53 protein-coding genes and 2 tRNA genes (1 of these 55 running past the window's edge) are annotated in these 57,671 nt (G+C 33.3%); 28 read left to right on the forward strand and 27 right to left on the reverse strand.

The features are described from left to right. Positions 1–395: 395 nt before the first annotated feature. The 6 genes from AAYQ05_RS09235 to AAYQ05_RS09260 form a co-directional block, all read right to left on the reverse strand. A complete protein-coding gene (locus AAYQ05_RS09235; protein WP_343542844.1) occupies positions 396–1,466 on the reverse strand; it encodes a hypothetical protein in 1,071 nt (356 codons plus the stop codon). Positions 1,467–1,543: 77 nt separating this feature from the next. Then, positions 1,544–2,023, reverse strand: coding sequence for a hypothetical protein (locus tag AAYQ05_RS09240; protein WP_343542847.1), 480 nt, complete (start codon positions 2,021–2,023; stop codon positions 1,544–1,546). A 37-nt stretch (positions 2,024–2,060) separates the two neighbouring features. Next, a complete protein-coding gene (locus tag AAYQ05_RS09245) occupies positions 2,061–2,540 on the reverse strand; it encodes a YybH family protein (RefSeq protein ID WP_343542849.1) in 480 nt (159 codons plus the stop codon). Between the two features lie 80 nt (positions 2,541–2,620). After that, positions 2,621–3,688: a type II asparaginase gene (locus AAYQ05_RS09250; protein ID WP_343542850.1), complete on the reverse strand. Its 1,068-nt coding sequence runs from the start codon at positions 3,686–3,688 to the stop codon at positions 2,621–2,623. 24 nt (positions 3,689–3,712) lie between these two features. Beyond that, entirely contained in the window at positions 3,713–5,161 is a 1,449-nt protein-coding gene (locus AAYQ05_RS09255) for an aspartate ammonia-lyase (protein ID WP_343542851.1), read from the reverse strand. 36 nt (positions 5,162–5,197) lie between these two features. Continuing rightward, positions 5,198–6,424, reverse strand: a complete 1,227-nt coding sequence (locus AAYQ05_RS09260) for a DcaP family trimeric outer membrane transporter (protein WP_343542852.1) — start codon at positions 6,422–6,424, stop codon at positions 5,198–5,200. 436 nt (positions 6,425–6,860) lie between these two features. On the opposite strand from AAYQ05_RS09260, the gene AAYQ05_RS09265 reads away from it, so the two are divergent. After that, on the forward strand, positions 6,861–8,441 hold the full coding sequence (locus AAYQ05_RS09265; RefSeq protein ID WP_343542853.1) for a tetratricopeptide repeat protein: 1,581 nt from the start codon (positions 6,861–6,863) through the stop codon (positions 8,439–8,441). A 70-nt stretch (positions 8,442–8,511) separates the two neighbouring features. Here the strand turns inward: AAYQ05_RS09265 and AAYQ05_RS09270 are convergent, their stop codons facing one another. Then, positions 8,512–8,970 (reverse strand): Lrp/AsnC family transcriptional regulator, encoded by a 459-nt coding sequence (locus AAYQ05_RS09270; protein ID WP_274255558.1) that lies wholly within the window; start codon positions 8,968–8,970, stop codon positions 8,512–8,514. A 161-nt stretch (positions 8,971–9,131) separates the two neighbouring features. Between AAYQ05_RS09270 and AAYQ05_RS09275 the strand changes: the two genes are divergently transcribed. Continuing rightward, positions 9,132–10,034, forward strand: a complete 903-nt coding sequence (locus AAYQ05_RS09275) for an EamA family transporter (protein WP_343542856.1) — start codon at positions 9,132–9,134, stop codon at positions 10,032–10,034. Between the two features lie 8 nt (positions 10,035–10,042). Here AAYQ05_RS09275 and AAYQ05_RS09280 read toward each other — a convergent pair whose 3' ends face one another. Both AAYQ05_RS09280 and AAYQ05_RS09285 read right to left on the reverse strand, forming a co-directional pair. Continuing rightward, the gene (locus tag AAYQ05_RS09280; RefSeq protein ID WP_343542858.1) at positions 10,043–10,285 is read right to left on the reverse strand and encodes a hypothetical protein; all 243 of its coding nucleotides are present in this window, start codon (positions 10,283–10,285) and stop codon (positions 10,043–10,045) included. Between the two features lie 221 nt (positions 10,286–10,506). Then, entirely contained in the window at positions 10,507–11,874 is a 1,368-nt protein-coding gene (locus tag AAYQ05_RS09285; protein ID WP_343542859.1) for a glycoside hydrolase family 130 protein, read from the reverse strand. Positions 11,875–12,162: 288 nt separating this feature from the next. Here AAYQ05_RS09285 and AAYQ05_RS09290 point away from each other — a divergent pair, with 288 nt between their 5' ends. Both AAYQ05_RS09290 and AAYQ05_RS09295 read left to right on the forward strand, forming a co-directional pair. After that, on the forward strand, positions 12,163–12,702 hold the full coding sequence (locus tag AAYQ05_RS09290; RefSeq protein WP_343542860.1) for a helix-turn-helix domain-containing protein: 540 nt from the start codon (positions 12,163–12,165) through the stop codon (positions 12,700–12,702). An 88-nt stretch (positions 12,703–12,790) separates the two neighbouring features. Further along, a complete protein-coding gene (locus tag AAYQ05_RS09295; protein ID WP_343542862.1) occupies positions 12,791–13,729 on the forward strand; it encodes a hypothetical protein in 939 nt (312 codons plus the stop codon). 28 nt (positions 13,730–13,757) lie between these two features. Here AAYQ05_RS09295 and AAYQ05_RS09300 read toward each other — a convergent pair whose 3' ends face one another. Next, a complete protein-coding gene (locus tag AAYQ05_RS09300) occupies positions 13,758–14,000 on the reverse strand; it encodes a hypothetical protein (protein ID WP_343542864.1) in 243 nt (80 codons plus the stop codon). Between the two features lie 418 nt (positions 14,001–14,418). Between AAYQ05_RS09300 and AAYQ05_RS09305 the strand changes: the two genes are divergently transcribed. Then, positions 14,419–14,964 carry a DUF4494 domain-containing protein gene (locus AAYQ05_RS09305; protein WP_343542866.1) on the forward strand — a complete coding sequence of 182 codons (546 nt, stop codon included), beginning with the start codon at positions 14,419–14,421 and terminating at the stop codon, positions 14,962–14,964. 87 nt (positions 14,965–15,051) lie between these two features. On the opposite strand, the gene AAYQ05_RS09310 is transcribed toward AAYQ05_RS09305, so the two are convergent. Continuing rightward, complete coding sequence (locus AAYQ05_RS09310; protein WP_343542868.1) at positions 15,052–15,471, reverse strand: hypothetical protein; 420 nt, start codon at positions 15,469–15,471, stop codon at positions 15,052–15,054. Positions 15,472–15,702: 231 nt separating this feature from the next. Between AAYQ05_RS09310 and AAYQ05_RS09315 the strand changes: the two genes are divergently transcribed. From AAYQ05_RS09315 to AAYQ05_RS09340, 6 genes are all read left to right on the forward strand, one after another. After that, the gene (locus AAYQ05_RS09315; protein WP_343542869.1) at positions 15,703–17,235 is read left to right on the forward strand and encodes a glycosyltransferase family 39 protein; all 1,533 of its coding nucleotides are present in this window, start codon (positions 15,703–15,705) and stop codon (positions 17,233–17,235) included. Continuing rightward, complete coding sequence (locus AAYQ05_RS09320; RefSeq protein WP_343542871.1) at positions 17,228–17,752, forward strand: DUF4269 domain-containing protein; 525 nt, start codon at positions 17,228–17,230, stop codon at positions 17,750–17,752. Before AAYQ05_RS09315 ends, AAYQ05_RS09320 begins: the two co-directional genes overlap by 8 nt. Before the next feature lie 91 nt (positions 17,753–17,843). Then, positions 17,844–17,916 (forward strand) — tRNA-Met (locus AAYQ05_RS09325). Between the two features lie 371 nt (positions 17,917–18,287). Next, positions 18,288–19,466 carry an nSTAND1 domain-containing NTPase gene (locus tag AAYQ05_RS09330; protein WP_343542873.1) on the forward strand — a complete coding sequence of 393 codons (1,179 nt, stop codon included), beginning with the start codon at positions 18,288–18,290 and terminating at the stop codon, positions 19,464–19,466. A 192-nt stretch (positions 19,467–19,658) separates the two neighbouring features. Next, the gene (locus tag AAYQ05_RS09335) at positions 19,659–19,874 is read left to right on the forward strand and encodes a hypothetical protein (protein ID WP_343542874.1); all 216 of its coding nucleotides are present in this window, start codon (positions 19,659–19,661) and stop codon (positions 19,872–19,874) included. A 6-nt stretch (positions 19,875–19,880) separates the two neighbouring features. Next, positions 19,881–21,014 carry a hypothetical protein gene (locus tag AAYQ05_RS09340; RefSeq protein WP_343542875.1) on the forward strand — a complete coding sequence of 378 codons (1,134 nt, stop codon included), beginning with the start codon at positions 19,881–19,883 and terminating at the stop codon, positions 21,012–21,014. Between the two features lie 211 nt (positions 21,015–21,225). On the opposite strand, the gene AAYQ05_RS09345 is transcribed toward AAYQ05_RS09340, so the two are convergent. The 4 genes from AAYQ05_RS09345 to AAYQ05_RS09360 form a co-directional block, all read right to left on the reverse strand. Continuing rightward, complete coding sequence (locus AAYQ05_RS09345) at positions 21,226–21,756, reverse strand: DUF6985 domain-containing protein (protein WP_343542877.1); 531 nt, start codon at positions 21,754–21,756, stop codon at positions 21,226–21,228. A 57-nt stretch (positions 21,757–21,813) separates the two neighbouring features. Further along, positions 21,814–22,191 (reverse strand): nuclear transport factor 2 family protein, encoded by a 378-nt coding sequence (locus AAYQ05_RS09350; protein WP_343542879.1) that lies wholly within the window; start codon positions 22,189–22,191, stop codon positions 21,814–21,816. Positions 22,192–22,280: 89 nt separating this feature from the next. Continuing rightward, positions 22,281–23,084: an SDR family NAD(P)-dependent oxidoreductase gene (locus AAYQ05_RS09355; protein WP_343542880.1), complete on the reverse strand. Its 804-nt coding sequence runs from the start codon at positions 23,082–23,084 to the stop codon at positions 22,281–22,283. Between the two features lie 165 nt (positions 23,085–23,249). Then, positions 23,250–23,579 (reverse strand): hypothetical protein, encoded by a 330-nt coding sequence (locus AAYQ05_RS09360; RefSeq protein WP_343542881.1) that lies wholly within the window; start codon positions 23,577–23,579, stop codon positions 23,250–23,252. A 397-nt stretch (positions 23,580–23,976) separates the two neighbouring features. Between AAYQ05_RS09360 and AAYQ05_RS09365 the strand changes: the two genes are divergently transcribed. Both AAYQ05_RS09365 and AAYQ05_RS09370 read left to right on the forward strand, forming a co-directional pair. Next, positions 23,977–24,048: transfer RNA gene (locus tag AAYQ05_RS09365), tRNA-Glu, on the forward strand. A 105-nt stretch (positions 24,049–24,153) separates the two neighbouring features. Further along, the gene (locus AAYQ05_RS09370) at positions 24,154–25,353 is read left to right on the forward strand and encodes an outer membrane protein assembly factor BamB family protein (protein WP_343542883.1); all 1,200 of its coding nucleotides are present in this window, start codon (positions 24,154–24,156) and stop codon (positions 25,351–25,353) included. A 74-nt stretch (positions 25,354–25,427) separates the two neighbouring features. Here AAYQ05_RS09370 and AAYQ05_RS09375 read toward each other — a convergent pair whose 3' ends face one another. Together AAYQ05_RS09375 and AAYQ05_RS09380 are read right to left on the reverse strand one after the other, a co-directional pair. Beyond that, positions 25,428–25,733, reverse strand: coding sequence for a hypothetical protein (locus AAYQ05_RS09375; protein ID WP_281631292.1), 306 nt, complete (start codon positions 25,731–25,733; stop codon positions 25,428–25,430). 260 nt (positions 25,734–25,993) lie between these two features. Then, positions 25,994–26,836 (reverse strand): leucine-rich repeat domain-containing protein, encoded by an 843-nt coding sequence (locus AAYQ05_RS09380; RefSeq protein WP_343542886.1) that lies wholly within the window; start codon positions 26,834–26,836, stop codon positions 25,994–25,996. A 180-nt stretch (positions 26,837–27,016) separates the two neighbouring features. Here AAYQ05_RS09380 and AAYQ05_RS09385 point away from each other — a divergent pair, with 180 nt between their 5' ends. Both AAYQ05_RS09385 and AAYQ05_RS09390 read left to right on the forward strand, forming a co-directional pair. Then, positions 27,017–27,505, forward strand: a complete 489-nt coding sequence (locus AAYQ05_RS09385) for a DUF1761 domain-containing protein (RefSeq protein ID WP_177210755.1) — start codon at positions 27,017–27,019, stop codon at positions 27,503–27,505. A gap of 117 nt (positions 27,506–27,622) precedes the next feature. Further along, the gene (locus AAYQ05_RS09390; protein ID WP_343542888.1) at positions 27,623–28,768 is read left to right on the forward strand and encodes a peptidogalycan biosysnthesis protein; all 1,146 of its coding nucleotides are present in this window, start codon (positions 27,623–27,625) and stop codon (positions 28,766–28,768) included. Between the two features lie 183 nt (positions 28,769–28,951). Here the strand turns inward: AAYQ05_RS09390 and AAYQ05_RS09395 are convergent, their stop codons facing one another. After that, complete coding sequence (locus tag AAYQ05_RS09395) at positions 28,952–29,821, reverse strand: diacylglycerol/lipid kinase family protein (protein WP_343542889.1); 870 nt, start codon at positions 29,819–29,821, stop codon at positions 28,952–28,954. 61 nt (positions 29,822–29,882) lie between these two features. Between AAYQ05_RS09395 and AAYQ05_RS09400 the strand changes: the two genes are divergently transcribed. After that, on the forward strand, positions 29,883–30,845 hold the full coding sequence (locus AAYQ05_RS09400; RefSeq protein ID WP_343542890.1) for an App1 family protein phosphatidate phosphatase: 963 nt from the start codon (positions 29,883–29,885) through the stop codon (positions 30,843–30,845). Positions 30,846–31,073: 228 nt separating this feature from the next. On the opposite strand, the gene AAYQ05_RS09405 is transcribed toward AAYQ05_RS09400, so the two are convergent. Then, positions 31,074–32,996, reverse strand: a complete 1,923-nt coding sequence (locus tag AAYQ05_RS09405) for an ABC-F family ATP-binding cassette domain-containing protein (protein ID WP_343542892.1) — start codon at positions 32,994–32,996, stop codon at positions 31,074–31,076. 436 nt (positions 32,997–33,432) lie between these two features. Here AAYQ05_RS09405 and AAYQ05_RS09410 point away from each other — a divergent pair, with 436 nt between their 5' ends. After that, positions 33,433–33,816 carry a DUF983 domain-containing protein gene (locus AAYQ05_RS09410; protein WP_281631286.1) on the forward strand — a complete coding sequence of 128 codons (384 nt, stop codon included), beginning with the start codon at positions 33,433–33,435 and terminating at the stop codon, positions 33,814–33,816. Here the strand turns inward: AAYQ05_RS09410 and AAYQ05_RS09415 are convergent. The 8 genes from AAYQ05_RS09415 to topA form a co-directional block, all read right to left on the reverse strand. Continuing rightward, positions 33,797–34,870 (reverse strand): NAD(P)/FAD-dependent oxidoreductase, encoded by a 1,074-nt coding sequence (locus AAYQ05_RS09415; RefSeq protein ID WP_343542895.1) that lies wholly within the window; start codon positions 34,868–34,870, stop codon positions 33,797–33,799. The genes AAYQ05_RS09410 and AAYQ05_RS09415 overlap by 20 nt on opposite strands. A gap of 75 nt (positions 34,871–34,945) precedes the next feature. After that, positions 34,946–35,935 (reverse strand): type IX secretion system ring subunit PorN/GldN, encoded by a 990-nt coding sequence (gene porN / locus AAYQ05_RS09420; RefSeq protein WP_343543140.1) that lies wholly within the window; start codon positions 35,933–35,935, stop codon positions 34,946–34,948. A 179-nt stretch (positions 35,936–36,114) separates the two neighbouring features. Beyond that, the gene (porN, locus tag AAYQ05_RS09425) at positions 36,115–37,104 is read right to left on the reverse strand and encodes a type IX secretion system ring subunit PorN/GldN (protein ID WP_177210776.1); all 990 of its coding nucleotides are present in this window, start codon (positions 37,102–37,104) and stop codon (positions 36,115–36,117) included. A 44-nt stretch (positions 37,105–37,148) separates the two neighbouring features. Continuing rightward, positions 37,149–38,690 carry a type IX secretion system motor protein PorM/GldM gene (gene porM / locus AAYQ05_RS09430; protein WP_281631285.1) on the reverse strand — a complete coding sequence of 514 codons (1,542 nt, stop codon included), beginning with the start codon at positions 38,688–38,690 and terminating at the stop codon, positions 37,149–37,151. Between the two features lie 51 nt (positions 38,691–38,741). Then, complete coding sequence (gene porL / locus AAYQ05_RS09435) at positions 38,742–39,389, reverse strand: type IX secretion system motor protein PorL/GldL (RefSeq protein ID WP_008467092.1); 648 nt, start codon at positions 39,387–39,389, stop codon at positions 38,742–38,744. A 56-nt stretch (positions 39,390–39,445) separates the two neighbouring features. Next, positions 39,446–40,840, reverse strand: coding sequence for a T9SS ring complex lipoprotein PorK/GldK (gene porK / locus AAYQ05_RS09440; protein WP_095928630.1), 1,395 nt, complete (start codon positions 40,838–40,840; stop codon positions 39,446–39,448). A 262-nt stretch (positions 40,841–41,102) separates the two neighbouring features. Beyond that, a complete protein-coding gene (locus tag AAYQ05_RS09445) occupies positions 41,103–42,254 on the reverse strand; it encodes a formimidoylglutamase (RefSeq protein WP_343542901.1) in 1,152 nt (383 codons plus the stop codon). Positions 42,255–42,260: 6 nt separating this feature from the next. Continuing rightward, positions 42,261–44,789 carry a type I DNA topoisomerase gene (gene topA, locus AAYQ05_RS09450; protein WP_343542903.1) on the reverse strand — a complete coding sequence of 843 codons (2,529 nt, stop codon included), beginning with the start codon at positions 44,787–44,789 and terminating at the stop codon, positions 42,261–42,263. A 372-nt stretch (positions 44,790–45,161) separates the two neighbouring features. Here topA and miaB point away from each other — a divergent pair, with 372 nt between their 5' ends. From miaB to AAYQ05_RS09505, 11 genes are all read left to right on the forward strand, one after another. Next, positions 45,162–46,607 (forward strand): tRNA (N6-isopentenyl adenosine(37)-C2)-methylthiotransferase MiaB, encoded by a 1,446-nt coding sequence (gene miaB / locus AAYQ05_RS09455; protein WP_343542904.1) that lies wholly within the window; start codon positions 45,162–45,164, stop codon positions 46,605–46,607. Between the two features lie 88 nt (positions 46,608–46,695). Further along, a complete protein-coding gene (locus AAYQ05_RS09460; protein WP_343542905.1) occupies positions 46,696–47,067 on the forward strand; it encodes a GxxExxY protein in 372 nt (123 codons plus the stop codon). A 129-nt stretch (positions 47,068–47,196) separates the two neighbouring features. Next, positions 47,197–48,456: a sigma-54 interaction domain-containing protein gene (locus AAYQ05_RS09465; RefSeq protein WP_343542907.1), complete on the forward strand. Its 1,260-nt coding sequence runs from the start codon at positions 47,197–47,199 to the stop codon at positions 48,454–48,456. A gap of 100 nt (positions 48,457–48,556) precedes the next feature. Further along, positions 48,557–49,060, forward strand: a complete 504-nt coding sequence (locus tag AAYQ05_RS09470) for an LptE family protein (RefSeq protein WP_177210782.1) — start codon at positions 48,557–48,559, stop codon at positions 49,058–49,060. Positions 49,061–49,166: 106 nt separating this feature from the next. Beyond that, positions 49,167–50,888: a tetratricopeptide repeat protein gene (locus tag AAYQ05_RS09475; RefSeq protein ID WP_343542909.1), complete on the forward strand. Its 1,722-nt coding sequence runs from the start codon at positions 49,167–49,169 to the stop codon at positions 50,886–50,888. Positions 50,889–50,891: 3 nt separating this feature from the next. Then, complete coding sequence (gene secG / locus AAYQ05_RS09480) at positions 50,892–51,248, forward strand: preprotein translocase subunit SecG (RefSeq protein WP_343542913.1); 357 nt, start codon at positions 50,892–50,894, stop codon at positions 51,246–51,248. A gap of 143 nt (positions 51,249–51,391) precedes the next feature. Beyond that, positions 51,392–51,667 (forward strand): co-chaperone GroES, encoded by a 276-nt coding sequence (locus tag AAYQ05_RS09485; protein WP_008467105.1) that lies wholly within the window; start codon positions 51,392–51,394, stop codon positions 51,665–51,667. Positions 51,668–51,753: 86 nt separating this feature from the next. Continuing rightward, positions 51,754–52,110, forward strand: coding sequence for a four helix bundle protein (locus AAYQ05_RS09490; RefSeq protein WP_343542915.1), 357 nt, complete (start codon positions 51,754–51,756; stop codon positions 52,108–52,110). Positions 52,111–52,267: 157 nt separating this feature from the next. Next, positions 52,268–53,899 carry a chaperonin GroEL gene (groL, locus tag AAYQ05_RS09495; protein WP_095928620.1) on the forward strand — a complete coding sequence of 544 codons (1,632 nt, stop codon included), beginning with the start codon at positions 52,268–52,270 and terminating at the stop codon, positions 53,897–53,899. Positions 53,900–54,269: 370 nt separating this feature from the next. Further along, positions 54,270–55,469 carry an alkaline phosphatase family protein gene (locus tag AAYQ05_RS09500; RefSeq protein WP_343542916.1) on the forward strand — a complete coding sequence of 400 codons (1,200 nt, stop codon included), beginning with the start codon at positions 54,270–54,272 and terminating at the stop codon, positions 55,467–55,469. Between the two features lie 353 nt (positions 55,470–55,822). Next, positions 55,823–57,671, forward strand: the 5' portion of a protein-coding gene (locus AAYQ05_RS09505; RefSeq protein ID WP_343542917.1) for a hypothetical protein. It continues 515 nt past the right edge of the window; only the first 1,849 of its 2,364 coding nucleotides appear in the window; its start codon is at positions 55,823–55,825; its stop codon lies beyond the right edge, outside the window.

Here is a 57,671-nt window from a genome sequence, read left to right on the forward strand (position 1 = left end):
CATTTTATATTCCGTTAAGAATATCTCATCGGTAGAAAAAAAATATGGTTTTACATTGTGTTCTGTAGGGACACCTGATTTGCGAAACAATTACCGATCAAACGTTCCTACGGAACGTATAATCATGGTTCATGCTAATTTTTACCAACGAGACGTTCCTACGGAACGTGTAATCGTGATTTAAATTTCGTTTCTACCGATGAGACATTCCTACGGAACGTATATTCTTGATTCAAATCTCGTTTCTACCGATGAAACTTTCCTACGGAATGAGTTGCTTCAAAAATCTTGTGCGCATTTTTAAACATGATTTCATCAGATATAAAAACCAAAAATGCGCAAACCCAAAAAGGACTTACGCATTTTTTCTGATGAAACATTATAAAAAACGCCGTTTATCTTCTTCTTCCGCCGCCTCCGCCGCCAAAGCCACCGCCTCCCATACTACGAGAGCCTCCTCCCATTTGGCCAGCGCTTGGTCTTGACGAAGCACCTCCGCCTCTATTAAAATTGGATCCTGAAGAACTTCCTCTATTAAGATTTGAAGTCCCTGCGCTTGGTGATGCACTTTGTCTCGTTCTTCCAGATGCACTTGTATTTCCTGCACGATTGGAATTTCCTGCTGATGGTCGTGTGCTCGCAGAAGGACGCGAATTGCCCCGATTACTATTGTATCTATTATTGGTCGAATTGTCTCGCACTGTAGTAGATCTCGACCTATTGTTGTTGTAATTATTAAAACTGTTTCTGTTATTAATATATACATTGTTATGTCCGCCATGATAGTGCCCGCCATGATAACCATGATGATGGTAATAATGGTTGTGACGATAAATTCCTACTGCCATTACAGTGAAAGCAGCGAAATAAGGCGGATAAAATCCGTAATAATATGGTGGATAGTACGGAACGTAAGCTGGTGAATATACATATTGCACAATTGGCACCGTTTCTACCACAACTGCAGTTACAGCTGGCGAGCTTTGTACGGGTTCATCTCCTGTATAGGCAGGATTTGCTGTTTTTGCTGGAGATGATTTAGCAACTGGTTCAATGACATAATCTTTTCCGTACAGCAGCTCATCGCCCACAATCTGCATTTTTACCTTTCCGTTTTTGTCTTTATCGACCAAAATAACAGCAACGTCTTGGTTTTCGTTCTTGTTTACGGCAACTTGAAGAATAAACGTAAACGAATTACCGTTTTTCTTTGTGACTACTTTTATAAAGTCTACTTTTTTATCCAGATTCAAATCCAGATTATTGATGCCTGTTTTCTCCAGATTCAGATTTTTTTCAAATTCCTCAATAGTTTTTGATTTCTGAAACAAGGACATCACAGCATATAAATCAAGATTGTCGCCAGGAAGTCCAAGTTCTGGACCATCATTTTCAGCTTGACAAAAAATCAACTGGGCAGACATGATTAATGCGACTGTCAAATATTTTGTAAATATCTTTATCATAGTAAGAGTATAAAATATTAATAAGAGGAGTAGAAAATAATTCTTTCTATACTTTCTACTCTGTACCCAGAAATCGGCTAGTGTTTTTTGGCTTTATCCAATTCTCCAATAAAAGGAATAACATCTTGAATCTCTGCTCGTATAGTTACTTGTAAATACTGCTCAAGCTGTACAAATTTTGCTGCATTGATTCCACCAATAACTTTTACCAATTTAGAATGTGTTTTAGCAAGGAGTTTTTCAGATTCTTGATTGTATTTCAAATTCTTTGAAGTTAATTCTGTTGCTTTCGCATCACTCAAAGTGGCATAATTCTTTCCGTAATCTTCTAAAATCAAAATCTTTTGCTTGCTTAAGGTTTTACGTTCCGTTTCGTATTTATCATAAATCGGTTTAAATGCTGCAGCTTGCGCATCAGATAAGTTTAAGTATTCTTCGACTACATCGGCTTTCGATTTCCCATAAAGGTCTTGTATTAAATTAATTTCGTCAACAGAAGTCTGTGCTGCGGCATTCAATCCAAAAGCCAATGACAGTACAAATAGTATTTTTTTCATATTTTTATTTTATAGATTTATTGTGCAAAAAGGCTATTTACTCTATCATTCCATCAGAAGCGCTCATGTCTCTTACACACACATATTTGCCATCTCTTTTTTCGAAAAAGCTCATGTAGTTTCCAGTATTAATTGGCGTTTTGGTAGAATCTGTCACTTTATAATATCCTATTTCTACAACCATATTACCGTCTTTAGAAACAAAAACTTCTTTGGTTTCAAATGATATTGTATTGGTGTTATTAGTTAAATCTGATTTCAAAAATTCATATCTCGCCTCTTTACCAATAATCGGTGGCCTGTTCTGATAAAAAGTTATTGCATCGTCTGCATAATACCCAATCTCTTTCAGCTGGCCAGCATTATATGTTGCAGCATATTCATTTTCTTTCGCCTGAATTTGCTTCTTAACTTCTTTTAAGTCAATTACAGTATTTTCGTCCTTTTTTGTATTGCAGGAAATCAATAAAACACAGAATCCTGCAAGAACCCCTCTTGTAATTATTTTACTTTTCATATACATTTAATTTTCAAGTTGATATAAGATTATTTCCTTTTACAAACAGGTTCAAAAATTTGTTCGTAAACACAGTTTTTTTAATATTCTTCAAATATCTTTTGAAGTTCTGCTAAACTTCTTTGTTTTAATAATGCTACCGACAATAAGATTCTAGATTTCTGCGGATTCAAAGCGTATGAAGCGATAAGTCCAAGTTCATCATCATTGCATTCTACATTACGGCTTACAAGTCCAGTTGCAACGCGCGTGCTTCGAACTACGATAATTCCTTTTTTACTGGCTCTTGCACAAGCATCTAGCGAAGCTTTGTTCATATTTCCGTTTCCAACCCCAGCAATTACAATTCCTTTAGCGCCACGTTCTATCGAAGCATCAATTAAATCTGGCTTCATATCGGCATCGGCATAAATAATATCTACACGAGGAAAAGAGCTAACGCCTTTTACATCAAATTCTGAGTTTTTTCCAAATTTTTGACTAGGGTAATTAAAGAAATCGTTTGTTCCGTAAGAAGTTATACCGATAAGTCCACGAAGCGGAGACATAAAAGTCTGAACAGCCGTTGTACTCACTTTAGTTAAAGATTGTGCTGAATGAATCCAATCATTCATAACCAAAAGCACTCCACGCCCTTTTGCTTTAGAATCGCCAGCTACAGCAATCGCATTATAAAGATTTAAAGGTCCGTCTGCACTAATCGCTGTTGACGGACGCATGGATCCTACAAGCACAACTGGTTTATCTGTTTTTGTAGTTAGATTTAAAAAAAAGGCCGTTTCTTCCATCGTATCGGTTCCGTGCGTAATTACGAAACCGTCTACATCGTTGCTATTGGCCAATTCATTAATTCGATTAGCTACTTTTAGCATAATTTCAAATGACATATCCTGAGATCCAACATTTGCTATTTGTTCGCCTTTTATATCTGCCACTTTTAAAGCATCCGGAATTGCATTTACCATTGCATCAATAGTAACCTGACCCGAAGTATATCCGGACTGTACTCCAGTTTTAGCAGAACCGGCAATTGTTCCGCCAGTTGCCAATATTAGCACTTTAGGTTTAACCTGTGCGAACATGCTCATATTCAATGACAATATCAGCAGTAAAAGTATTTTTTTGTAAAAGTTGATATTTAATTTCATCTTTTTTTCTTTTTAGGTTGAAGATTATTTTTGGCCTGTTAAAGTTGCTGGATCAAGCAGTTTTTTAATTTGATCTTCTGTCAGCAATTTCTTTTCGCGTATAAGTTCTAAGATTCCTTTATTAGTTGCTAGTGCTTCTTTGGCCAATTCAGTTGTTTTTTCATAACCTAGAATAGGATTTAGAGCTGTTACAACACCAACACTTCTATCCATATAATGCGCCAAAACGTCTTTGTTTACTGTAATGCCATCAATACAGTTTTTTCTAAACAATGGCATCGCTTTAAAAAATAATCCTTGAGATTCCATCATGGCAATAGCCTGAACAGGTTCAAAAGCATTTAACTGCAATAAACCAGATTGAGCGGCAACTGTTACAGTCAAGTCATTCCCCATTACTTTAAAACATAATTGATTCATCAGTTCTGGCATAACCGGATTTACTTTTCCCGGCATAATTGAAGATCCCGGCTGAAGTGCAGGCAAATTGATTTCGAAAAAACCAGTACGAGGACCAGAAGCCAAAATGATCAAATCGCTGCTTATTTTTGCCAAAGCAACTGCCATGCTCTTAAGTGTAGAAGAATACATTACAAACCCTTGTTGGCTGGTTGTGGCGGCAATAAGATCTTTGCTCATTACAATTGGTTTTCCTGTAATTTTTGCCAAATGCGCAGCTACTTTTTCAGCATAACCTGGAGAAGCTGTAATTCCTGTCCCGATTGCTGTAGCTCCCATATTTTGTTCGCATAAATAAACTTCTGCCTTTTTTAAAGCACTAATTTCTGCGTCAAGCTGATTCCCGAAAGCATGAAATTCCTGCCCTACCGTCATTGGTACAGCATCTTGCCCTTCGGTTCTTCCCATTTTTAGGATGTCTTTAAACTCGTCACCTTTTTTATGGAAAGCTTTAGCCAAAAGATCTGCCTCTTTAAGCAGTTTGTCATTATGAAGCAGCAGCGCCACTTTTATCGCTGTTGGGTACACATCATTTGTCGATTGTCCCATATTAAGATCATCGTGAGGTTCGATGTATTGATATTCTCCTTTTTTATGTCCGCTTAGTTCCAATGCAATATTGGCCAAAACTTCGTTTACATTCATATTGGCAGAAGTACCAGCACCACCTTGATACAAATCGACCAAAAATTGATCATGATATTTGCCGTCAATTACAGCTTGGCAAGCTTTTTCTATCGCAGCAAGTCTATCTTTTTTAAGTCGGCCGACATCAGCATTGGCACGTGCCGCTGCTAATTTAACCATTGCAAAAGCTTTCACATAATCAGGATAAGATTGCGTAGTCAAGCTACTTATCTGAAAATTTTCTAACGCACGTGCTGTCTGCACACCGTAATAAGCATTTGCTGGGATTTGTTTTTCTCCTAGAAGATCTTTTTCAGTTCGGGTTTGAGCATTAAGAATGCCTAAAGACAATCCGAACAATAGCAGGTATTGTACAGTTTTACACATATTTTCTTTTTTTATTAATTAAAAAACAAAAGGCATTTACTGAATTCTTTTATAAAATGATTGTGAAAAATTATATTTAAAAGAAAACTGTATTTTATTTATTGAAGTACTCCATCCGTCATTAAAATTTTCGCGGTTACCCCACTGAAATTCAACTCCGACCATGCAATTCTTTACAGGAGTAAACAAAAGGTTTCCCAGAACGTACTGTCCCTTTTTAAAGGCATCATCTGTTTGTCCGTCTGAGTTATCAATATCAATCATAGAATATCCTATTGCAGTACTAAACTTGTCACTCCAAGTATGATCTAAAAAAGCGACAACACCAACTAGAGGAAGCGCAACACCTTTTACGGGAGTTACAGGGTTACCAAAATTGTTTTTGATACCAATGTCAACAGGAGCATCATTCATGTAGTTTTGTATACCTTCTCCGTATACAACCTGTCCTCTAAAAACATCATTTTCGCTAAAATTGATATTGGTGCTTAAATTAAGTCCCCAGCCTACAGCATCACCAGACAAATTGTACTGATCGTTATTCATATCTTTCCATTCGATTTTTCTCAAAATACCTGCTAATTCAATATAACCCCATCTTGTGCCATAATGGTATTCTGCCGAAAGATCTGGCAGCGGAAATCTTGCCTTTACTCCTTGCAATTCCACGCGATTTGCATAATCTCCCTGATCGGCACTTGCTCCTGGTCTTTCTAATGCAATCGTTAATCGAGTATCGCCTTGAATTGGCATATAACGTATCTGAATATTTCTAAAAAATACCATTCCGGTTGGTCCCCAATATTCGAGTGAATTTGGGAATACGCCAATATCCATAAAAGGGCTCCAAGTTTGTCCAGCACCAAATTTTCCTAACTCAGCATAAGCATGACGCAAACGAAAGGTAGTTTGTCCGGCATCGACACCTGTACCGAACAACTCGAATTCAAAATGAGTTTTTAATTCGCCAATTCCTGTATCAAAGTAATTTTTAAATCCTAATCTGGTTTGGCGCACAGAAGCGTAGTAACTGCCGTCTGGTCCGTATTGGTCTTTATAAGCAGGAAGTTTTGTCGGTCTTACCACATCATACCAATCTGATTGTATCTGATTAAAATTATAACCAATATCGGTCATAATAAATCCGTATATTTCCATGCTTTTATTCCCTTCATCTTGAGCCTGAACAAAAACAGAAATGAGAAAACAAATTATGAGGACACAATGCCTCATAGCTGTCATTTGCAAAAACCTTTTTTTCATAATGATTATAGTTTGTTTATTATGGGATACAACTTTTAATCTGATTTTTGCAGTCCTGGCTTAAAATAAAAGTCATTTTATTTTAAAAAATTGATATTTCTCAGTACGAATTTTTATTCACCTTTAAAAGCTTTCATCTGATCCTAAAAGCTTTTAGTATGGGAATGCAAAAATTTCAACACCTATACATTACAGTCTTTTTTGGTTAAAAAAAGAAACAAAACCCAGTTTTTACCTGATTATCAAACAAATATAATTAATACAATTGCACCATTAGAGTTATTAACCGTTACATTTAACCGTTAAAATATCAGATAAATAATACTAACATGTTAAATATTTTCATAAATTTATAACTTCATAAGCATTTGGTCTTTAACATTTTATACGCCCCAGTGACTTTTTTTTGACATTAATAATTTTCAAATAATTTATTATGGAGTCTACAAAAAAAATCCCCTCGGATAAAATTTATAATGAGCTGGAAAATGTATTAAAATTCTATTCTTTTAAGAACTCAACGCTTTTAAGCAATTTTCTGCGCTATATTGTCACAGAAACTATAGATCAAAGGCAGCAGTTTATTAAAGAATATTCTATAGCAGTAAATGCACTAAGTAGACCTTCTCATTTTAATCCCCATGATGATGCCATGGTTCGCATTCATGCAGGACGATTAAGAAAATTACTTACTGAATATTATTCTTCTGACGGAAAAGACAATCCCCTTATTATTCATGTTCCAAAGGGCGGTTATGTTCCTGAATTTATTCATAATAATAAACTGAGACCTCTTGATCTTCCAATTGTTACCAATAAAAGCAATCCTGTTATTACCGTATTCCCTTTTAAAACAATTGATCAGCGCCCAGATTTAGAGGCCTTTTCCCAAATTCTTTCCGAAGAAATCAGTGCCGAACTTTCCCGTTTTCAGGATATCTCCGTAATAGGTCATTTCCCGTCTGATATCATTTCAAAAATTAATGAAAATATTCTAGAAGCCGCCAACTTGATTGGAGCCGATTTTATTATTACAGGGCATATTCAAATTATTAGTAACAAACTGCAAATAAGAATTAATCTGATAAACCCTTCTTCTGGCAAGTTTGTAATGACCAAATTGTTTACTCCTGCCACCCTAGATGATGGCATTAGAATTCAAAATGAAATAGTAAAAGATATTGTTTCTACCATGGGCGGTTATTATGGTGTTATTTTTAATGAAATGGTAAAAACAGCGCCATTTAAAATATCAAACAACTCTAGTATTTTAAGGGTAATTTGCAGTTATCATGAATATCAGCGTTCTTATTCTATTGAAAATTTTGCTAATGCTCTATCCAATTTAACCGAAGCTGTAGAATTAGACCCAAACCATGCAATAGCTTGGGCCATGCTGGGCGAAATGCATTTAGCCTCTATTGCCCTAGGATTAGACAATTGCAAAAAAACAATTGAGAAAAGCAGTCACTGCATCACAAAAGCCTTAAATATTGATCCAAATTGCCAACAGGCTTGGTATGCGCTGACTATTATAAACTGCTTTAAAAAAGATCAGGATGACTGTCTTTCTACCGCAGAACAATGCCTGAAAATAAATCCTAATTCTTCTGGTATAACAGCAGGAATTGGCTGTGTATTGATTTTTGCAGGCTACTTTGAAAAGGGATTTAATTTATTAGAAAATGCTGTACATGCTAACCCTGCACATCCGTGGTGGATTAATATTGGATATTGGTACTATTACATCCATAAAAAAGAATATCAAAAGTCTTTATACTGGGCAGAAAAAATGGACTTTGAAGAGACTATTTGGGATCCTTTGCTAAAAGCCGTTTCATTATCGCTGCTTAGTGAAGACGCAAAAGCAAAAACATATCTAAATAACCTTCTAGAACTACAGCCGCAAACTGCGACAGAAATAAAAGAAACGCTTTTCAGTTTTATGTTTTCTGATGAAATTGTTTTTAAAATCATCAACAGTTTAAAAAGAATTGGGTTAAAAGATGGTATTTAATTCTTCTGCAAATCGAATAGAAAACTATGTAAAGCCAGATAATCGCTTTACGTAGTTATTTATTTTTAAGTTAAAAATGTAATTTAGTAGATTGCTTAATGTAGCTCATTACAAATGAACTCTGCACTTTACTAATATTCGGAATATCTGAAAGTTTTCTAATAAAATCGTTAAACGATTCTGGGTCTTTCACCACAACTTTCAGAACATAATCGAAAATTCCTCCCGTTACATACCCTTCAACAACCTCATCGAGTGCGGCAACTTGTCTCGAAAATTCTTCTACAAGTTCTAAACGCTGACTGTTTAGCGAAACGTTTATAATGACCGTAAAATTTAATCCTACCTTTTTCGGATCTATTATCGCAACGTAATCTTTAATATAACCCTCGTTTTCGAGTTTTTTAATTCGGTCATAAACCGAAGTTCTCGACATGTTCAATCGTTCGGTCAAATCTGTAATATCAAATCTTGCATTTTCCTGAAGGATTCGAAGTAACTCTATTTCTTGTTTGCTTAATTCTTGCATCGGATTTTTTCCAGTTAAAGTATAAAAAATAATTCAATTCAGGACAAAAATCAGAAAAAAGCAAAATTAAAAGGAATAAATACATATTTAATTTAAGTATATCGATAATTATTCATCAATTAATACTTTTGACCGTACAAAACATATTTCAAAACAACAAAATGAACAAATATATTATCATTGTTGCTCTAGGCGCATTGAGTTTCGGAATGCTTTCTTCTTTTGCTAAAATCGCTTATGGAGAAGGTTATTCGCCTGCTGAAATTACTTTGACGCAAGCACTTGCTGGAACTTTAATTTTATGGTCAATCGTAATTTTCAGAAAGCTTAAAAACGGACATAAACTGGCGTTAAACTGGAAATTACTTTTAGCTGGAACCACAATGGGATCTTCTGCCTATACCTATTATTTATCTGTAGCCTATATTCCTGCTTCTTTGGCAATTGTTTTATTAATGCAGATTACGTGGCTTAGCATTTTGGTTGATTGGATATTTTTTAAGAAAAGGCCAAATACGGTTGAGGTAGGATCAGCACTTTTCATCATTTTAGGAACTGTTTTGGCAGGAAATCTTCTAGACTTAAGCAATGCCAACATTTCTTTTACAGGGGTGGCATTGAGTCTATTATCGGCTTTGCTTTATACACTTTACATTGTTTTTACCAGCAAAATAGGAAAAGAAACACCAATGTTCGAAAAAAGCGCTTTAATGACCAGCGGTTCGGCAATGATTATATTTTTAATTAATTGCGAAGCCATTACTACAAGCACGCATCTAGATTTTGGATTATTGCAATGGGGAACATTTTTAGCCATTTTTGGTACCGTGATTCCGCCCATATGTTTTACAGTCGGAATGCCTAAAATTGGTGCTGGTTTGAGTTCGGTTTTATTAACCCTGGAATTGCCTGCCGCGGTTTTTTGCGCGCATATTATTTTAGGCGAAAAAGTTACTTTTCTACAAATTGTTGGAATTGCAATAATGTTGGGATCGATTGTTTATCTTAACATTTCGAAAGCTAAAAAAGAAAAAGTAGTTCAAAACGAAACTGCAATATGTTAATCAGCACATTAGACTAAGCTGTTGGCTCGCTTTTTCTTTTCCAATAATTTAAGATGATTTTCGGCACATAGAATTTTCTCTGTTGCACCTTTTTTTTGTATTTCAATGAGATAATGAAAATCTCTTTCTTTTGAAGTCGATTTTATGATAAACCCTTTCTTTAAATCCATTTTTCTTTCGATAATGGTTCCCTTGTAAGATCTCCCACTTATTGCGGTATAGGATACCTCTTGTCCTTTTACAAATTTCATTGTTTTAGCCGTTTGTTCGTGATCTCTGCTAATACTTCTAAAAAAAACCAATATTAAGGGGGTTAATCAGTTTTTCAATTTCGGCGAATGTATAAAGTTTCGGCAATTTATCAACCCGTATTTATACCTGTTTTCATCTTAAGATTGGCTTAATTTTTAAAGCTTATACACTTGCTAAAAACAAATATAACTTTCAATAAATGCTAAATAAAACACAAGTCTCACTTACTTTTCTTAAGCGCCTCTAATAATTCTGCCATATCTACTACAGCATAAGTTGAACAATAATCTGATACAGCATAAGGCAGAATTAAACTATTGTTATGAATAATAGCTCCACAGGAATACACTACATTTGGCACATATCCTTCTCGCTCATCTTCCAAAGGAGAAAGCAACGGTTCTGTAAGCCTCCCTATTTCTTTTGAAGGATCATCAAGATCAAATAATGAAGCACCAATACAATAACGTCTCATTGTACCAACTCCATGCGTAATAACAAGCCAACCTTCTTCTGTCCATAATGGAGAACCGCAATTTCCTATCTGAGTCAATTCCCAAGTAAATTTAGGCTTTTGCAAAAGGATTGGCGTGTTCCACTGCGTGACACGATCAGAATACATAATATAATTGTTCACGCCGTCAATTCTGGCCAGCATGGCATATTTGCCTTTTATTTTTCTCGGAAACAACGCCAGATTTTTATTCTGTGCCCCTTCGCCATGAAGTGGCATAACTCTGAAACTATAAAAATCTTCAGTAGAAATTAATTTGGGAAGGATTGTGTGTCCGTTATAAGCTGTATAAGTTGCCATAACACGATCTGAACCGTTATCATCAACAAAACGTACAAAACGAGCATCTTCTATTCCGCGGCTTTCAGAATCAGAAATCGGAAAAATGACGCGTTCCGTTATATCCGAATCATGTTTGAACTGCAAATCGTAAAAAGAATTTGCCAGCCATAAAATTTCTTCCAGCGCTACCTTTCTTTCTTCTCGAATCAAAGGATCTTTTAAAGCCTCAATCAGCATATTTTTAAGAACAGCAAATTCAAATTCATCAGGAAGATCCTGCATAATCTGAGCAATATACTTATCGGTTGTATGCATTTCATACAGCTTGGTCAAAAATCGCTCTTTATTAAATAATGTTTTATGCTCAATTTCTGCCTGATCAATATGATTTCCTATTTTCATGATATGCAGATTATTGTCGCGATCTAAAATGGCTCTTCTAAAAACAATAGATGAGATGTGGCCTTCACCCGTTGCACGAAAAGAAATTATAACCCGTTTTTCTCCCATTTCCAATCCCGTCTGATCAAAATCTTCTACAATAGAAGGATTAAAAATCGCAGCCGATTCTATGGCATATTCCATCGTGCAGTAAGACCCAATGAGCATTTTTCGGTCTAGAGACATGGCTTCATAATCAATCTGCATTCCTTCTATAATTGGTCTTATTCTTTCGCAGTGTCTAAAGAATACAGCCGAAATATTTCGATGTCTTCTCGCAAATTCGCGAAGCGTCTGCTCCAAAGTCTGCAGCACCTGTTTCTCATCCAGCATCATTATCCGAAGTATCATTTGCTGGGTCCTTTCTTGCCCATTCATAAAATATCGGGCAACAACTCTTCTTGAATCGGGCAAAAACTTTACATTTTTTCGGACAACGGATACTCGCATAACTGGGAAATTTTAAGACTGCAACATTAAAGGAATATTTTATTACACAACAAGTTAGTGATTTTTGTTAAAGTAAAAAACTTAATTTTTTATTAAAACTTCGAATTGGTCTATAATCCTAAGTTCTCTTTAAACGATTTTCTCAAAAGTTTTTTCTTAATTTCGTTTTTATACCAGCAACTTAAAGCAATGAAGAATAAAGTTAAATTTTTGAGAGAAGAAAAAAACATGACTCAAAATGAACTTGCTGAAAAATCGGGTCTTTCATTGCGAACTATACAAAGAATTGAAGCTGGAAATATGCTCAAAGGTTTTACTTTAAAAACACTTGCCGAAGCTCTAGAAACCAATCCAGAAAATCTTACTTTTAAAAAAGAAAACATCCAAATCGAAAGAGCCAAACTAATTAATCTTTCTGTTTTATCCGGACTTATTATTCCGTTTGGAAGCGTTATTTTTCCTTTAATTTTAACGTATAAAACCCAAGATTCAACAAACAAAGAAATAGGCAAACAAATTCTAAGTCTCCAAATTGTTTTAAGTCTTATTCTTTCGGTTTTAATGATTGCAAGTCCGTTTATTCAAAATTCATTTACTTTAAAATTTCCGCTTTTTATAATTCCATTAATTACTATTCTTAGCTTAAAACTATTGATTGTCATTATAAATGGAATCTGTTTAAACCAAAAACAAGAACTTGCCATAAAACTGAAAAACAACTTCTTATAAAGCAAGTCATAAAAATGACGTAAAACTGTCGTACTGTTTTTTCACGAAAATCAGAATCGAAATCCGAATCTTGCAGAAAAAACAGACCATGAAATTTTTTAAGAAAATTGCATCCGTACTTTTAATTGTTATCGTTTTATTCTTGTTGGGAGGATATTTTTATTTTCAAAAGAAATTCACTCCCCCAGAAAACTATTTGAAGGTTTCGGGAATTGCAGAAAAAATTCCAATAAAATGGATTTCAAGCAACGACAACTCGCATTCTGCTTTGCTTTTACCTGTTAAAATAAAAGGAATTAGTCGGACATTTTACATGCAGTTTGATTCGGGTTCGCCTATTACTGTTTTCTACAAAAAATCATTAGAATCTATTGCTGAAAAATTTCAAAATCAGCCGAAAATTGATAATGAAAACATGTCGATTTCTACTGCTTTCACAATCGAAAATATGAATGTAATTTCAGATACGTTTGAAGTTTTGAATTATGGCGAAGAAATAAATTTTGACGATTTAAAAGCCGTAAATATAATTGGTACAATTGGAACCGATTTATTAGAAAAACGAATTACTATTTTAGATTTTAAAAACAATCTATGCTCTTTCATTGAAAAAATTCAAGAAGATGATTTTGTTGATTTTGAATTTAAAAAACGTAAGATTCTTATTCCGTCTACCATCGAAAATAAAAAATTAAAACTGCTTTACGATTCTGGAACCAGTGGCTATGAATTGATTACTACAAAAGAAATCTGGCAGGAATACCGCAATAAAAATAGCGTTGTAAAAACTGAAAAAGGAAATTCATGGGGAAATACTTTAATTGTTTATTCCGCTTCCGCGAAAAAGAAAATACAATTTCAAAAAACAATCATAAACCTTTCTGAAGTTACTTACGTTGAAGGCACTTCAGATCTGCAAAAATTCTTAATGAAACGTTCGGGAATGCAGGGAATGATTGGCAACAAACTATTTCTGAACCACAAACTGATTCTGGATTGCAAAAACGAAAAATTTAAATTGGAATAAAAGTAAAATTCTACAATATTAAACGGTTTTAAGAATTGATTTTGATGATATTTTTGACGTTCTCTATAAAAGCTTCAGTGTCTTTGATTTCTTGTTTTATCAATTGATGATGATCAGACAAATCGTGCTGCTCCATCATATCTTTTTTTAAATATTTAATCATCGATTCCAGGCTTCGCGTATTATCTTGATTTTGTCTTTTTAATTCACGCTGTTTGCTTTCCAGATATTTTAAAGTCTCTTTTAACTTTTGAACGTTTAATTTTCCCAAACCTTTATTTTTAATATTTATAAAAACAATTGCTGGAAATGCAAGAATTCAATATGCTCCAAAAACCAATACCATTTGAATTCAACCTCATCCCCAGCCATTGTTATTGGTACTTACGAACAAATTGATTTTTTGGATTTAGAAATTTTCCTATTTTTTTGATAATTTTTAAAACAAGAAAATAAACAATTGAATTACAAATGTTTAAATCAAAAATAGGAAGGGAATATTTTTAATTTTGAAGCAAAACAGAAAAGAATGAATGTGATTACAAATCATTTTTACCATTAAAAAACACAACTTTCAGAATCTCAAAACATTAGCAAAAATCATTTAAAATTGTGAATATCTATTTGAAGATTTAACTATTTATTTTGCAGTAAGATTTATCTTTGGCATCCTTAAAATTTAAAAAGAGATGAGCGCAATTTGGTACGAATGCAAAGTAAAATATAGAAAGACAGATGAAACTGGAGGACAAAAAGTTTTAACCGAGCCTTATTTGGTTGATGCTTTGTCTTATACAGAAGCCGAAAAAAGAATGACCGAAGAAATGGCCGCGTATACAAGTGAAGAATTTAAAATCACGGCGATCAAAGTGGCAAATTATGCCGAAATTCATCCTTTTGAGAATGCAGACAGATGGTTTAAATCTAAAATCACTTTAATCGCTTATGATGAAGAAAGCGGTAAGGAAAGAAAAACGAGCATGTATATGCTAGTTCAGGCAAATGACGTTCGTGAAGCTTATGACAACACACTTCATATAATGAAAAATACAATGGGCGAATATTCTATTCCTGCTATCACAGAAACACCAATTATGGATGTTTTCCCATATTTCAGTGGTGAAGAAGGCGAAACAGAAATGTTGGAAAGATTCAATACCTTAAAAGCTTCTAAACCAGAAAAGCCAGAAGCAGAAATAATTGATCACATGGAATTTGAAACTGTCGAGGAATAAGACTTTAAAATTCAAGACTTTTCTAAAAGACTAAAAATAAAAAAAGCAAAATAGAAATCTATTTTGCTTTTTTTATTTCATGCTATTTTAATAGAGCATTTTTGCCAATGGCGTTACCGCCGAAGCCGATTTTGGCAATAAAGCCGTAAGTGCATCAAATTGTGTTGGACTAATATTTTTTTTCATTTTTGAAATAAACGACTCTCTAGTGGTAGTCATTTTAGAAGTATAACCTGCCTTATCAGTAGCCATTGTAGGCAAAATATTCTTCTTTTTGTTTAGAGTTTCATTTACCAATGAATTTACCACCGGTTTTTGAGCATCTGTTAATTTTAATTTTGGAGATAAAACCCCCATAACCTGATTCGCTAAACTAGCAACATCAAAACCTGGTACCGCTGCCGTCGACGCCTTACTCGCCGCTTTTGTAACGTCTCCTATACTTTGTGCATTTGTAAATGAAATTGTCCCTAAAAAGACAACTAAAATCAATAATTTCTTTTTCATGGTATTTTCTTTTAAAGTTATTTGCTTGATACTAAAGGTAATAAAAATGTTAATTCAACTGACATCTTAAAACTATAAATATCTAAATACCTGCACTTTAAAGCATTTTGCTCAGAAACATCCCGAATATTCTAAAATCAAAATAAGTTCTATCTTAGCTACAGAATTACGTGTTGATTTGAAACCACTTACAACACAAAAGCCCAAGAAACCTAAGAAACCAAAATCTATATGACCAAAAGAAACCTAATTTTATTCGGATTTATAGTTTTAAAATTCATCCTCCAATATATTTTAATTAGTCCAGAATACGATTTACAGCGTGACGAATATCTGCATCTCGATCAGGCGCATCATTTGGCTTGGGGCTATTTATCTGTTCCGCCTGTTACCTCTTGGTTTTCGTATATTATTTATCTTCTTGGAAATTCAGTTTTCTGGATCAAGTTCTTCCCTGCCCTATTTGGCGCATTGACGCTTTTAATTGTCTGGAAAACTATAGAACTTTTAAAAGGAAATCTTTATGCTTTAATCCTTGGTGCTTTATGCGTTTTGTTTTCGTGTCTGCTTCGTCTCAACACATTATATCAGCCCAATTCTTTCGACGTTTTATGCTGGACTGCATTTTATTATTTTCTCATACAATACATTACTTCAGAAAACACAAAATGGATTTATTTCGCTGGAATAACTTTCGCCTTTGGTTTCCTGAACAAGTACAATATTGTGTTTTTATTTCTCGGATTAGTTCCTGCTATTTTACTTTCTAAACAGCGAAAAATACTGGCAAAAAAAGAGTTTTATTTTGCCCTTATTTTAGGATTAATACTAATTCTGCCAAATCTTTACTGGCAGTACAGCAATCATTTTCCGATTGTACACCACATGAAAGAATTAGCTGAAACACAATTAGTCAATGTAGATAGAGCCGACTTTATAAAAGAACAGATTCTCTTTTTTATTGGAGGATTATTGGTGATTTTAGCTGGACTTTATGCCGTTTTATTTTACCAGCCTTTCAAAAAGTACCAATTGTTTTTTGCAGCGTTTATTTTCACACTTTTGATTTTTATTTATTTCAAAGCAAAGGCCTATTACGCTATAGGATTATACCCAATTTACATTGCTTTTGGAGCTGTATTTCTATCTGAAATTCTAAACAATGGCTGGAAACGTTTTCTAAAACCTGTTTTTATCCTCATTCCGTTATTGTTTTTTATTCCGATGTACAACATTGCTTTTCCAAATAAAAGTCCTGAATATATGGTGGCACATTCGGAGAAATATAAAAAAATGGGAATGTTGCGTTGGGAAGACGGAAAAGACCATCATTTGCCACAAGATTTTGCCGATATGCTGGGCTGGAAAGAGCTGGCTAGAAAAACAGATTCGCTATACACATTAATGCCTAACCAAAAAGAAACTATTGTTCTTTGCGATAATTACGGACAAGCTGGCGCCATTAATTATTATTCTAAAAAAGGAATAAAAGCAGTTTCTTTCAATGCCGATTATCTCAATTGGTTTGATCTTAGCATTCAGTACAAAAACCTCATTCGTGTTAAAGAATATGACAAAAACAATGAAGAACTGAAAGAAACAAGTCCGTATTTTGAAACGGCTGTTATTGGCGGTCAGATAAAAAATCAATACGCTAGAGAATACGGAACTACTATTTTTGTTTTCACAAAAGCTAAAATCAATATCAACAAAAGATTAGAACAAGAAATTAACGAAGAAAAAAGCAAAATTATAAATGATTAATTTCAAAGACATATCTTATTTAAAAACTGGAAATCTTAAACAGCAAGCTGCATTTCATGTTTTAACCAAACATAAAGTTCTGGAAAACCTTGCTGAGTTTGATCCTATTTTGGTTGGCACGATTCCGATAGATATTGATATTGAAGACAGTGATTTGGATATTGTCTGTTATTGGCAAAACAAATCTGCTTTTATTGAAAGAATTAAACATTTATTCGAAAAAGAAAACCGTTTTTCGATTAGAGAAATTATGATTGACAATAAGGAATCGGTTGTTGCAAACTTCTTTATTGAGGCTTTCGAAATAGAAATCTTCGGACAAAATACTCCGACCGAACTTCAAAATGGTTACAAACATATGCTTATTGAAGACCAGATTCTTCGTTCTAGAGACGAAAACTTTAGATTAGCCATCATAAAACTAAAAGAAAGCGGTATAAAAACCGAGCCTGCATTTGGCGCGCTATTAGGCTTAAAAGGAAACGTTTACCAAGAATTATTGGATTATAAAATCTAAGAAAAGTCTTCTTTTATAAAAATTATAAAAAATAAAGTACTAAAATTATTTGCATAACCGTATTTAGTGTGTATCTTTGCACCCGAAACATCGCGGGATAGAGCAGTAGGCAGCTCGTCGGGCTCATAACCCGAAGGTCACAGGTTCGAGTCCTGTTCCCGCTACTAAAACAAAAAAGCTTCAGAGAAATCTGGAGTTTTTTTTTATTTTAAATAAGGCCTCGCCAAGATTATAATTCCTCTGACTTTTTTAGAAGCACACAAATTCTAACATGCGTAAAAAAAACGCAAAAACATAGACATTTACCAGCCTTTCGATTGAACTCTTCGAAAATCAGAGCAGAAGATTAAAGCTGATCTTTTCATGTCTTTCTCTTTTCACTGTAACCTTGCAACCAATAATCTTTTATAAATTAAAAATGTTTTAAAATTAAATAATAAAATTTTTCACCATTTTATAGTTAGTAATTCAATAATTTATATTTTTACGATATTACCAAGAAAAATTAACTAACCAAAAACTTAAAACATTTTAGATGGATGCATTAGTAAAAACTAAAGAAGAAAGACTTAATGTATTATCGAAAGTCTTTTCTCCATCCTCCCCAATAACTATTTCAGATTTCTTTTTTGGAAGAATAGAACAACTATCTAACATTTGTGATGCAATTAATGAAAGAGGACAGCATGCTATCTTGTTTGGTGAGCGCGGAGTTGGGAAAACTTCTTTAGCAAATAAAATGACTGAATCTTTTACTAATTTATTTCCCGTTATAGTAACATGCAACAGAAAAGATACATTTAATAATATTTGGCTACAAGCTTTAGGAAAAGTACAGTATTCAACAACAACAAAAGGAATAGGATTTAAACCTTCCGAAATTGAACATTTTATAAACTTAGGTACGTATTTAAATCCTAAATCGGAAAACTTCCAATCTGACATTATTAAAATATTGAATAATTACAAGCAATTTACCTTTCTATTTATATTTGACGAATTTGACAATATTATTAATGATAAAACTAGAGAAGATTTTGCAGATCTAATTAAGTCGTTTTCAGACAACATCACTAATTCTACAATAGTATTAGTTGGTATTGCAGATGATATTGAGTCATTGATCGGCAATCATCAAAGCCTCGAAAGATGCCTAAAACAGGTCAAGATGCCCAGAATGTCTAAAAAAGAATGTGAAGAAATTATTGATAATGGTTTAGCAGCTTTAGACATTAAGATAACGACAAAAGTCAAAGAAAAAATTATCGAATTTGCTTCTGGATTTCCCCATTACGTACATTTAATGTGTAAATATGGTGCACATGAGATAATTAAAAATAATAAATTTGAATTTTCACAAGTTTATTTGAATATTGCTATTAAAAAGGGAATTGAGAATACTAACGAACAATTAAAATCATCATATAGAAAAGCGATTGTTGGAACACAAAAATGGCAAGATATTATTTTTGCATGTGCTCAATCACCAATCGACAACTACAATTGTATCAATAAAATGGATATAATTAAAAATTACAACATAATTGCAGATTCAAATGTATCAGGCGGAACAATTTCTTATAATTTGAAGCAATTTTGCAGTGCCGATAGAGGAAATGTTTTATCAAAAATTGGAAGTGGAATAAATACGCGTTATAGATTTACAAATCCAATGATGAGAGCTTTTGTAAAGCTCAAATTGAACTCTAATTAATGGAAAACAAACCGTTTTAAGTAATCAATGATACAACAAGAAACATTGTTAATATAACTTAAATTGTGTTAAATAAGGTTTTACGTATTTATATATTATGTACATTTATATACATTTGCGCGACAATCAAACCTTCCTTTTCAAATATTAAGTAATTTAATTGTTAATTATTTTAATCAAAAACTCTAAGAAATGACAAAGCTAAAATTAAATTGGAAAGAAATACTTTTCCCTGTTCTTGAGGATATTAGAATAATAAATAAAGAAGTTGAGACCACAAAGGTTTCATCTAATAATTGGGCTTTAGCAGAAACTCAAAATAATGCTGCATACAAAAAAGTGATAAATACAATTAAAGAAAGCCGTTCAGATGACGACAACCAACATAATATTGTTATAATAAAATAACAATATATGGAGGTTTCTATTGGATTAAGCACTCTAATTTTTATATTATTTTTTATTGTATTTCCTGGTTTTATAGCAAGGAGATTCTATTTTAATGGGGAGTTTTCGAAACAAATAACCAGTACCATAAATTCTATTCTTAACTTAATCTATTCTTTTTTTATTGGAATCGTCTTATCGCTGGGTTTTATTTTGATTATTAATTTTTTTCGCGAAAAAAATCTTGATATTGACCAAATTATAAGCAAATTTTATTCAAATTTTGTTATAGAACCATCTGAGTCAAGTACCTTCAACAAATTTAAAGGCTTGTCTAATACTGTTTATAAAGGATTTCTTCCATATGTAGGCGGGGTTTATATTTTCTCAGCAGTAATTGGACTTTTTACAAGTAAAATTATTTTGTTTTTAGGCATAGATACAAAATGGAAATTTTTTCGCTATGGAAACAATTGGCATTATTTGTTTTCTGGTAAAATATTAAAATTCAAAAATCATTTCTCTTCTGATTTTAATCATAAACTAAAAGTTAAATACACATATCTCGATATTCTTGTGTCTGAAAAAGGAGAAGAGACTACTTTGTATTCTGGTTTTTTTGCTGATTATGATATTTGCGCCAATGATATTAGTAAGCTAGAAAGAGTTTATCTACTAAAAGCTACACGCTATAAAAAAACAGATCAGGGCGTTATTACACGAAATATACCTGGCAATCTTTTCACCATAATGGGTGATCGTATTTTAAACATTAACTGCACTTATGTTTGCTTTAGCGAAGACGAAAGCAAATATAAAAATTTCATAACTAAGCGAAATTTATTAATTCCAGCTCAAATTCTAACTACAGTTTCGTTTATCGCAGTGGCTATTTGTATAATATTCTCCCTAAAGGTTACTGACAATTCATACTTTAATGCGATATTGACTTTTTCTTTTTTTGACAAAATTATTATACTTTTTCTTTTGAATATTTTCATAGGCTTATTAACCCCTTTTAAAATTGAGTCACAAAATCATAAGATAAGTTTTATTGGCGCTGAAAATTACATTACCAAAATTATTGTTATAGCATTGTTTTCAGTACTATATTTTTATATACTTCCTTTCATCTCAAACACCGTTACAAGCTTATTTTAACTTAATATCTAAAAAGTTTTTTTTTACGCTTTTATTTTAAATCCTCATTCACATGAAGATATAAATTTATATTGGCTTAAATTATTTAAATCATCTTGAAAATGGTTCGAAAATTGCCATTTCAAAGTTACTAAAACAAAGCTTCAGATCTCTCTGAAGCTTTTTTGTTTTCTAGAATTTCTCTAAAACTTTTTATATTCGTTGTGTCAAATTATTCTACAGAGTGCAAATTGAATCCGACAGATTCAGCCCCTACCTTTTTCACTTTATAATTCCTCATTTCTATCCCAAGTCCGTGATCTCCTTCAAATGTAGAATTGAAACAGATTCCAAAATAACCTTCATCTATTTTTCCTGCCATATAAATTGCTTTCGGCTTTATCATTGAATCAATAATTTGAGCATCATTATTTATTGGATTAGGATATTTTATGTCGTCTTCAAATTCATTCAAATAATCGTTCCATAGAAATGTGTAATAATCAAAAATACCTTTTCGGATGTCTTTAATAAATGATTCTTGATTTTTAAGAATAGAATCGATTGTTGATTTATGAGTTTCTGAAATCTCTTCATTATCAATTATTAATTGACAATCATCACAATTAAAAATTCTAATTGGCAATCTGCACACTAATTGGTCATCGCTAATTCCGAAGTTTGGATAGGTATAATTCTCCCAAATATATTGACTTGGATATTCTCTTCTATGCCATTCATCAAACGTTTCTTGTGCACCCATTTATAGTTTTTAAAGTTTGGATTAAATTGTTTTCTAAATTTGAAATATATCAGACTACTATTTTTTTTCTAGTTCTGTTTCGGTATGCATTACACACCCCCACTTATTATTTTCTTTAATCCAAGTAGAAGTACAAACACACTTTATAGGCATTTTTGGATTTTGATCTGCTATCTCAAAATCGAGACGATATCCTATTACGGCAGTATTTTCGGCAATTAGCTTTTCTTTTACATCATAGATGTTCAACACTTTTATTTTATTGGTCTGCCCAGAGTCAAACATATTTTTGAAATCAGCCTCGCTGATACTTTGAATACCGTTTTTTCCGGCAACTATGCAAGGAAACAGTGTCAGATTTCTCACCGTTTCATAGTTATTATTTTCAACTCCGTGCCAGTATTTTTTTTCCAATTCTATAATTTGTCCTTCCATATTATCTCGTTGTTAATTAGACTTTTCACAAATTTCACATTAATATTGAATTAAAACTCCTCTTTTAACATAGATTTAATTCAAGCTTTTTACTTATAAACAGGCTTTGGGCCTTTAGAAATGATAGATCTCATTACGCCAGGAAACCATCTTTGCAACCATACGGCTAGTTTGCCGTGTCCCGTGAAGATGTAATTTCTTTTTCGTTTTAAAATAGCCTTTACCATCACTTTTGCAGCTTTATCAGTAGGCCACATTAAATTTGATGGTCGCGGATCTGTCTGTTCAGGATGCCAAATTCCATCATTATCTATTCTTGCAATTTCCGAAACCACAAATCCGGGATGCATCGTAGTGCAGCTAACACCAGTCCCCATTAATTCAACCTGCAAAGTTTGCCCAATAGAATTTACAGCCGCTTTTGAAGCACCGTATGCGCCCACATTAGGATTAGGAAGATAAGCGCCGACGCTTCCAACCAAACCAATTCGTCCTTTGTTTTTCTTTAAATGTGGCAGTGCGTATTTTACCGTTAAGGCTAATCCTGTAACATTGCCTTGCAATTGCCTATTCCAATCTTTGGCTGTTAGGTTTTCGATACTTCCAAAAATGCCAAAACCAGCATTGGCTACAACCACATCCAAACGCCCCCACTCTTTAATAATTTGTTGGACTGCATTTTCAATAGAAATTTCCTCCATTATGTCACATGGAACCACTAGCGCTTCTCCACCTGAATTTCTAATCGAATCAGCATCTTCATCCAGCAGTTCTTTTCGTCTTGAAGAAAGAATCACTTTATACCCTAATCTTGCACATTCAAGAGCCATCGATTTTCCAATGCCAGATGAAGCACCTGTTATCCATATTACTTCTTCTTTTGCTTTTGTCATTTTTGCAACATTTACCTCAAAGATATAACTTATTCATTATAAGAACCATAATCAAAAATCAAGTTTTTAAAATAGTAAGTTTACAAGCAGAAAGATTGTTCTAGCGAGTTTCACATTTGATAAGACAAAAACTTATACAAAGTGAACACTCAAAGAAAGCGCAATTTAATCCTCAATAGAAACTCTTCTTATTTTAGAATTAACCCTATAAAATTCGTCTAGCAATTCCATTTCATCACTTGTTAGCATTTGCAAAGCAATTTCAAGCAAAAGCAATACATCCATTCCTGTTGAAATCGGGTCATCTTTTAATGCACAAATACTTGTTTTTAATAAAGAGGCAATTGTAAGATTTAATTCGCTATACGAAGCAATTTTTAGCGATAACTTAAATTCGTTTTTGCTTTTTGGATCTGGTTCTAGTTTTTTGAAATAATTAATTCTATTCATCAATTCTACAAAATCTGATGCTATTTCTCTTTGTTTTAAATTCATAATCATACTTTTTTATTATCTGACAAATTTATAAGGACACAAACAAAAAATAAGGAACGTATTTATCCAGTCAAATACGTCTGTTAAAATAGTAGAAACAATTATTTTCCTAATTTGACCTTTCATTTTCTTCTCAAAAACCACAAGATTATTCTTTCAAAACAAAAATCGCTTAATATTTCTAAAAAATATTTTCCCATTTAAAAACAAACCTTTTCTTCGCATACACATAAAACAACAAATTACTAATCAAACAAATACAACTACATTAACTCGATTAAAAATCAAAAAACGATCATCTAAAACAATTTCCAATCAAAAAAAAATAAAAATTTTTCTCAAAATCCTTTGTACATCTCAAAAATAGTTGCATTTTTGCACCCGCAATAGCAAAGCAGGTCCGTTCGTCTATCGGTTAGGACGCCAGGTTTTCATCCTGGTAAGGGGGGTTCGATTCCCCCACGGACTACTTACTAAGACAAAAGCTTCAGAGAAATCTGGAGCTTTTTTTGTTTATATTTACTCCGTTAAATGTTTTAAAAAAGACAATCAAAAAATCAACCCAAATCTTAAAATGAAACACAAATTAATAGCCCTTTTATTTGTATTCGCCTTTGCAAATATGTCTGGACAAGCGCCCGCCAGCAAAACCAATTACACAAACAGTAAATTACCTACAGAAGAAGCTGTTACTAACAAGTCTCTAAAACCGCTTAAAAAGATTTCTCTAGACGATTCCTCTATTTTAATTTACGATTACGACGGTTCGCTTTTTTCATGGGATTTAGAAGTAGAAAGCATTGTTTGGACCGTAAAAGCTTCAGACGCCCATACAGAGATGTGCGCCAACAAAATAACCATACACGATGGCGTTGTATATATTCCGTTTATTAATGGAGAAATTTATGCCGTAGATAACGGAACGGGAACTATTTTCTGGAAATCTAGAATAGGAAACATTACAGACCAAATTGTTTTAAAAGATCAGACTCCGATTATAGCTAATGGAAAACTTTTTATCACTGCCCAAAATCAGAATCAGAGCAGTAATTTATACGCTTTGGACTTAAAAGATGGAAGCTTGGCTTGGAACTACAAATTAGACACTCCAAATAACGATATTGAGCCACTATTTTTCGACAATAAGATCTTTACCCAAAGCGCAAACAATGTGTATTGTTTTGAAGCTAATACAGGAAAACTGCTTTACCAAAAAAGCTTTGACGAAACCATGACTGGTAAACCAGTGACAGATGGAGAAAGTGTTTTTATAGCGGGCGACAAAAATTGGCTTTATGCTTTAAAACCAAACAGCTTAGATGTTTTATGGCAATTTAAAATAGACGAAAACCAAAACAACGTTAAAGAACGCATAGTATGCCACGACAAAAAATTATATTTTGCGGCACAAGGTTCTGAAGTTTCATCTATTTACGCTGTAGATTCTAAAACAGGAACACAGCTTTGGAAAACAGATTTTAAAGGCGATAATGTAGAATACATAGTAAAAGAAGTTGATAATCTTTGGGGATATACGCGCAAAAAGAAACTTTTTGAATTGGACTTATCTAATGGAGAAATCGCTTTTGAAGAAAAATTAACTACACTGCCTATTTCTAATATTGAATTTCCTGCCGACGACAACTTGCTTTACTATTATTGCGATGCAGGCTTAATTCAGTTTGATTTAAAAGAAAAAGACGAAAACGTATACTACATGCGTACTTCGATTAAAGATGACGCTTATAGCGCCTATTTAAAAATAATTCGATAAGAGCTTCTTGCTTTTTGAAATAAAAAAAAGACCATTTTTTCAAATGGTCTTTTTTATACTCTTTTGAGAAAAATTTATGCTCTAAACAAAGCATATTTATTGTAGTTAAACAAAACTACATCATAAGGAACATAAAGCGAAACTATTTTCTCTGTTGATTCATTGAATGTGATTCCGTTGTACTTTCTAAACAAGTAAATTTCTTTCAGGCAATTAGAAAGGCTTTGATGAATCTCGCTTGTAAAAGTTGGCAGTTTTTTGTCGCCCACCAAAAGATCAATCTGGTAGTTTGAACTGCTTTTTGACAAGTTATTTCCAATAATTCTAATTGTAAAAGTTGTTGGTTTTCCGTACTGCTCACCTTGATATTGTAGTGTCATGATTTCTTCTTATTAAGTAATTAGTAATACCGCTGATTAATCGGTTTTTGGTTCTCCGGATACTTTTATTAAAGTTATAAAATTTTAGACAAACATAAAGAATTCAATTCTAAATTAAATGTTATTTTTTTTAAAGACAAAACCTCTAGAAACCATAAAACCGTAACATAGTTACGGTTTTGGCAATTAACTAAATATATTTAATCAACTTGTTTAACGAGTGTAAAATTCATTCATAAGCATCGATTAATTTTGGGTAACTATTGTAATTTATTTTCTTGGTTTATTTCTAATAAAAACGGATTTCCGTTTTCGTCCATCATGGTCATATTTAAAGCATCTAACAATGCTGTCTTTTTTGAAACTTCGCCTGTAAATTTATTGTACGAAAGATTTAATTCTCCCAAACTGCCAAGCTTTTCAATTTCTTGCGGAATCGCGCCCGAAAATTCATTGTCAAATAAACTAAAATTCTCCAACGCACTCCAATTAATAATTTCGTTTGTCAAATTTCCCGACAGCTTATTATTATTCAGCAGCAATACTTTTAGACCAGCGATTTTATAAATCGAAACAGGCAGTTTTCCGTTTATCTCATTATGGCAAACAGCTAAAATCTCTAACTGATTCAGCTTTCCAATTTCCAACGGAAGCTCTCCTGAAATCTTATTCATAAAAAGCTCTAAATCTTTCAATTTTGTCAATTGGCAAATCGAAGGCGGAATTGTTCCTGACAATTTATTATCGGCAATATTAAGCGTTTCTAATTCTTTTAGATTAAAAATGGAAGAAGACAAACCTCCTTCAATTTTATTCTTTTCCAAATTGAGTGATTCCAAATTTATAAGATCGTAAAAAGCCTCGGGCAATTCTCCTTGTAGATTATTGTCTGCCAAATTTAATGCAACAACTTTTCCGTTTTCAGCTTTTACACCGTACCAGGTAGAAACAGATAGACTTAAGTCCCATTTGTTTTTCCATTGCAAACCATTTGTTGCATGATACAATTTTATAAGCGCTTCTTTTTCTTTATCCGAAATAGCATCTGCCAAAACATTTAGCGAAAAAGCAAATAATAGAGAAAGAGTAAATACAATTTTCATAACAGATTTGGGGATTTGTTATAAGGGTAAAAATATACAATTCGTAGGTAAAATACACTAAATATCGGCAAACTGTTGATAAAAATTTTATTCGTAAGATTTATACTGCTTTTTAATATTTTTAAAAACCTGCATTTTTTTTGACTACATTTGATCAACTAATTCTAAAAACCTCACATTATGCAAATTAACTTCGTTGCTTTATTCATTGCAGCCATTGTCACACTCGTAACTGGTTTTATCTGGTACAGCCCAAAAGTATTCGGAACCATCTGGATGAAAGAAAATAATCTTACTCAAGAAGAGTTAAGAAAAGGGAATATGCTTAAAATCTTTGGACTTACGTACATTTTTTCTTTAATGATTACGATGACTTTAATGTCGCTAACAATTCATCAGTCTGGAGCTATCGGAATGGTTGGCGGACCTCCTTTAATGGATAGCGCAAAACCTTCTTTTGCAGCTTTTATGGCAGATTACGGAATGGCTTACAGAACTTTTAAGCATGGTGCGCTTCACGGCTTTATGTCGGGACTATTTTTTGCTTTTCCGTTAATTGGAATCAATGGTTTGTTTGAAAGAAAATCTTGGAAATATATTTTCATCCATAGCGGATACTGGATTCTTACTCTAACTCTTATGGGGGGAATCATTTGCGGATTTGCTTAATATCATTTATAAAAAACCCGTTTGAAGAATAATCTCAAACGGGTTTTCTTAATAATAACTTAAACCCCTTTAGTTATTATAAATATTCTCTAATTTTGAAGAAATTAGCTCACTCTTTTGAATACAACATATTCTTTCCAGATTTACAAAAGCGCATCATTACTGCCTGTAGAATGGAACTCGCTTGCAGCAAATAACATTTTTTTGACACGCGAATATCTCGAAGTGCTGGAAAACTCTTGTCCGGTAAATATGACTTGCCATTTTATCGGTCTTTTTGAAGAGAAAAAGTTAATCGGAATTGTGTTAACACAGTTCTTATTTGCAGAAAAACTCGAGTCTTTTGGAGAACGCGATAAATGTTTAAAAACTTCAGTGCGTAATTTTGCTTTAAAGAATTTTGCTTCACATGTTTTATTCGTCGGAAACAATATGCTTACAGGACAAAATGCTTTTATTTTTGATAAAAACATCAAAGAATCCAAAGCGATTAAAACACTTCATAAAGCAATTAATCAACTAAAAAAAGATTTAAAAGAAAGCGGAAGAAAAGTTCACATTACGAGTATAAAAGATTTTACTGCAAAAGAAATCGAACCGCTTCAAGCTGAATTCAAAAACAATTACACGTTTTCTACCCAGCCCAATATGATTTTTAAAATCAATGAAAATTGGAAATCAGAACAAGATTATATTGATGCATTGTCCAAAAAATATCGAGATCAATACAAACGCGCACGAAAAAAATCGGAAGGAATTGTAAAACAGCAAATGTCACTTTCTGATATTAAACAATATGAAGATGTTATTTACGATCTTTATTTTCATGTTGCCAAAAATGCACCTTTCAACACTTTTTTTCTAGCTCGCAATCATTTTAGTTTTTTTAAAGAAATAATGGGAGAAAACTTTCTTCTGTACGGTTATTTCTTGGATGAAAAACTAATCGGCTTCAATACTTTAATAAAAAATGGAGATGTAATGGACACCTATTTTTTAGGCTATGACGAAGGTGTGCAGCGTGAAAAAATGCTGTATTTAAATATGCTTTACGATATGATTGCGTATTCTATCAAAAAAGGTTTCCACGAAATTGTTTTTGCCAGAACCGCTCTAGAAATCAAAAGTTCTGTTGGAGCAAAACCTGTAAAAATGTACGGTTTAATTACGCACAGCAACGCTTTGATTAATCATAACATTTCTAGATTTTTCAATTATTTGGAACCAAAAATAGAATGGCAGGAGAGAAATCCGTTTAAATAAAAAATGTGTCGCTCCGATGGAGCTTTTTTGTCTTACAGCTTATTTTTCTATACATATTTCGCTCTTCCAGAGCTAAAAAAAAGCTCCGTTAGGAGCATAATAATTTTAGAAAATGTATAATTCAGAAGGCTTAAAAGCTCCAGCGGAGCGACATAATTCAACACTAATATTTCTTCAATAAAATCACGGAACAGCAATTTTCATCTGTTTATGCAGAATATGAATTTCTAACGAAGTCTGCGCACCGCAATATTCACCATCAATTTGAAAATTAACGGGATAATCTGTTTTAATTTCAGCTCTATCGGTCGAGATAATTACAATATCATCAGAATCAATTGGCATATTTCCCGTAATTATTTTTCCAATCAGAAGCAGATCAAGGCTCTTTAAAATCACCAGCTCAAACTTCCCATCATTCATAGCGCCATTCGGATTGATAATTACACCTGTTCCATATTTCTGTGAATTGGCAATTACAATCATTCTTGCCACATGCTCGACCGTTTTGTTATTTGCTGAAATAGTTGCAACGAAAGGTTCTTCAGATTCTTTGAGCGTCGTAAAAGCCTGCAATGCATAGCCCCAAAAACCACGAACATCGCTTTGCTCGTAATTTTTAACCAGATTGGCATTTAATCCAAGATCGCTTAAATGGATGCTTTTTTTACCGTTAATGCAAATCATATCCATTTCGATATAATGGTGCAAAAAGGCTACTTTAAGGTTCTCCTCTATTCCTGTCGGAAGATTTAAGTCGACTGAAAGTCCGTTTGCAGAGCCAGCTGGTAAAATTCCAATTATGACATCTTGATTTTCCATAGCTTCAGCCACCATTTTTATGGTTCCATCGCCTCCCGCAACAATAATTCGTTCTGGTTCCGATTCGTTATATAAAGATTGTATTGCTTTTAAATCATTTTTCCCTGTAGTCTCATACACTTTCAAATCGAAATGATTAGTTACAGCAAACTCTTCTACAGCATCTATCAAATCAGATTTATCTAAGTCTCCAGAAATAGGATTTACCACAAACAGAATATTCTTTTTCAAAATTTTATTTTTAAAACCAATTAAATTAAGTAATTTACAGTTACATAAATATACGTAATTAATGAAACCAATTCTACAATTATATCGCGGTTATGCAAATGAACAAGAGTTAATTGTAATGGGGCATGTTTTTAAAAGGGAACACAAATACAATTTTGAGAACAGGAAATTAAAAAATGCCACTTCGATCCTTAAATTGTTCAGAATAAAAACCATCAAAAATTTTGACGTATATCTTCATTACAACAACGAAATAATTCATACCAAAACACTAGACGACGGGTACTTTAACTTTTGTATTCCACTAGAAAAAGAAACACATTTTGGATGGATGCCTTACGAAGTAAGCTTAAAATACCAAAATGAAACCACAACCTGCAAAGGCAGCTTTATACGACCTCATAAAGGGAAACTAGGAATTATATCAGATATTGATGATACTTTTTTGATTTCGCACACCAATAACATCTTTAGAAAAATTTATATTTTATTGTTCAAAAACGTTAACGATCGTAAAGTTTTTAATGATGTTGTAGCACATTACCAAGCATTAAGTTCTGCTGGAAGAAATAATACCGAAGAAGTAAATGCATTTTTCTATATTTCTAGCAGTGAATGGAATTTATACCGATTTATTGCCAAATTCACACGAATCAACAAACTGCCAAAAGCGGTTTTTCTACTAAAAGATATCAAAAGAGGAATTACTGATTTTTTTATGAGCGGAAGAGGAAATCATGATCATAAATACGAAAAAATTAAACATGTTGTAGAGTTTTACCCAACTTTAAAATATGTTTTAATGGGCGATGATTCACAGCATGATCCAATACTTTACGAAAGAATTTGCAAAATATTTCCCGTTACCGTTGTTGCGGTTTATATTAGACAAACTGGTAAATCTCCCAAAAAAGAAGTTCAAAAGATTCTGCAAAATTTAGAAAGCCTGAATGTTTCTGTTTGCTATTTTAGAGACAGCAGCAAAGCGATTGAACATTCTAGATCGATTGGGATTATTAAGTAGTTTGTTTCAAGTTTCAAGTTTCAAGTTTTGAACTGAATAAATATTTAACCGCAAGGCACGTTAAGTTTTTATAAGCTTTTATAAAACGCAAAGTTCGCAAAGCTATCTATCGATAAAGCTTTGCGAACTTTTTACATTGCATGCAAACTACAAAAAACTTAACGTGCCTTGCGGTTAAATTTACCTCTTACGATTACAACTTGAAACTTGAAACTTGAAACAAAAAAATTAAGCATTCATTCCTTCAATTTCTTCTGAGACAACTTCCCAGTCGATTAACAATTGCTCTAAATCTTGTTTCTTTTTGTTGTAAGCTGTAAAAAATGATGCATCTTCGATATGTTTGTCGTAATTGGTTTCTAACATCTTATCATCGTGCTGGATTTGCTTTTCTAATTGCTGAATCTGACTTTCGATCTTGCTTAGCTTGTTCTGAAGTGCTTTTCCTTTCTTCTGATCTTCGTAAGACAATTTACTAGCTTCTTTTTCTTTCGGAGCAGGTGCATTTTTTACCACATCTTTTTTCTCAACTTCGCGCATGTTTTCTAGATTACGCTGTTCTAAGAAAAAGTTGATGTCTCCTAAATATTCTTTAATCTTTTGATCTTTAAATTCGTAAACAATATTCGACATTCCTTGAAGAAAATCCCTGTCATGAGAAACCAATAATAAAGTTCCGCCGAATTTTTGAAGTGCAGCTTTTAAAACGTTTTTAGATTTAATATCTAAGTGGTTCGTTGGCTCATCCATAAGCAACACGTTGATTGGCTGCAATAACAGTTTACAAAGTGCCAAACGGTTACGCTCTCCCCCAGAAAGCACTTTCACTTTTTTCTCCACATCATCTCCACGAAACAAGAACGAACCTAACATATCGCGAACTTTCATTCGGTTTGTATCAGTCGCTGCATCTTCCATTGTTTGCAGTAAAGTGATTTCTCCGTCTAAATATTCAGCTTGATTTTGAGCAAAATATCCTAATTGTACATTATGTCCCAATTTGATATTTCCTTGGTATTCAAATTCGTTTACTAGAGCTTTAATAAAAGTCGATTTTCCTTGTCCGTTCTGACCAACAAAGGCAATTTTACTTCCTCTTTCTACCAATAAACTAATATCTTTAAGAATCGTTTTATCTCCGTAAGCTTTTGTTACATGTTCAGCTTCAATAACTACTTTTCCTGGTTCTTTTGAAACTGGAAATGAAATATTCATTACCGAATTATCATCTTCATCTACTTCGATTCTTTCTACTTTATCTAATTTTTTAATCAAGGATTGCGCCATCGAAGCTTTTGAAGCTTTCGCACGGAATTTCTCGATTAATTTTTCTGTTTCTTCAATCTTTTTCTGCTGGTTCTTTTGAGTTGCCAATTGCTTTTCGCGAATTTCGTGGCGCAACTCTAAATATTGAGAATATGGTTTATTGAAATCGTATGCTTTTCCTAAAGAGATTTCGATTGTTCTATTCGTTACATTATCCAAAAACATTTTATCGTGCGAAACAATTACCACAACTCCAGGATAATTACGAAGGAAATTCTCCAACCAAATGATACTTTCGATATCTAAGTGGTTAGTAGGCTCATCCAGAAGCAACACATCATTGGATTGCAATAACAGTTTAGCCAATTCGATACGCATTCTCCATCCACCAGAAAATGTTTCTGTTTGGTTATTGAAAACTTCTCTTTTAAAACCAAGACCTAAAAGAATTTTCTCTGTGTCTCCCACATAATTGTAACCTCCAAGAAGCTCAAAACGATGCGTGTAATCAGATAAATCTTCAATGATTTGTCCGTATTCCTCACTTTCATAATCGGTTCTAGTAACCAATTGATGATTGATTTCTTCTAGTTTTTTCTCTACAACTTTAATCTCTGTAAAAGCCTCATACGCTTCTTCTAAAACGGTTCTTCCTTGTTCAAAATCAATATCCTGACGTAAGAAACCCATTCTAATATCTTTCTCCTGAGAAATAACTCCAGAATCTGGTTTAAAATCTCCTGCAAGCATTTTTAGCATTGTAGATTTACCAGCTCCGTTTTTACCAACAAGACCTACACGGTCACCAGCCCCCAAACGAAAAGTAACTTCTTCAAATAAATAGGTTCCTCCAAAAGAAACAGAAAGATTGTGTATATTAAGCATAATGTATTGCTGTAAATATAAAGGCTAAAAAACCTTTTTTATCATTAAATAAATAAACTGTAAACAAGCGAATTATCCCGTTACAATTTTGAAAGTGCAAAAGTATAACTTTTAATTGAAGTTTTGGCACTGAAAAACAATAGCTTTTGCAAAATTCAAAAACTAAAAACTTTATCTAATTCGTAATTTTACTTCTTTAGTTAAGCCAAAAAAAATTGCATTGGGAATATGCCCTTATATGAATTTTAGAAAAAAAAGAAACATTGTATAAGTTAGAAAGATCCCCAAAACCAAACCAATATAAGCGGTAAGTTTTTATCCTAATTTAGTAGCTTAAAGCCTGAAAATACCCTATATTTGCTCTAAATAATTTTTCCCGTTCACACTGGTATCCAAATACAATCGAGGTGAATTAAAGACTATAAAACTTACTTAAATGTTTAAAAGAGGTTCCAAACTAAATAGCATAATAACAGGAAGTTGTCCGAAATGCCAAAAAGAAAGCATGTATGAAGATAAAAATCCGCTTCATTTAAGCAAAGTTCTCAAAATGAATGAACATTGCAGCCACTGTGGATTTAAATACCAAATTGAACCTTCGTTTTTTTATGGCGCCATGTATGTAAGCTACGGATTAAATGTTGCAGTCGGAATTGCTGCTTTTATTGTTTCTTTTGTCTTTTTTGGAGCCACAATCGAGCAATCTTTTATTACAATCATATTAACATTAGTTGTATTGTTTCCTTTTGTACTGCGTCTTTCAAGAAACTTATACATCAATATGTTCGTATCGTACGATCCTAAGGCCGGTCAGGAGTAAGAGATTTTAAATATCTTTTATGGAAGCGTTTTATATCAGCTTCACGATCTATCGGGGTTCCGTTTTCGATATTATCATACAACATTTTAGCTAAAGCCGGCCCAAGCATTACACCACGTGTCCCTAATCCATTAAGCAGATGAATGGATTGATAAGCTTCATGAGTACCCACCAAAGGTCTTCTATCAGCAACCGTTGGTCTAACTCCAGCAAAATGCTTTACAATTTCAAAATCACAGGTAATAATTTCTCGAATACGATCTAAAAGTTCTTGTTTTCCTTCTTCGGTAGGAAGATCTGTTTTATCGTGCCAATTGTAAGTAGCACCAACTTTAAATAAATTACCTCCTATTGGCAGAATAAAAACGCTGGTGTTAACAATTAAATCCAATTTCAAATCTGGCGCTTTTATTAAAAAAAGCTCACCTTTTGTTCCATCCAAAGGCAGATAATTAAAATAAGGGTTTTTATGCAGACCAAAACCTTCTGCAAATATGATATTGCGAGCTTTAATATTTTTATATTGAATTCCCGAATCAAGAATCTCCAAGAAAGAACTATGGAAAGATTCCTCAAGAAGCATATTATTTTCCTTTAAGTAGGCTTTATAACTTTCCAATAGCTGTCCAGTTTTAACGTAACCCGTATGCAAAACTTCTCCGTAATCGTAAGGAGAATCGATTCCTTGATATTTCTTAGTAATTAGTTGCGTTGATAAAAAAGGGGCTAAGTTTATTTTATCAGAAGCTGCAAACCAATTATTCTGTTCTTCTATTGAAAAAAATTTTCGAAGAATTGGCATTTTAAAATTGAATTTCTCTTGCAGCTTGTCTTCAACCTGTTCATAAAATTCATTCATTAGAACCAAATGTTCTTTGGCATTCCACACTTCGCTGAAACGTTTTAAAATCACTGGATTGTACAAACCGCCAGCAATTCTCGAAGAATTCTGAGATTTGTCATCAACAACTAAAATAGATTTATTGTTTTTTAGGGCGATTTCGGCAAAAGAAATTCCAGCCAATCCAGATCCGACGATTAAATAATCAAGCATTGTGAAGTGTATAAAATAAAAAAAACTCTTACTACAAAGGTAGCAAGAGTTTTTCTTATAATTTAGTTTACAAACTTAGTAATTCCACATATCTTCTTCAAAATTACGAATCTTCTCTTTTACTCTTTCAGATTCTAATAATTGGCTCTGTGCATTATCTTTAATATAATCTTTAATCTCACGATCGCCATAAACATTTTCTTCTTTGTATATTACAGCATTAAAACGTCTTGAGTTTAAGATTTGATCGAATGAAATCGGAAGTGCCGAATTTTGATCATTAAAAGCTTTTCCTTCATAAAGTACTTCTCGAGCATTGGGAAAGAAAACCCAGAATAGCTCTATATAATCTTTTTCATCGCTATTCATGGTATAAACATCAGGAGTTACTGGACAAATTCCAAGCAGACGGTACTTTAAATCACTTTGCCTTTTATCAAAATACCAAAAACCTTTAATTTTATACTGAGTAACATCTGCAGCCGTAAGATCTTGTTTCAAAATATATTCGGCAGGAACTGTTCTAGTTGGCCCTACAGTTTGATCAACATAATTGACTTTCTTGTTTTTTCCTGTACCTGTAACCACTTTTTTCTTAACAACACGCGTTCTATAATCGTCAGGATATTGATTAATTAGTTCTCGGCCAGCATCAGTTGTATCAACTCGAGATAAAGCTCCCTGAATGTCTTTTAAAGTCTTTTTAGTATTGAAATAACTATCGGTATAAACTTCTGTAATCTTACCGTTTCTGATTGCTTTGGTTAAAATATCATAAAGCGAACGTCTATCTGAACCAATATTCGCAGTATCAACAGGGAAGTATAATGGAAAATTGATTTTTTCGTTTAAATCAATAATTTCCCAAACCATTTTACCCATCAAAACATCTCGATCATCAACATAACCATATGCTAGAGGTTTATCATTATCAGATATCATTTGAGCAGGTGTTTTATACCCTATCTGATCGGCAGTTTTGGCATTAAGTAAATTAGACTGAGCATTAGAAGTCAAGCTCCCGAGAACAGCAACAATAGCAATTAATAAATTTCTTACTTTCATCATGACAAATTTTACAGAACATTAAACGAAATTATATTACAAATATTGTTATTTTTCTTACATAATCAAAAAGAAATCAAATATTAATCTAAAATTAGATTGTTGTGAAACTTTTTGACATAAAAAAAACTCTTACTACAAAGGTAGCAAGAGTTTTTAAATATTTGATTATGTGTAACTTAGTAATTCCACATATCTTGTTCGAAATTGCGGATTTTCTCTTTCACTCTTTCAGATTCTAACAACTGATTTTGTGCATTGTCTTTCATGTAATCACTAATTGCTCTGTCTCCATAAAGATTTTCTTCTTTGTAAACGACAGCGTTAAAGCGTCTTGAATTTAAAATCTGATCGAATGAAATTGGAAGAGCTGAATTGTTGTCATTGAACGCTTTTGCTTCATGCAGTGCTTCTCTGGCATTTGGGAAGAATACCCAAAACAATTCAATATAATCCTTTTCATCACTATTCATTGTATAAACGTCTGGAGTTACTGGGCAAATTCCTAGTAAACGATATTTTAATTCACTTTGACGTTTATCAAAATACCAGTATCCTTTAATTTTATATTGAGTAACATCTGCAGCAGTAAGATCTTGTTTCAAGATATATTCAGCAGGAACCGTTCTTGTTGGTCCAACTGTTTCTTCTACATAAGAAACTGATTTGTTTTTACCTTTACCAGAAACTACTTTTTTCTTCACAACGCGTGATTTGTAGTCATCAGGATATTGGTTAATTAACTCTCTACCTGCATCTGTTGTATCAATACGAGATAATGATCCTTCGATGTCTTTCATAGATTTTTTAGTGTTGAAATAACTGTCAGTATAAACTTCAGTAATTTTTCCACCTTTAATAGCTTTAGTTAAAACGTCATAAAGAGAACGTCTGTTAGGACCAATATTAGCTGTATCTACCGGAAAATACATTGGAAAGTTGATTTTTTCATTTAAATCAATAATTTCCCATGTCGTTTTTCCCATCAGGATATCTCTATCATCTACATAACCATAAGCCAAAGGCTTATCATTATCAGAGATTAATTGAGCAGGAGTTTTAAGTCCAATCTGAGCAGGAGTTTTAGCATTAAGCAAGTTAGATTGTGCATGAGAAGCAAAACCTCCAGCAATAGAAACAATAGCTATTAAAAAATTTCTTACTTTCATCGTGGTATCGTTATAAGATATTGAATGTAGTCTGCACTACTTTATTATTGTATTTCGTAAATTACCGGAGCAGTTCTTGGCAATAAATAACTACCAGCTCCAACAAGTTTTGTTTTAATTTCAGAAATAGTAACTTGGTCTCCTTTACCTGCTCTTGAAAGTACTTGTTTACATTGTGCATTCATTTTGTTTCCTGTAACAACAACTGTAGGCTGTCCAGCAATCTTCATATTGAATCCAACAACATCTAAACCAACTTCAAAATCAAAATCAAGAAGTTTAGCTCCAATAGTAGCAATCTCTAAGTTAGATTTAGGACCTTTAACAACTCCCATCTCACCTCTAATTGTTCCTGTTGGACCAGGAATACCTTTAATTCTGAATGTTTTCTTATCAGTTACTTTGTCACCGTTTGGTAAAGTACCAGTTACAGAAATTGTAGTTTCAGTACCTTGACCTGGGCTCATATTATATTTTCCTGGTTTTCCAGCTGAAGCTAATCCTGGAGCACTTGCAACAATTTTGTTTGCATCAACACCAGCGAAAGATACAGAGATTGGGTTAACAACTCCTCTATATACTACGTTCATTTTGTCTGCAGAAATTGTAGCTGCGTTTGGTCTTGGAACTACAACATATTTTCCAGAGAATTTTAAAGGAATATTTTTCCCATCCTCTAAGAAAGTAAATTGTCCGTTGATATCTTGTTCTCCAACTCCACCAGCAGTTAAAGAGATAACAGCTTGTCCGTTTACAATTTGTCCAGGACCTTGGAAAGAAGTTGGTGTAGTGTTTTCGTCATAACGACCTAAAACAACTTTACCAGTAACTTTTTCACCTTGGAAATAAGCGTTTTTATCTAAAACAACAATTGCTTGATAGTTGCTGTAAGAAGCAGCAGCAACCGCAGCTTTACCTAAAGCACTGTTGTAAACGTCAGTTTCAACTTTTTTAACATCATTTTGCCAAGCTGAAAGTTTAGCAGCAGATGCGATAGCAGGGAATCCTTTAAAGTGGTACGCTAAGTATTTTTCTTTAATTCCCTCTTTGTTTTTAACATCAGAAACATCAAATTTCTTTTCAACTTCCGCAATAATTGCAGCGTATTTTTTGTCTGTTCCTAAAGCAGCTTTAATGTCAGCTTTATATTTTTCGATTTTAGAAATAATTTCGTTACCTTTTTTAGTGTAACCGTCTCCTGTAAACCAGTCGTCGATATTATCTCCTCTATCCATAGATTCGTAAGGCATTTTTCCAGTTGCTTTATCAACTTCAAAACCTTTAACAGCCTGAGCTTTAAGAGTACCTATATAATCATAAAATTCTTTTGTAATTGTTTCAACTTTGTGAGCTGTTACTGCAGCAATAGCGAATTCTCCTTTTGCTTCAGCAGCTTTTTGATCTAAAGATGTTAATAAACCTGCATTTGTTTCTGTTGAAGTAGTGTTTGCACCTTCAAACTTCTCATTCATCAAACCAAAAGCAGAAATAACTTCTTTTGATACGTTCATTGCTAACATCGCGATGAAAACCAGATACATCAGGTTAATCATCTTCTGTCTAGGGGTTAATTTTCCTCCTGCCATTTTTTTCTAATTAGTTCTTTATTAATAAATTTAATATTAGTTAAAAACTAATTATCCTTTGTTACTCATTGCAGAAAGCATACCACCGTAAACACTGTTTAAAGAAGCAATGTTTGCAGTCATAGACGCCATTTGTTCTTTTAATTTAGAAGCGTTTTCAGCGATTTCTTTGTTAGCCTCAGCATTTCTAGAAGCGCTTTCTAATTGAACTTTATATAAGCTGTTTAATGATTCCATTTGAGCTGCTGCAACAGATAATTCTTCAGAATATTTCTTTTGTCCAGCGATTGAATCTACAGTTGGAGCAATTCCTTTAGCAGCAGATTCGAAGTTTTTGATGCTGTTTCCTAAACTTGACATTAATTCACCGTCAATTTTAGCTTCTTTTAATAATGTATCTAATTTTTGAGATAATAATCCTTGAGCGTCAGTTGGAGTTTCAGCTTTAGCTTTTTTCTCTCTAGCTTGTCCGTTAGCTAATTCTGGGTAAACTAGTGTCCAATCTAGTTCTTCTTCAACTGGTTCGAAAGCAGAAAGCGCGAAAATTAAAGCCTCAGTAACTAATCCTACTGAAAGCATAACTGTACCTGTTAATGGTCCAATCTCAAAGTGAGTAATTTTGAATAACGCTCCAACGATTACCACTGCCGCTCCCATACCATAAGCGAAATTCATTGCTTTTTTACTTAATAATGCCATAATACTTTTTTTTTAGGTTTAAAATAGATTTGTTGGATATTGATAAAATTATAAAATTACTTTTTTCTGTTTCCTGTAACTTGAGTACCCATGTAATCTTGTACAGTTCTGAATCCGATATAACTTCTTGCAGAATCAGCATATTCGTGGTCACGTGTACTTACCTGTAGGAAATAAGCAACGTCTTTCCAAGAACCACCTCGAACTACTTTTCTTTGGTTTTTACCATCAATTACGTTTGGATTCATTGTTGATACATATTCGTAAGCGTTTGGATTATAAGCCGAATCTGTCCACTCAGAAACGTTTCCTGCCATATTGTATAATCCATAACCGTTTACATCGTATGATTTAGCTTCAACTGTATAAAGTGCTTCGTCAGCAGCGTAGTCTCCTCTACTAGGTTTGAAGTTTGCTAAGAAACAACCTCTATCACTCTTAGTATAAGGACCTCCCCATGGGTAAGTAGCAGACTCCAGACCTCCTCTAGCAGCATACTCCCATTCTGCCTCAGTTGGTAATCTGAAAGAGTTTACTAAGTCACGTCCTTTTTTCTTAGATTTAATGTAGCTGTTTTTGTTTAAAGTTCTCCAAGCACAGAATGCTTTAGCTTGTTTCCAAGTCACACCCACTACTGGATAATCTCCATAAGCTTTGTGCCAGAAATAATCATTATGCATTGGCTCATTATATGAGTAAGCAAAATCTTTAATCCAAACTGCAGTATCAGGATAAACATTTACCTGTTCAGTTTTTACGAAGTCACTTCTTTTTCCAACTTTAGCTTTTGCAGCAGCTTGAATATCCATCCAAGAATAACGGAATTTCAATTTATTTACGTCAATTGTTCTTAAACCATTGTATGATTCTTCAATTGGTAAATACATAGAATCCATTACTTCAGCGTAATACTCGTCTGGATAAGCTTTAGTATCTTTAATTAATTTTACTTTTCTGTTTAATTTTCTTCCAGCATATGGATCATCCTTTGTACCAACACTATAGTAGTTATCATACATGTATTTATCATAAGCTGTCATTTTTTCTGGATCAGAGTCGTTAAAAGCATAATCAGCAATACTTCCGCCTTTTTTACCTTTTCCATCAGTAGCTTTCTGTCCAGTTTCGTCGGCTAAGATCGCTAAACGAACTCTCATTGTAGAGTCTTTTACCCACTCCACAAATTGACGATACTCACTATTTGTAATCTCAGTTTCATCCATATAGAATGAACGAACAGTTACAGTTTTAGTTGGAGCATCTTCCACGTTAGCTAAATCAGCATCTGATTTACCCATAATAAAAGATCCACCCGGAACTAATGTCATTCCATAAGGCTTCTCGGGATGCCATTTCCCTCCTGTAACACCGACTAATTCACCTTTGTCACCAGACTTACCACAGCCGATTACTAGTGTTAACATTGCTGCAAATGCAATAAACTTCTTCATATAAATTTGGGATTATCTATTCATTATTAAAAGTCCGTAAACGTATTTATTATTTATCTAAAAAACAATACTACTTGCGAATTTATTTTACTGTTCAAAAATAATGTTAAATAAAATAAAAAAAAAATATTTTATCGATAAACTGTTCTAAAAAATCGATGTAAAACGTTAATTTTTATATATTAGAAAAATTTTCCTACTAATTAAATTTAACCTTTTTAAACAGGTTTCAAAATTTTAAGATTTCACTTAAATTTTCGTTCTATAATGCGTTTTTTCGTTGCGCTTTCCACCATCTTTCTGGCAATTCTTGATTGCAAGCCGACAAATATTCTTCGTAAGAACAAGGTAATAACGTATTTCTTTTCAATTTATTGTTGCCATTTGATTCATATGGAATTTCGATCCACCAACGGTCAGTTTTATCGCTTTTATAGAATATCAGTTCTTCATCTTCTAACGGAACTATATACTTTAAATAGTTAGCCCTACTTCCAAATGGATATTCTTTTGAGCGGTAGTGATACCCCTCAATAAAATACCATACAATCTGAGCAATAATAGCCGATTCGGCCAATGTACTGTTATGATTGAATACTCCAAAAGAAGAAACTTTATCACTGATACCAGCATATCTAGCCAAAGCACAAATCTCTTTTCCATTAAATCCGTTTGGCTCAAATGTAACCATATTAGCTGAAGCAGAAGATTTTACAGAATTCAAATCTATACTAACCAAGTCTGCATCTCTAAAAACTGGCTCTGCTAAAGCTATTTTATTAGAAATTTCACCCAATCTATAAGCATCAAAAAACAGCTTTTCGATTAAATCAATTTCTTCTTGCGAATTATAATAAGTTTGATATCCTATATTACAGTAATTGAAAAGATTATTAGGCTCATCAATAATAATTTTTGTCAGGTAAGAGTTAGCAGAAACCGACTCATTTTCTTTACCAAAATCAAATTTATTATCCACTGCAACCAAATTTACCATCTGCTCTAAATCATCGTAAGCACGATACAAAGCATAGGTCAAATCCTGAGAACCTCCTAGGACTATAGGTATGACTTTATTCTTGATTAATGCAGCTGTAACTTTCTTTAATGCAAAATAAGTATCCTCTACAGAATCGCCTGCAAGTATATCTCCAAGGTCTGCTATCGAAGCATCCCAGTTACCTGGAAACATACTGTAAAGCTTTTTACGCACAGCAGAAAGATTAACTTCGTTAATCATATTGATGTTTGTACGGTCTTCTAAAACACCAATTATAGCAATATTTATTTGCGCAATATCAGGAAACTGATCTTGGGTATGAAAAACAACTTTACTCCCAAGCTCTTGTGAAGACAGTCCTCCGACGAATCTTACAATTGCATCATTAACTGGTTCTAGAAAATCAAATTCCATCTATATTTATTTCTTTTTAGCAGTTGTTTTTTTAGCCGGAGCTTTTTTAGCTGTTGTTGTTTTAGCTGCAGTTTTCTTTGCAGGCGCTTTTTTCGCAGGTACTTTAGCAGCAATCATTTCTTGAACTTGAGCCAGAGTTAATTTTGTTGCATCAACATCTTTGCTTAATTCAATTTTGACTTTACCTTTCAGAATCACAGAACGTCCCCAACGGGCTTTCTCTACTACAATTCCTTCTTCTTCCCAGTTATGAATAACTTTATCAATATTTTTCTGAAGTTTATCTTCAATCAATTCTTCAACATCAGCTTGAGAAAGATTATCAAAATTGTATTTCTTGCTCACATTAACAAAAAGTCCGTTCCATTTAATGAATGGTCCAAAACGTCCCACACCTTTTTGAACAGCTTCTCCTTTGTAAACCGCAATTGGCGCATCAGCAAGTGCTTTTTCGTCAATTAATTCCTGAGCTCTTTCTTTAGAAACATTAAGCGGATCTTCTCCTCTTGGTAATGATATAAAGACACTTCCGTGACGAACATAAGGTCCATAACGGCCATTATTTACTTCAACTTCTTCTCCTTTATATTCTCCTAAACTTTTTGGAAGCAAGAACAAATTCAGAGCTTCTTCAAGTGTAATGTTTCCAATATTCTGGTCCGCCATTAAACTAGCAAACTTCTTATCTTCATCGTCTGCTTCTCCAATTTGAGCCATTGGACCAAATTTCCCTAGACGAACAGAAACTTGTCTTCCATCTGCATCTTTTCCTAGAATTCTTTCACCACTTTCACGTTCAGCATTTGCCTCAACTTCTTTTACATTTGGATGAAATTTGTTGTAGAAATCCTGCATCATTTTTGCCCAGTCAATATTTCCTTCGGCAATTTCATCAAAGTCTTGCTCAACTTTTGCAGTAAAATTATAATCGAGAATGTTTCCGAAATTCTTTACCAAGAAATCAGTAACAATCGTTCCGATATCTGTAGGAACCAATTTCCCTTTATCTGAACCTGTGTTTTCTTTTAGAACTTTTTCTCCTACCTTACTATTTTGCAAAGTAAGCTGTGTATAATTACGCTCTACGCCTTCAAGAGTTCCTTTTTCAACATAATTTCTATTGATAATTGTAGAAATTGTTGGTGCATAAGTTGACGGACGTCCGATTCCAAGTTCCTCTAATTTTTTAACCAGAGATGCTTCAGTGTAACGTGCAGGCGGTCTTGAATATCGTTCTGTAGCTGTAATATAGTTATTTGCTAGTTTCTCATTTACTTTTAAAGCCGGAAGCATTCCTTCTTGCTCTTCCTCATCGTCATCATGACCTTCTAAATATACTTTTAAGAAACCTTCAAAAAGCAATACTTCTCCAGAAGCTGTAAAAATCTCGCTATGATTGTCTGCTTCAATTTTTACGTTTGTTCTTTCAAGCTGTGCATCGCTCATTTGCGAAGCCAAAGTTCTTTTCCAGATCAAATCGTATAAACGAGCTTGGTCACGGTCGATATTTACGGTGTGACGAGACATATCTGTCGGGCGAATTGCTTCGTGCGCTTCTTGTGCTCCTTTACTTTTATTAGCAAAAGTTCTCGGTTTAGAAAATTCTTTCCCGTACGATTTTATGATTTCTGCCTGTGCAGCATCCATTGCTTCTTTAGAAAGGTTTACCGAGTCGGTTCTCATATAAGTAATAAGTCCGGCTTCGTATAAACGCTGCGCTAATTGCATGGTAATTCCAACTGGCAAGTATAATTTTCTTGCTGCTTCCTGCTGTAACGTAGAAGTTGTAAAAGGTGCAGTTGGAGATTTTTTGGTAGGTTTAGTTTCTAAATCTGCTACCTTATATTTAGAACCGATGTTTTGATTTAAGAAATCTTCGGCTTCTTTTTTAGTATTGAAGTTTTTTGGAAGTTTTGCTTTAAAAGCTTTTCCTGCTTCATTTACAAATTCTGCAACAATAGAATAAGTTGCAACTGCATTGAAACTTTGTATTTCGCGTTCTCTTTCAACAATCAAACGCACAGAAACCGACTGTACACGACCAGCTGAAAGTCCGCCTTTAATTTTTCTCCATAAAACCGGAGATAATTCGTAACCCACTAAACGATCTAAAACACGACGTGCTTGTTGTGCGTTTACTAAATTATAGTCAATTTCTCTTGGATTATCGATTGCTTTGAGAATCGCAGATTTTGTAATCTCGTGAAAAACAATACGTTTAGTTTTTTTAGTATCCAGTTTTAATTCTTCCGCCAAGTGCCATGAAATAGCCTCTCCCTCGCGGTCCTCATCGGATGCTAACCAAACCGTTTCGGCATTTTTAGAAAGTGACTTCAATTTCGTTACCAAGGCTTTTTTATCCGGAGAAACTTCATATTTAGGTTTAAAACCATTTTCTACATCTACTCCTATTTCCTTTGATGGTAAGTCCGCTATGTGTCCATAACTTGACTCCACCTGAAAATCACTCCCAAGAAATTTCTCGATCGTTTTCGCCTTTGCAGGTGACTCCACTATTACTAAATTCTTTGCCATTGCTCTATTTTTCTGCAACAAAAGTATTTATTTTTTTTAAATATTAACCTTACGAATGCATTTTTGAGGTATTTTGATATTATGAAACTTAAAATTGCAGATTTATCTGTAATAATCTCGATAATATATATAGGTATAACTTTTAGTGATTTTTAACCAAGAAATCCCTTTATTTTAGATTGCAGATTTTAGATTTTATATTTTTTGCCATTGAGTTTAAACTTTCGTCCAGTACATATCAATTGATAAAACAACGCATAATCTACAATCTAAAATCTGCAATCTAAAATTTTTAAAACATTGTTAATTCTTTATCTGACATCTTGTCATATTAGATTCAATTACCCTATCTTTGCACTTTGAATTTTTACAATGGAAAAGATTATTGAAGAAAGCAAACAGGGTGAAAGTCTTGTTTTGGAAAATAAACCTGAGAATACTAAAAAACTATTTATAGAAAGTTACGGCTGTGCGATGAATTTTTCGGACAGTGAAGTCGTAGCTTCCATTTTGTCTGACGGAGGTTATAATACCACTTCTGTTTTAGAAGAAGCCGATTTGGTTTTGGTAAACACTTGTTCTATTAGAGATAAAGCAGAGCAAACTATTCGCAAACGTCTAGAAAAATACAACGCTGTAAAACGTACGAATCCGAAAATGAAAGTGGGCGTTTTGGGCTGTATGGCAGAACGTTTGAAAAGTCAGTTTTTAGAAGAAGAAAAAATAGTTGATCTTGTGGTTGGACCCGATGCTTATAAAGATCTTCCGAATTTATTGGCAGAAGTTGAAGAAGGCCGTGACGCCATTAATGTAATTTTATCAAAAGAAGAAACATACGGAGACATTTCGCCTGTCCGTTTAATGAGCAACGGAATCACAGCTTTGGTTTCGATCACTCGTGGATGCGATAATATGTGTACATTCTGCGTTGTACCGTTTACACGCGGACGTGAGCGTAGTCGTGAGCCTCAAAGCATCATGAATGAAATTAAAGATCTTTGGGAAAAAGGCTTTAAAGAAATTACACTTTTAGGACAAAACGTTGACAGTTACCTTTGGTACGGAGGCGGATTGAAAAAAGATTTTGTAAACGCTTCTGAAATGCAAAAAGCAACTGCCGTTGATTTTGATCAGTTGCTAGAGATGGTTGCTGTTGGTTTTCCAAAAATGCGTATTCGATTTTCGACTTCAAATCCGCAGGATATGCATGAGAGCATTCTGCATGTTATTGCAAAATATCCAAATATCTGCAAACATATTCACTTACCGGTTCAGTCTGGAAGTAATAGAATTTTAAAAGAAATGAATCGTTTGCACTCTCGTGAAGAATACATGGCTTTGATTGACAAAATTAGAGCAATTGTTCCAGATGCTTCGATCTCTCAAGATATGATTGCTGGTTTCCCAACAGAAACAGAGCAAGATCACCAAGACACTTTAAGTTTAATGGAATACGTAAAATATAATTTCGGTTATATGTATTCGTATTCTGAACGTCCTGGAACTTTGGCTGGAAGAAAAATGAAAGATGATGTCGAGGAAGAAACTAAAGCAAGAAGATTACAAGAAATTGTCGATTTACAGCAAAAGCATGCTTGGTTTAGAAGTGAAGAATTCGTTGGAAAAACAGTTGAAGTTTTAGTCGAGAAAGTTTCTAAGAAATCTAAAGACGAATTCTCCGGAAGAAATTCTCAGAGTATAACAGTTGTTTTTCCAAAAGAGAATTATAAAATTGGAGATTTCGTAAACGTAAAAATCACAAGCTGTACTTCTGGAACCTTGAAAGGAGATGCGGTTGGTTTGAGTAGCATGAATTAATTTTTTTTTGCCACAGATTAAAAGGATTAGAAAGATTTTTTTTAATACTTTTCTTACTTTTAAATCTTGGTAAAAATTAATTGTTTTTATGCAACATTATAAAGAAAAAGAGACTTACAAGATTATTGGGATTTGTATGGAAGTACACCGAAATCTTGGGCCAGGTTTATTAGAGGTGGTTTACAAAGATGCTTTAGAAGTAGAATTTAGAGAAAATAATATTCCTTTTGAAAGAGAAAAAGAATATTCAATTGAATATAAAGGAAAAGTTTTAGCTCATAAATTTTATGCAGATTTTGTAATTAATGAAGATGTAATTTTAGAAGTTAAAGCAATAAAAGAATTTTCAAGCGAGCACATTGCTCAGATTTTAAATTACATAAAACTATCAGATTCAGAAGTAGGGCTACTTGTAAATTTTCAGACAAAATCTCTTCAATACAAAAGATATATTTTATAATTTAGAAAATCTGTGTTAATCACTTTAATCTGTGGCAAAAGATAAAAATTATAAGCCAAAAGTTTAAAAGTTAAAGGTCAAAGTAAAAACTTGAAACCTGAAACAAACAAAAACTTGAAACAAAAAACTATGGAAACAGTTCAAGCAATAAAACAGCGATTTGAGATTATTGGAAATGATCCGAAATTAAATCGCGCCATTGAAAAAGCCATTCAGGTTGCTCCAACTGATATTTCGGTTATGGTAACTGGGGAAAGTGGTGTTGGTAAAGAAAATATTCCTAGAATTATACATTCGCTTTCGCATAGAAAGCATGGTAAATATATTGCCGTAAACTGCGGTGCAATTCCGGAAGGAACAATTGACAGTGAGCTTTTTGGTCACGAAAAAGGAGCTTTTACAGGTGCAACAAGCACACGCGAAGGTTATTTTGAAGTGGCCGATGGCGGAACAATCTTCTTAGATGAAGTTGGTGAATTACCACTAACCACTCAGGTAAGATTGCTTCGTGTTCTTGAAAACGGAGAATTTATTAAAGTAGGTTCTTCACAAGTTCAAAAAACAAATGTTCGTATTGTTGCGGCAACCAACGTGAATTTATTTAATGCTATTGAAAAAGGTAAATTTCGTGAGGATTTATACTATCGTTTAAGTACGGTTGAAATCACATTACCACCTTTACGCGAAAGAAATGACGATATTCATTTATTGTTCAGAAAATTTGTGGCCGATTTTGCCCACAAATACAAAATGCCGCCTTTAAGACTGGACGATGATGCCGTTCAGCTTTTACAAAAATTCAGATGGAGCGGAAATATTCGTCAGCTTCGAAATGTGGCTGAGCAGATTTCTGTTTTAGAAACGAATCGAGATATCAGTCTTGCCACTTTACAATCGTACTTGCCTGCTGAAGGAAGCAATTTGCCTTCTGTTATTAGCGATAGCAAAAAAGAAAGTGACTTTAGCACCGAAAGAGACATCTTATACAAAGTGCTTTTTGATATGAGAAGTGATCTAAACGATTTGAAAAAACTCACTTTAGAATTGATGAAAAATGGTACATCTAAAGTACAAGATATTAATCCGAATCTAATTCAGAAAATATACGGAAATCAGCAAAACGACAGCGAAATTGATTTTGAAGAAGAACCAAGAACTGCTGTTATGACAGCGCCTACTGTTCGAGAAGACAATTATCAGATGCAAGATGACAATTACTTGTTTGCTGAAACTATCGAGGAAGAAGAAGTTTTACGTTTAGAGCAAAAGGAAATCGAAATGATCAAAAAATCATTAGAAAAAAACAAAGGAAAACGTAAAGCTGCGGCAGATGAACTAGGTATTTCTGAAAGAACTTTGTATCGTAAAATCAAGCAATTCGATCTATAAAAATAATTAAATTACAATTTCGAAATTCCAAATTCCAATTATCTATATTTGGAGCAATTGGAATTTGAAATTTAAAAATTGGGATTTCCTCTTAAATATTATGAAAAAAATATATTCTCTTTTTGCACTTTTAAGCCTTTTTATGTTGAGTGGCTGTTCTGTTTATAACTTTACAGGAACTGGAAAAATCGATGCTAAAACATTTCAAGTTAACTTCTTTCAGAATAATGCCGATTTAATTGAACCTGGAATCGATAGAACTTTTACCTTGGCTTTGCAGGATTTGATTATGAATCAAACAAACTTAAACTTAGTCAGTAATGGAGGTGATTTAGTTTATGAAGGAGAAATTACAGATTACAGAATTACTCCAATGACAGCAACTGCTGATCAGCAGGCTGCTCAAAACCGTTTATCGATTCGTGTCAATGTTCGTTTTATGAATAAAAAGAAAGAAACAGATGATTTTGAGAAATCTTTTGAATTCTATTACGACTTCCCAGGAAGAGACTTACCAACAGGATCTGTTTTAAGTGAAGCAATTAGAGTTATTTTTGAAAGAATTACACAAGATATCTTTAATGAGTCATTAGCAAAATGGTAGTTTTGCATGTTTGTTTAATCGTTAAATCGTAAAACCGTTTAATCGATAAAACAAACAAAAATGAATAAACGATTAAACAATTAACCGATTAAACCAAAAATAAAGAATGAACGTTAGCGATTATACCTACTTAATGAACAAACCCGATGCTATTACTGAAAAGCAGGCGGATGCATTAGGCAGTGTTTTGAATGAATTTCCGTATTTTCAAAGTGCACGCGCATTGCGATTAAAAGGACTTTACAATCAAAAAAGTTTTAAGTATAATTATGCTTTAAAAGTAACAGCAGCGCATACTGCTGATCGTTCTGTTCTATTTGATTTTATTACTTCTGAAGCTTTCACTTCTATTCAGAATGATTTCTATGAACAAAAATTGAGAGATCTTCTTGAAATCACAGTTTTTGACAGCGAGATCATTTCGCCTGAACAAATTCAGAAAGCTATTGAAATAAAAACAGACGTTGAAGAACAAGCTGTTTCCGAGATAATAAAAGAAACACCAATTTCTACTATAGAAACTCCTTCATTTACAAAAATCGAAGAGACAATTAAAACGCAGGAACCAGTAAAAGCGGAAGAACCTGTCATTATTGAAGAACCTAAAAAAGTTCCTGAAATTGACCCTTCTATTTTTCTGGCTATTAAAGAAGCACATTCTGTTACTTTTGAAAAACCAATTATAATAGAAGAGCCTAAAAAACTTCCAGAAATAGATCCGTCTATTTTTCTTGCTATTAAAGAAGCGCATTCGGTTAGTTTTGAAAAACCAGTAATCGAAACAGAAAATAAAATTAATGCTGTCGATTCAGTCTCAAATATTGAGGAAGAAAATGAAATTTTATCAGAAGAAGAAATAGAAGAAGAAACGATAATAACAGAAGAACCTAAAATAGACCGTATTGAAAACTCTATTTTAAGTTCTATTAAAGTTTCTGAAACTCCTTCCATAACTGAACCTGAATCTATAATTACAGTTGAGGAGCATAAATTTGATCGTATTGAAAATTCTATTTTAAGTTCGATTAAAGAATCAGAAGCCGCAACTGCTGAACAATCTGCAAAAGTTGAGGAAATAAAAGCTGAACCTATTATAGAAGAGCCTATTTTAAATTCGGTTGAAGAAGACGAAGATGATAGCGTTATCGAAGAAATGATTATTCCAGAATTTAAAATGAATTCTGTTGAGCGATCTATTCTTTCTTCGATTAAAGAAGCTGAAACAAAAAAACCTGAAGAACCAAAAGAAGCAGCTCAAGAGGTTATCAAAGCTGAGGATAGCGAAGAAGATAAAGAAGAAGAGATTAGAGAAGAAAATGAGGAGCCGATCGAAGAAATAATCGAAGAAGAAGAGCCTAATGAACCTGCAAAAACAGCTGCAGAACATTTAGAAATTGGAAAACCTTTGGATTTTTCTCTTAGCGAAAAACATTCGTTCCAAGAATGGCTTCAATTATCTCGAACAGAACCAATTGACCGCTCAAACGAACTTTCTCCAGAAGAACAAGCTAAAATTGAAGCTGCTAAAGAAGAAGAAAGACAAAAGAAGGCTGAAATTATCGATAAATTTATTGAAACCAATCCGAAAATATCTCCAATTAAACCTGGAACAAGTGCTCCAGTAGTTCAAATTGAGGCTACTATAGAAGACAATTCGTATTTAATGACCGAGACTTTGGCCAGAGTATATCTGGAACAAAAGAAATATACAAAAGCAATTCAAGCTTATGAAATATTAATTTTGAAATATCCAGAAAAAATTACTTTCTTTGCAGACCGCATATCGGATATAAAGATTTTACAACAAAATAACAATAACAATAATTAAGTAATGAGCACATTTTCAATTTTTTTAGTTTTAATCACAATAGTTTGTTTTCTATTGATCGTAGTTATCATGGTACAAAACCCTAAAGGAGGCGGATTGTCTTCTACAATCAGCGGAACGCAGATGTTAGGTGGAGTACAAAAAACAACTGACTTTTTAGACAAAAGTACTTGGACTTTGGCTACTGTTTTAATTGTGCTAATTTTACTTTCTAGCTTAAGCTTCTCTGGATCTTTAAGCGATACTGAATCTAAAATTATTGATAAAACTGAAGCTCCTGTAAACGCACCTACAGCTCCAGCACAAGGAACTACTCCTGCGCCTGCAACACCTGCACCAGCACCTGCACCAGCAAAATAAAAAGTAGCTCGATATACAATCTAATGCCAGCCTGTCAAAGCTGGCATTTTTTTTAAGAAATAATGTCAGTTTTTCTAGCATGGCACAGTTTCTGAAAGTTTATAGAACAGAAAAAAACGTATAACTTATAATAATATAAAATCATGGCTTTAAACATTAAACCGCTTTCAGACCGCGTACTTATTGAGCCTGTTGCAGCTGAAACTAAAACTGCCTCAGGTATTTTTATTCCTGATACTGCCAAAGAGAAACCTCAAAAAGGAACTGTAGTTGCAGTAGGAAACGGAACTAAAGATCACACTATGACTGTAAAAGTTGGAGATACTGTTCTTTACGGTAAATATGCTGGTACTGAATTAAAATTAGAAGGTACTGATTATTTGATTATGCGTGAGGACGATATCCTTGCAATTATCTAAAGATTGCTGTAAGCCGTAAGCTTTAAGCTATAAGCTTTCACAAAATGCCTATAGCCTACTGTTTAAAGCTTAAAGCTAACAAAAAAATGAGAGATTTTAAAAAATATGACATTTGGCAGCTGAGTCATTCTTTCACTTTAGAAATCTATAAAATAACTTCTCTTTTCCCAAAAGAAGAATTATATGGATTAACAAGTCAGATTAGAAGGGCATCTTCCTCAATCCCGACTAATATTAGTGAAGGATGCGGAAGAAATAGCGACAAAGAGTTCAATCAATTTCTCAACATTGCTTTAGGTTCTGCAAATGAAACCGAATATCTTTTGATTTTAGCTAAAGATTTACAATATCTAAATAATGAAATTGCAGAAAATCAAATAGAAAAAATCAACAGTATAAAAAGCAAAATTTACAAATTAAAACAAGTATTAGTTCAGCAATAAGCTGTAAGCCATAGGCAATAAGCACTATGCTGCAACTGAAACCCACAGTAGAAAAGCCTAAAGCTTAAAGCCTACTGTGTAAAGCATAAAAAAAATTATTAACAGCAGTAGAAAAAGCCTAAAGCTTAAAGCCTACTGCCTAAAGCAAATAATAAAAATGGCAAAAGATATAAAATTTGATATTGAAGCACGTGACGGATTAAAACGTGGTGTTGATGCATTAGCAAATGCTGTAAAAGTAACTCTTGGACCAAAAGGTCGTAACGTAATTATCGGAAAATCATTTGGTGGACCAACTGTTACTAAAGATGGTGTTTCTGTTGCAAAAGAAATCGAATTAAAAGACGCACTAGAAAATATGGGTGCGCAAATGGTAAAAGAAGTTGCTTCTAAAACCAATGATTTAGCTGGAGACGGAACTACAACTGCTACAGTTTTAGCTCAAGCTATAGTAAAAGAAGGTCTTAAAAACGTTGCTGCAGGTGCAAATCCAATGGATTTGAAACGTGGTATCGACAAAGCTGTTGAAACTATCGTAGCTGACTTAGCAAAACAAGCTAAAGTTGTTGGAAGCGATTCTGACAAAATCAAACAAATTGCTTCTATCTCTGCTAACAATGACGAAGTTATTGGTGAATTAATCGCTACAGCTTTCGCTAAAGTTGGAAAAGAAGGTGTTATCACTGTTGAAGAAGCTAAAGGAACTGATACTTTCGTTGATGTTGTTGAAGGAATGCAATTTGACAGAGGGTACCTTTCTCCTTACTTTGTAACAAACCCAGAGAAAATGGAAGTTGAATTAGATTCTCCTTACATTTTATTATACGACAAAAAAGTATCTTCTTTAAAAGAATTACTTCCAGTTTTAGAGCCAGTTGCTCAATCAGGAAAACCATTATTGATTATTGCTGAAGATGTTGACGGAGAAGCTCTTTCTACATTAGTAGTAAACAAATTAAGAGGTGCTCTTAAAATTGCTGCTGTAAAAGCTCCAGGTTTTGGAGACAGAAGAAAAGCAATGTTAGAAGATATCGCAATCTTGACTGGTGGAACTGTAATTTCTGAAGAAAGAGGTTATACTCTTGAAAATACAACTATCGAAATGTTAGGAAACGCAAAAAGAGTTTCTATCGATAAAGATAATACAACTATCGTAAGCGGTGCTGGTGAAGCTGATATCATCAAAAACAGAGTAAACCAAATTAAAGGTCAGATGGAAACTACTACATCTGATTACGATAAAGAAAAATTACAAGAGCGTCTAGCTAAACTAGCTGGTGGTGTTGCTGTTCTTTACGTTGGTGCTGCTTCTGAAGTTGAAATGAAAGAGAAAAAAGACAGAGTTGATGACGCTTTACACGCAACTCGTGCTGCTGTAGAAGAAGGAATCGTTGCTGGTGGTGGTGTAGCTTTATTAAGAGCTAAACTTGCTTTGGCTGATTTAAAAGCGGACAACGCTGATGAAGCTACAGGAATTCAAATCGTTTCTCGTGCTGTTGAAGCTCCATTAAGAACTATCGTTGAAAACGCTGGTCTTGAAGGTTCTGTTGTTGTAGCTAAAGTTTCTGAAGGTTCAGGTGATTTTGGATACAATGCAAAAACTGACGAATATGTAGATATGCTTACTGCTGGAATTATCGATCCTAAAAAAGTAACTCGTGTAGCCCTTGAAAACGCTGCATCTGTTTCTGGAATGATCTTAACTACAGAATGTGCATTAATTGATATTAAAGAAGAAAATGCCGGAGGCGGAATGCCAATGGGTGGCGGAATGCCAGGAATGATGTAATTCATTCTCTTCTTAAAAATTAAAAGCGCTGGATTTTTTATCTGGCGCTTTTTTTGTTCGCCACGAATTGCACTAATTTCCACGAATGATTTTGCTTATAAAAAGTTGCCACAGATTACACAGATTAAAAGGATTTCTTTATTGGATACACTAAAAAATTTTCACACAGATTTTACAGATTCAAACAGATTAATTTAATTTTTATAATCTCTGATCTGCATAAAATAAAAATCCTTTTAATCTGTGGCTGAAAAGAAAAATAATTCGTGGAAATTAGTGCAATTAGTGGCAACCATTTTTTATTTAACATTCTCTTTTTCTTTAAAAAATATGTTATCTCTACCTTTGCAATTCTATTTAAAATTGCACAATGAGAAAATTCACAACTCACTTTTTATCTTTTACATTTTTACTTCTTACTACTTTTTTACAAGCCCAAAATAGCAAAGAAAACTATGTAGTTTTAGTTTCTATGGATGGCTTTCGCTGGGATTACGGCAAACAATTCAATCTTCCGAATTTGAAGCAAATTGAAAAAGAAGGCGTTCATGCAAAATCAATGAAACCTTCATATCCTAGTAAGACTTTCCCAAATCATTATTCGATTGTAACAGGACTTTATCCAGATCATCACGGAATTATTAATAATGTTTTTTATGATGCTTCTTTAAATCAATCTTTTTCATTATCAAGCAATGCAAAAAATGATTCGAGATTTTATGGCGGAAATCCGATTTGGAATTTAGCCGAACAGCAAGGCGTAAAAACAGCCTCCTTCTTTTGGCCGGGTTCTGATATTGACAAAAGAAATCCGAGTTATTTCAAAAACTACGACGGTAAAATTCCGTATGGCGCAAGAATCGATACCGTTATGAAGTGGCTACAACTTCCAGAAAAACAGCGCCCGCATTTGGTGACTTTGTATTTTGACGAGCCAGATCATACGGGTCATAATTTCGGTCCACTTTCGTCTGAAAATAAAAAAATGGTCATCAAGATGGATTCTATAATGGGTGAAATATCTCGAAGATTGGATCAATTGCCTATCGGAAAACAAATCAATTTAATCATCGTTTCAGATCATGGAATGGCCGATATTAGCAATGATAAAAAAGTAGCCGTTTTAGATTACTTAAAACCAGAATGGTTGGGTTATAAAGACGTAATCAATCCAATTATGAGTTTACAGGCAAAACCTGGCTATCAAGATTCTATTGCTACTGCTTTGAAAAAAGTGCCTCATATTAAATTCTGGAAATCGACCGAAGTTCCTGAAAGACTACATTACGGAACGAATACGCGTGTTCATGATTTTGTTATTGAGGCCGATAAAGGTTGGAGTTTAGTCAACAAAGAAAGTACACATATAAAAGGTGGAACTCACGGTTATGATAATAATGAAAAAGATATGCATGCTATTTTTTACGCAAAAGGCCCTGCTTTTAAAGTCAATAAGAAAGTAAAAACGTTTCAAAACGTTTCCGTTTATCCCTTAATTGCTCATATTCTAGGCCTACAAACGGGTGAAATTGACGGAAAATTGAGTGATGTAGAATCAATGCTGCGCTAAATTAAATAATTTGTCAATTTGATAATTTGATAATTTGACAATGATTGTCAACCTGAGCGAAATCGAAGCGCGCTTCAATCGGCGCGTAGGCTTCGACTCCGCTCAGCCTGACAAAAACATAAAGACAAACAAAGTTTAGACCCGATAGGTTTTAAAACCTGTCGGGTTTATTTTTTGATAACATATATAAATATTAAGTCATTATAATTACTTAATTGACAAGCTTCACATTCCTTAAATTGTTTTGTTAAAACTTTAAAAATATTATGAATCTTTTAACCATTTTAGGACACTAATCCAATTAATTTTATAGCTACATTATAAGTATCATAATTGCCAAATATTTTCTATTTATGAAATTAATCATCAGGTTTTTTAGTTTTCTATTCTGCCTTCAATCTTTTGCACAGGCTATATCCAATCAAGACAAAATTACCAAATACCTTAATGATTATTTTTCTCAGGATCGCGAGGTTATTCATGTACAATTCAATAAAAATCTTTTTACAAATAATGAAGATATTGCCTTCAAAGGATATATTCTTAGTAAAAACTATAACATCCCGAACAGCAATACTACAAATGTTCAACTAATCGTTTATAATGGCGAAGACCAAATCGTTCAGAAACAATTACTTTTTGCGCAATATGGTGTTTTTTCTGGCGGAATTCATTTAAACGAAAAATTTAAATCTGGCAAATATCATTTTCATTTCTACACAAACTGGATGAATAATTTTAAGGAAGACGATTCCTTTAATGAGACAATCGAAATTATTGATAAAAACGTTCCGTATGCATTTCAAACCACTGAACCTAATTGGAAAACAGCAGAGGTAAACTTGTTTCCAGAAGGAGGAATTATCTTAAATGATATTATTAATACTATTGGAATTAAGATTACAGACTGCAATAAAATAGGAATAGAAGTAGCAGATGGAGTTATTTTGGATTCTAAATCAAATGAAATTACGCACTTTCGCACCAATCACACGGGAAATGGAGCTTTTTACCTAAGAGCCGATTTAAACGAAAAATATACCCTTAAAATAAATACTGATAAAGTAAAAATAACGCAGCCTCTAGGCAAAATTGCAGAAACTGGAGTTATTTTAAGTGCTCCTAATAATCCCGCTCGAAACAATTTGCTTGTTGTTCTAAAGACAAATGAAAAAGGACTTCAATTGTATCAAAATAAAAAATTCACCGTTCTGATTCAACAAAATGGAAATTCAATGCAACAAGAAGTCAGCTTCAAAAACAATAAAACAGAGCAACCTTTTTATTTCGATAAAAAATATTTGCCAAATGGAGTAAATGTAATCAGAGTATTGGATGAAGATTTAAATGAAATCACAGAAAAGCTAACCTATATTGAAGAAAACAAGGTTCCTTCTACAACATTAGAAGCAAAAATAACATCTAATGACAGCATTCTATTATCTGGAAAAACCGATGTTAATAAAGCAGATTTAAGCATTAGCGTTCTTCCCGAAAAGAGCGTATGTTTCAATCAAAAAAAGACAATTTTAAGCACTTTTTACCTAAATGCCTATCTGGAGAAACCTGAAGCTGATACTTATTTTTATTTTAATCCAGAAAATAAAACTCGAAGACAAGACATAGAGTTATTGCTGCTAAATCAGAATAGAGGAAAATATTTATGGGAAAATATTAAATCAGGTCCACCAAAAATTAGCTTTGAATTTGAAAAAGGGTTCGCCATAAGCGGAAAAGTAGAGAAAGAACTAAAACCGAATTCTAAGAACAAAATTTCTCTCGTTGCATTAAAAAACAGTCAATTTGATCAAACCAATATAGATCAGAACAATGATTTCAAATTTGAACATTTTTTCGCCCAGGATTCGACTGTTTTGGCATTACAAATGACCAATGAGAAAAACGTTGCTTTAACCACAAAAATAGCAGCACGAATAGCTCGAAATGAACCTCGATTTGTTTTGGGGACATCATTCGAAAAAACATTTTGTCCCATTTTAAAAACTTCTGAAAATGTTTTTAATTTTCCGCCACCTAAAACAAAAGCTAGCGAACTAAAAGAAGTTGCAGTAAAAAACACTTTCAAAAAAGAGGTTTTTACTCATAAAGACGATATGAGCCCTATGGCCAAAGCTTTTAAATTTGATGGCACGGAATTCAGAACTGTATTGAGTTTTCTATCTTCAAATGGTTATGAAACTG

Source organism: Flavobacterium movens (assembly GCF_039581425.1).
GTDB classification, from domain to species: Bacteria; Bacteroidota; Bacteroidia; order Flavobacteriales; family Flavobacteriaceae; genus Flavobacterium; species Flavobacterium luteolum.

Bases quoted from the DNA above. Each gene is read 5' to 3' on its own strand.
- AAYQ05_RS09235 (WP_343542844.1), bottom strand. From the start codon at position 1,466: ATGATAAAGATATTTACAAAATATTTGACAGTCGCATTAATCATGTCT.
- AAYQ05_RS09240 (WP_343542847.1), bottom strand. From the start codon at position 2,023: ATGAAAAAAATACTATTTGTACTGTCATTGGCTTTTGGATTGAATGCC.
- AAYQ05_RS09245 (WP_343542849.1), bottom strand. From the start codon at position 2,540: ATGAAAAGTAAAATAATTACAAGAGGGGTTCTTGCAGGATTCTGTGTT.
- AAYQ05_RS09250 (WP_343542850.1), bottom strand. From the start codon at position 3,688: ATGAAATTAAATATCAACTTTTACAAAAAAATACTTTTACTGCTGATA.
- AAYQ05_RS09255 (WP_343542851.1), bottom strand. From the start codon at position 5,161: ATGTGTAAAACTGTACAATACCTGCTATTGTTCGGATTGTCTTTAGGC.
- AAYQ05_RS09260 (WP_343542852.1), bottom strand. From the start codon at position 6,424: ATGAAAAAAAGGTTTTTGCAAATGACAGCTATGAGGCATTGTGTCCTC.
- AAYQ05_RS09265 (WP_343542853.1), top strand. From the start codon at position 6,861: ATGGAGTCTACAAAAAAAATCCCCTCGGATAAAATTTATAATGAGCTG.
- AAYQ05_RS09270 (WP_274255558.1), bottom strand. From the start codon at position 8,970: ATGCAAGAATTAAGCAAACAAGAAATAGAGTTACTTCGAATCCTTCAG.
- AAYQ05_RS09275 (WP_343542856.1), top strand. From the start codon at position 9,132: ATGAACAAATATATTATCATTGTTGCTCTAGGCGCATTGAGTTTCGGA.
- AAYQ05_RS09280 (WP_343542858.1), bottom strand. From the start codon at position 10,285: ATGAAATTTGTAAAAGGACAAGAGGTATCCTATACCGCAATAAGTGGG.
- AAYQ05_RS09285 (WP_343542859.1), bottom strand. From the start codon at position 11,874: ATGATACTTCGGATAATGATGCTGGATGAGAAACAGGTGCTGCAGACT.
- AAYQ05_RS09290 (WP_343542860.1), top strand. From the start codon at position 12,163: ATGAAGAATAAAGTTAAATTTTTGAGAGAAGAAAAAAACATGACTCAA.
- AAYQ05_RS09295 (WP_343542862.1), top strand. From the start codon at position 12,791: ATGAAATTTTTTAAGAAAATTGCATCCGTACTTTTAATTGTTATCGTT.
- AAYQ05_RS09305 (WP_343542866.1), top strand. From the start codon at position 14,419: ATGAGCGCAATTTGGTACGAATGCAAAGTAAAATATAGAAAGACAGAT.
- AAYQ05_RS09310 (WP_343542868.1), bottom strand. From the start codon at position 15,471: ATGAAAAAGAAATTATTGATTTTAGTTGTCTTTTTAGGGACAATTTCA.
- AAYQ05_RS09315 (WP_343542869.1), top strand. From the start codon at position 15,703: ATGACCAAAAGAAACCTAATTTTATTCGGATTTATAGTTTTAAAATTC.
- AAYQ05_RS09320 (WP_343542871.1), top strand. From the start codon at position 17,228: ATGATTAATTTCAAAGACATATCTTATTTAAAAACTGGAAATCTTAAA.
- AAYQ05_RS09330 (WP_343542873.1), top strand. From the start codon at position 18,288: ATGGATGCATTAGTAAAAACTAAAGAAGAAAGACTTAATGTATTATCG.
- AAYQ05_RS09335 (WP_343542874.1), top strand. From the start codon at position 19,659: ATGACAAAGCTAAAATTAAATTGGAAAGAAATACTTTTCCCTGTTCTT.
- AAYQ05_RS09340 (WP_343542875.1), top strand. From the start codon at position 19,881: ATGGAGGTTTCTATTGGATTAAGCACTCTAATTTTTATATTATTTTTT.
- AAYQ05_RS09345 (WP_343542877.1), bottom strand. From the start codon at position 21,756: ATGGGTGCACAAGAAACGTTTGATGAATGGCATAGAAGAGAATATCCA.
- AAYQ05_RS09350 (WP_343542879.1), bottom strand. From the start codon at position 22,191: ATGGAAGGACAAATTATAGAATTGGAAAAAAAATACTGGCACGGAGTT.
- AAYQ05_RS09355 (WP_343542880.1), bottom strand. From the start codon at position 23,084: ATGACAAAAGCAAAAGAAGAAGTAATATGGATAACAGGTGCTTCATCT.
- AAYQ05_RS09360 (WP_343542881.1), bottom strand. From the start codon at position 23,579: ATGAATTTAAAACAAAGAGAAATAGCATCAGATTTTGTAGAATTGATG.
- AAYQ05_RS09370 (WP_343542883.1), top strand. From the start codon at position 24,154: ATGAAACACAAATTAATAGCCCTTTTATTTGTATTCGCCTTTGCAAAT.
- AAYQ05_RS09375 (WP_281631292.1), bottom strand. From the start codon at position 25,733: ATGACACTACAATATCAAGGTGAGCAGTACGGAAAACCAACAACTTTT.
- AAYQ05_RS09380 (WP_343542886.1), bottom strand. From the start codon at position 26,836: ATGAAAATTGTATTTACTCTTTCTCTATTATTTGCTTTTTCGCTAAAT.
- AAYQ05_RS09385 (WP_177210755.1), top strand. From the start codon at position 27,017: ATGCAAATTAACTTCGTTGCTTTATTCATTGCAGCCATTGTCACACTC.
- AAYQ05_RS09400 (WP_343542890.1), top strand. From the start codon at position 29,883: ATGAAACCAATTCTACAATTATATCGCGGTTATGCAAATGAACAAGAG.
- AAYQ05_RS09405 (WP_343542892.1), bottom strand. From the start codon at position 32,996: ATGCTTAATATACACAATCTTTCTGTTTCTTTTGGAGGAACCTATTTA.
- AAYQ05_RS09410 (WP_281631286.1), top strand. From the start codon at position 33,433: ATGTTTAAAAGAGGTTCCAAACTAAATAGCATAATAACAGGAAGTTGT.
- AAYQ05_RS09415 (WP_343542895.1), bottom strand. From the start codon at position 34,870: ATGCTTGATTATTTAATCGTCGGATCTGGATTGGCTGGAATTTCTTTT.
- porN (WP_343543140.1), bottom strand. From the start codon at position 35,935: ATGAAAGTAAGAAATTTATTAATTGCTATTGTTGCTGTTCTCGGGAGC.
- porN (WP_177210776.1), bottom strand. From the start codon at position 37,104: ATGAAAGTAAGAAATTTTTTAATAGCTATTGTTTCTATTGCTGGAGGT.
- porM (WP_281631285.1), bottom strand. From the start codon at position 38,690: ATGGCAGGAGGAAAATTAACCCCTAGACAGAAGATGATTAACCTGATG.
- porL (WP_008467092.1), bottom strand. From the start codon at position 39,389: ATGGCATTATTAAGTAAAAAAGCAATGAATTTCGCTTATGGTATGGGA.
- porK (WP_095928630.1), bottom strand. From the start codon at position 40,840: ATGAAGAAGTTTATTGCATTTGCAGCAATGTTAACACTAGTAATCGGC.
- AAYQ05_RS09445 (WP_343542901.1), bottom strand. From the start codon at position 42,254: ATGGAATTTGATTTTCTAGAACCAGTTAATGATGCAATTGTAAGATTC.
- topA (WP_343542903.1), bottom strand. From the start codon at position 44,789: ATGGCAAAGAATTTAGTAATAGTGGAGTCACCTGCAAAGGCGAAAACG.
- miaB (WP_343542904.1), top strand. From the start codon at position 45,162: ATGGAAAAGATTATTGAAGAAAGCAAACAGGGTGAAAGTCTTGTTTTG.
- AAYQ05_RS09460 (WP_343542905.1), top strand. From the start codon at position 46,696: ATGCAACATTATAAAGAAAAAGAGACTTACAAGATTATTGGGATTTGT.
- AAYQ05_RS09465 (WP_343542907.1), top strand. From the start codon at position 47,197: ATGGAAACAGTTCAAGCAATAAAACAGCGATTTGAGATTATTGGAAAT.
- AAYQ05_RS09470 (WP_177210782.1), top strand. From the start codon at position 48,557: ATGAAAAAAATATATTCTCTTTTTGCACTTTTAAGCCTTTTTATGTTG.
- AAYQ05_RS09475 (WP_343542909.1), top strand. From the start codon at position 49,167: ATGAACGTTAGCGATTATACCTACTTAATGAACAAACCCGATGCTATT.
- secG (WP_343542913.1), top strand. From the start codon at position 50,892: ATGAGCACATTTTCAATTTTTTTAGTTTTAATCACAATAGTTTGTTTT.
- AAYQ05_RS09485 (WP_008467105.1), top strand. From the start codon at position 51,392: ATGGCTTTAAACATTAAACCGCTTTCAGACCGCGTACTTATTGAGCCT.
- AAYQ05_RS09490 (WP_343542915.1), top strand. From the start codon at position 51,754: ATGAGAGATTTTAAAAAATATGACATTTGGCAGCTGAGTCATTCTTTC.
- groL (WP_095928620.1), top strand. From the start codon at position 52,268: ATGGCAAAAGATATAAAATTTGATATTGAAGCACGTGACGGATTAAAA.
- AAYQ05_RS09500 (WP_343542916.1), top strand. From the start codon at position 54,270: ATGAGAAAATTCACAACTCACTTTTTATCTTTTACATTTTTACTTCTT.